The organism is Clostridium sp. UBA1652 (genome assembly GCF_002320975.1).
In the GTDB taxonomy this organism is placed as follows: Bacteria; Bacillota; Clostridia; order Clostridiales; family Clostridiaceae; genus Clostridium_T; species Clostridium_T intestinale.
Genome location: NZ_DCLI01000096.1, coordinates 57,672 through 100,910, shown reverse-complemented (window position 1 = coordinate 100,910; position 43,239 = coordinate 57,672). Strand labels below are relative to the sequence as shown.

Annotated in this window: 47 protein-coding genes; 13 read left to right on the top strand and 34 right to left on the bottom strand. The window is 30.4% G+C overall.

Going from position 1 to position 43,239, the window contains the following annotated elements; translation table 11 throughout:
- Positions 1 to 354: 354 nt before the first annotated feature.
- Together B3N22_RS23335 and B3N22_RS23330 are read left to right on the top strand one after the other, a co-directional pair.
- A complete protein-coding gene (locus B3N22_RS23335) occupies positions 355 to 1,659 on the top strand; it encodes a hemolysin family protein (protein WP_286911058.1) in 1,305 nt (434 codons plus the stop codon).
- A gap of 92 nt (positions 1,660 to 1,751) precedes the next feature.
- Entirely contained in the window at positions 1,752 to 2,483 is a 732-nt protein-coding gene (locus B3N22_RS23330) for an NAD-dependent protein deacylase (protein WP_286911056.1), read from the top strand.
- Between the two features lie 75 nt (positions 2,484 to 2,558).
- On the opposite strand, the gene B3N22_RS23325 is transcribed toward B3N22_RS23330, so the two are convergent.
- From B3N22_RS23325 to B3N22_RS23245, 18 genes are all read right to left on the bottom strand, one after another.
- Positions 2,559 to 3,215: a class II aldolase/adducin family protein gene (locus B3N22_RS23325; protein ID WP_286911054.1), complete on the bottom strand. Its 657-nt coding sequence runs from the start codon at positions 3,213 to 3,215 to the stop codon at positions 2,559 to 2,561.
- A gap of 68 nt (positions 3,216 to 3,283) precedes the next feature.
- Positions 3,284 to 3,976: an L-ribulose-5-phosphate 4-epimerase gene (araD, locus tag B3N22_RS23320; protein WP_073022240.1), complete on the bottom strand. Its 693-nt coding sequence runs from the start codon at positions 3,974 to 3,976 to the stop codon at positions 3,284 to 3,286.
- A 27-nt stretch (positions 3,977 to 4,003) separates the two neighbouring features.
- Positions 4,004 to 4,441: a ribose 5-phosphate isomerase B gene (gene rpiB, locus B3N22_RS23315; protein WP_286911050.1), complete on the bottom strand. Its 438-nt coding sequence runs from the start codon at positions 4,439 to 4,441 to the stop codon at positions 4,004 to 4,006.
- 92 nt (positions 4,442 to 4,533) lie between these two features.
- The gene (rpe, locus tag B3N22_RS23310) at positions 4,534 to 5,202 is read right to left on the bottom strand and encodes a ribulose-phosphate 3-epimerase (RefSeq protein ID WP_286911049.1); all 669 of its coding nucleotides are present in this window, start codon (positions 5,200 to 5,202) and stop codon (positions 4,534 to 4,536) included.
- Positions 5,203 to 5,242: 40 nt separating this feature from the next.
- The gene (locus B3N22_RS23305; RefSeq protein WP_238906797.1) at positions 5,243 to 6,292 is read right to left on the bottom strand and encodes a galactitol-1-phosphate 5-dehydrogenase; all 1,050 of its coding nucleotides are present in this window, start codon (positions 6,290 to 6,292) and stop codon (positions 5,243 to 5,245) included.
- A 308-nt stretch (positions 6,293 to 6,600) separates the two neighbouring features.
- Complete coding sequence (locus B3N22_RS23300; protein ID WP_286911047.1) at positions 6,601 to 6,945, bottom strand: hypothetical protein; 345 nt, start codon at positions 6,943 to 6,945, stop codon at positions 6,601 to 6,603.
- A gap of 77 nt (positions 6,946 to 7,022) precedes the next feature.
- The gene (locus B3N22_RS23295) at positions 7,023 to 7,364 is read right to left on the bottom strand and encodes a hypothetical protein (RefSeq protein ID WP_286911045.1); all 342 of its coding nucleotides are present in this window, start codon (positions 7,362 to 7,364) and stop codon (positions 7,023 to 7,025) included.
- 92 nt (positions 7,365 to 7,456) lie between these two features.
- Complete coding sequence (locus tag B3N22_RS23290) at positions 7,457 to 7,693, bottom strand: BhlA/UviB family holin-like peptide (RefSeq protein ID WP_286911043.1); 237 nt, start codon at positions 7,691 to 7,693, stop codon at positions 7,457 to 7,459.
- 10 nt (positions 7,694 to 7,703) lie between these two features.
- On the bottom strand, positions 7,704 to 7,832 hold the full coding sequence (locus tag B3N22_RS23750; RefSeq protein ID WP_414632256.1) for a hypothetical protein: 129 nt from the start codon (positions 7,830 to 7,832) through the stop codon (positions 7,704 to 7,706).
- Positions 7,829 to 8,215: a sigma-70 family RNA polymerase sigma factor gene (locus tag B3N22_RS23285; protein WP_286911041.1), complete on the bottom strand. Its 387-nt coding sequence runs from the start codon at positions 8,213 to 8,215 to the stop codon at positions 7,829 to 7,831. Before B3N22_RS23285 ends, B3N22_RS23750 begins: the two co-directional genes overlap by 4 nt.
- Before the next feature lie 523 nt (positions 8,216 to 8,738).
- On the bottom strand, positions 8,739 to 8,927 hold the full coding sequence (locus B3N22_RS23280; protein ID WP_181602186.1) for a ferredoxin: 189 nt from the start codon (positions 8,925 to 8,927) through the stop codon (positions 8,739 to 8,741).
- Positions 8,928 to 9,356: 429 nt separating this feature from the next.
- On the bottom strand, positions 9,357 to 10,775 hold the full coding sequence (locus B3N22_RS23275) for a PTS galactitol transporter subunit IIC (RefSeq protein WP_286911039.1): 1,419 nt from the start codon (positions 10,773 to 10,775) through the stop codon (positions 9,357 to 9,359).
- A gap of 20 nt (positions 10,776 to 10,795) precedes the next feature.
- Entirely contained in the window at positions 10,796 to 11,101 is a 306-nt protein-coding gene (locus tag B3N22_RS23270) for a PTS sugar transporter subunit IIB (protein WP_021803685.1), read from the bottom strand.
- 34 nt (positions 11,102 to 11,135) lie between these two features.
- A complete protein-coding gene (locus B3N22_RS23265) occupies positions 11,136 to 11,585 on the bottom strand; it encodes a PTS sugar transporter subunit IIA (RefSeq protein ID WP_181602184.1) in 450 nt (149 codons plus the stop codon).
- 19 nt (positions 11,586 to 11,604) lie between these two features.
- Entirely contained in the window at positions 11,605 to 14,514 is a 2,910-nt protein-coding gene (locus tag B3N22_RS23260; RefSeq protein ID WP_286911036.1) for a sigma 54-interacting transcriptional regulator, read from the bottom strand.
- A gap of 211 nt (positions 14,515 to 14,725) precedes the next feature.
- A complete protein-coding gene (locus tag B3N22_RS23255; RefSeq protein WP_286911034.1) occupies positions 14,726 to 16,246 on the bottom strand; it encodes a phosphohexomutase domain-containing protein in 1,521 nt (506 codons plus the stop codon).
- A 28-nt stretch (positions 16,247 to 16,274) separates the two neighbouring features.
- Entirely contained in the window at positions 16,275 to 17,192 is a 918-nt protein-coding gene (locus tag B3N22_RS23250) for a transketolase family protein (RefSeq protein WP_238906802.1), read from the bottom strand.
- Complete coding sequence (locus B3N22_RS23245) at positions 17,192 to 18,013, bottom strand: transketolase (protein WP_021803690.1); 822 nt, start codon at positions 18,011 to 18,013, stop codon at positions 17,192 to 17,194. The genes B3N22_RS23250 and B3N22_RS23245 overlap by 1 nt, the downstream gene beginning before the upstream one ends.
- Positions 18,014 to 18,361: 348 nt before the next feature.
- On the opposite strand from B3N22_RS23245, the gene B3N22_RS23240 reads away from it, so the two are divergent.
- Both B3N22_RS23240 and adhE read left to right on the top strand, forming a co-directional pair.
- A complete protein-coding gene (locus tag B3N22_RS23240; RefSeq protein ID WP_034856372.1) occupies positions 18,362 to 19,111 on the top strand; it encodes a DeoR/GlpR family DNA-binding transcription regulator in 750 nt (249 codons plus the stop codon).
- A gap of 273 nt (positions 19,112 to 19,384) precedes the next feature.
- A complete protein-coding gene (gene adhE / locus B3N22_RS23235; RefSeq protein WP_286911030.1) occupies positions 19,385 to 22,018 on the top strand; it encodes a bifunctional acetaldehyde-CoA/alcohol dehydrogenase in 2,634 nt (877 codons plus the stop codon).
- 33 nt (positions 22,019 to 22,051) lie between these two features.
- Here the strand turns inward: adhE and B3N22_RS23230 are convergent, their stop codons facing one another.
- The 3 genes from B3N22_RS23230 to B3N22_RS23220 all read right to left on the bottom strand — a co-directional run bounded on the left by B3N22_RS23230 (position 22,052) and on the right by B3N22_RS23220 (position 25,438).
- A complete protein-coding gene (locus B3N22_RS23230; protein WP_286911028.1) occupies positions 22,052 to 23,833 on the bottom strand; it encodes a helicase-related protein in 1,782 nt (593 codons plus the stop codon).
- A 272-nt stretch (positions 23,834 to 24,105) separates the two neighbouring features.
- Positions 24,106 to 24,609 (bottom strand): AAA family ATPase, encoded by a 504-nt coding sequence (locus B3N22_RS23225; RefSeq protein WP_286911026.1) that lies wholly within the window; start codon positions 24,607 to 24,609, stop codon positions 24,106 to 24,108.
- Between the two features lie 34 nt (positions 24,610 to 24,643).
- Positions 24,644 to 25,438 carry a YdcF family protein gene (locus tag B3N22_RS23220; protein ID WP_286911024.1) on the bottom strand — a complete coding sequence of 265 codons (795 nt, stop codon included), beginning with the start codon at positions 25,436 to 25,438 and terminating at the stop codon, positions 24,644 to 24,646.
- A 563-nt stretch (positions 25,439 to 26,001) separates the two neighbouring features.
- Here B3N22_RS23220 and B3N22_RS23215 point away from each other — a divergent pair.
- Entirely contained in the window at positions 26,002 to 26,649 is a 648-nt protein-coding gene (locus B3N22_RS23215) for a YczE/YyaS/YitT family protein (protein ID WP_286911022.1), read from the top strand.
- 45 nt (positions 26,650 to 26,694) lie between these two features.
- Here the strand turns inward: B3N22_RS23215 and B3N22_RS23210 are convergent, their stop codons facing one another.
- The 4 genes from B3N22_RS23210 to B3N22_RS23195 form a co-directional block, all read right to left on the bottom strand.
- Complete coding sequence (locus B3N22_RS23210; RefSeq protein WP_286911020.1) at positions 26,695 to 27,081, bottom strand: VOC family protein; 387 nt, start codon at positions 27,079 to 27,081, stop codon at positions 26,695 to 26,697.
- A complete protein-coding gene (locus tag B3N22_RS23205; protein WP_286911018.1) occupies positions 27,074 to 27,853 on the bottom strand; it encodes an aminoglycoside adenylyltransferase domain-containing protein in 780 nt (259 codons plus the stop codon). Before B3N22_RS23205 ends, B3N22_RS23210 begins: the two co-directional genes overlap by 8 nt.
- A 9-nt stretch (positions 27,854 to 27,862) precedes the next feature.
- Positions 27,863 to 28,660, bottom strand: coding sequence for a M55 family metallopeptidase (locus B3N22_RS23200; RefSeq protein WP_286911016.1), 798 nt, complete (start codon positions 28,658 to 28,660; stop codon positions 27,863 to 27,865).
- 538 nt (positions 28,661 to 29,198) lie between these two features.
- A complete protein-coding gene (locus B3N22_RS23195; protein WP_286911014.1) occupies positions 29,199 to 29,732 on the bottom strand; it encodes a hypothetical protein in 534 nt (177 codons plus the stop codon).
- A 190-nt stretch (positions 29,733 to 29,922) separates the two neighbouring features.
- On the opposite strand from B3N22_RS23195, the gene B3N22_RS23190 reads away from it, so the two are divergent.
- Genes B3N22_RS23190 through B3N22_RS23180 form a run of 3 tightly spaced genes read left to right on the top strand, consistent with a single transcriptional unit; the run spans position 29,923 to position 31,738 of the window.
- Positions 29,923 to 30,669 (top strand): hypothetical protein, encoded by a 747-nt coding sequence (locus tag B3N22_RS23190; RefSeq protein ID WP_286911012.1) that lies wholly within the window; start codon positions 29,923 to 29,925, stop codon positions 30,667 to 30,669.
- 28 nt (positions 30,670 to 30,697) lie between these two features.
- Positions 30,698 to 31,201 (top strand): YcxB family protein, encoded by a 504-nt coding sequence (locus tag B3N22_RS23185; RefSeq protein ID WP_286911010.1) that lies wholly within the window; start codon positions 30,698 to 30,700, stop codon positions 31,199 to 31,201.
- An 18-nt stretch (positions 31,202 to 31,219) separates the two neighbouring features.
- Positions 31,220 to 31,738 carry a YcxB family protein gene (locus B3N22_RS23180; RefSeq protein ID WP_286911008.1) on the top strand — a complete coding sequence of 173 codons (519 nt, stop codon included), beginning with the start codon at positions 31,220 to 31,222 and terminating at the stop codon, positions 31,736 to 31,738.
- A gap of 77 nt (positions 31,739 to 31,815) precedes the next feature.
- Here the strand turns inward: B3N22_RS23180 and B3N22_RS23175 are convergent, their stop codons facing one another.
- Positions 31,816 to 34,155: a peptidoglycan-binding protein gene (locus B3N22_RS23175; RefSeq protein WP_286911006.1), complete on the bottom strand. Its 2,340-nt coding sequence runs from the start codon at positions 34,153 to 34,155 to the stop codon at positions 31,816 to 31,818.
- 318 nt (positions 34,156 to 34,473) lie between these two features.
- Between B3N22_RS23175 and B3N22_RS23170 the strand changes: the two genes are divergently transcribed.
- On the top strand, positions 34,474 to 34,977 hold the full coding sequence (locus B3N22_RS23170; RefSeq protein WP_286911004.1) for an RNA polymerase sigma factor: 504 nt from the start codon (positions 34,474 to 34,476) through the stop codon (positions 34,975 to 34,977).
- A gap of 21 nt (positions 34,978 to 34,998) precedes the next feature.
- Positions 34,999 to 35,223, top strand: a complete 225-nt coding sequence (locus B3N22_RS23165) for a BhlA/UviB family holin-like peptide (RefSeq protein ID WP_286911003.1) — start codon at positions 34,999 to 35,001, stop codon at positions 35,221 to 35,223.
- A 459-nt stretch (positions 35,224 to 35,682) separates the two neighbouring features.
- Here the strand turns inward: B3N22_RS23165 and B3N22_RS23160 are convergent, their stop codons facing one another.
- Positions 35,683 to 36,075, bottom strand: a complete 393-nt coding sequence (locus tag B3N22_RS23160; RefSeq protein ID WP_286911001.1) for a hypothetical protein — start codon at positions 36,073 to 36,075, stop codon at positions 35,683 to 35,685.
- Between the two features lie 323 nt (positions 36,076 to 36,398).
- Here B3N22_RS23160 and B3N22_RS23155 point away from each other — a divergent pair, with 323 nt between their 5' ends.
- The 3 genes from B3N22_RS23155 to B3N22_RS23145 are packed head-to-tail and all read left to right on the top strand — an operon-like array spanning position 36,399 to position 38,171.
- On the top strand, positions 36,399 to 37,085 hold the full coding sequence (locus B3N22_RS23155) for a hypothetical protein (protein ID WP_286910999.1): 687 nt from the start codon (positions 36,399 to 36,401) through the stop codon (positions 37,083 to 37,085).
- Between the two features lie 28 nt (positions 37,086 to 37,113).
- Positions 37,114 to 37,623 carry a YcxB family protein gene (locus B3N22_RS23150; RefSeq protein WP_286910997.1) on the top strand — a complete coding sequence of 170 codons (510 nt, stop codon included), beginning with the start codon at positions 37,114 to 37,116 and terminating at the stop codon, positions 37,621 to 37,623.
- An 11-nt stretch (positions 37,624 to 37,634) separates the two neighbouring features.
- Positions 37,635 to 38,171 carry a YcxB family protein gene (locus B3N22_RS23145; protein ID WP_286910995.1) on the top strand — a complete coding sequence of 179 codons (537 nt, stop codon included), beginning with the start codon at positions 37,635 to 37,637 and terminating at the stop codon, positions 38,169 to 38,171.
- Between the two features lie 2 nt (positions 38,172 to 38,173).
- On the opposite strand, the gene B3N22_RS23140 is transcribed toward B3N22_RS23145, so the two are convergent.
- The 7 genes from B3N22_RS23140 to B3N22_RS23110 all read right to left on the bottom strand — a co-directional run bounded on the left by B3N22_RS23140 (position 38,174) and on the right by B3N22_RS23110 (position 43,188).
- Positions 38,174 to 38,752: an NUDIX hydrolase gene (locus B3N22_RS23140; RefSeq protein ID WP_286910993.1), complete on the bottom strand. Its 579-nt coding sequence runs from the start codon at positions 38,750 to 38,752 to the stop codon at positions 38,174 to 38,176.
- 70 nt (positions 38,753 to 38,822) lie between these two features.
- Positions 38,823 to 39,125 carry a Dabb family protein gene (locus B3N22_RS23135; protein ID WP_286910991.1) on the bottom strand — a complete coding sequence of 101 codons (303 nt, stop codon included), beginning with the start codon at positions 39,123 to 39,125 and terminating at the stop codon, positions 38,823 to 38,825.
- A 33-nt stretch (positions 39,126 to 39,158) separates the two neighbouring features.
- Entirely contained in the window at positions 39,159 to 40,529 is a 1,371-nt protein-coding gene (locus B3N22_RS23130) for a glycoside hydrolase family 1 protein (RefSeq protein WP_286910989.1), read from the bottom strand.
- A 159-nt stretch (positions 40,530 to 40,688) separates the two neighbouring features.
- Positions 40,689 to 42,068, bottom strand: a complete 1,380-nt coding sequence (locus B3N22_RS23125; protein WP_286910987.1) for an FAD-binding oxidoreductase — start codon at positions 42,066 to 42,068, stop codon at positions 40,689 to 40,691.
- 182 nt (positions 42,069 to 42,250) lie between these two features.
- A complete protein-coding gene (locus B3N22_RS23120) occupies positions 42,251 to 42,520 on the bottom strand; it encodes a hypothetical protein (RefSeq protein WP_286910985.1) in 270 nt (89 codons plus the stop codon).
- 50 nt (positions 42,521 to 42,570) lie between these two features.
- On the bottom strand, positions 42,571 to 42,783 hold the full coding sequence (locus tag B3N22_RS23115; protein WP_286910983.1) for a Rossmann-fold NAD(P)-binding domain-containing protein: 213 nt from the start codon (positions 42,781 to 42,783) through the stop codon (positions 42,571 to 42,573).
- A 24-nt stretch (positions 42,784 to 42,807) separates the two neighbouring features.
- A complete protein-coding gene (locus tag B3N22_RS23110) occupies positions 42,808 to 43,188 on the bottom strand; it encodes a DUF2500 domain-containing protein (RefSeq protein WP_349676659.1) in 381 nt (126 codons plus the stop codon).
- Between the last annotated feature and the right edge of the window lie 51 nt (positions 43,189 to 43,239).

Below are 43,239 nucleotides of genomic sequence, written 5' to 3'. Positions count from 1 at the left end.
TCGTTGTGTAAGTTTCGTTTTTATTCAAAACTTCTTAAGTTTCCTCTGTTTAATTTTCAAAGACCATTTTTTGTTTTTCGCTACTGTACCGCAGCGACAAGTAATATCTTAACACATATGTTTCGACCTTTTTCTACAAATCTATCATATTTATCATATTATTTCTGTATTTCTAAATAATTCATTGTTTTACTAAGTATTTCTTATATTGATACACTAGGGCCTGTAGCCTTTAGTTTTAGGAATATTTATTATAATTCCAATTTTCAATCTTATTAAGGCTTTAAAATAATCATTAAATATGGTATTATATATTTCATAACATATTTTGTTTAATAACAAGGAGGAATTTTAATGGAATCAGTCCCTGAGGGTAGCGTCACGACTCAATTGGTTTTGATAGTTATCCTAACTTTAATTAATGCTTTTTTTGCATCAGCAGAAATGGCAATAGTCTCAATTAATAAGAATAAAATCAGACACCTTGCCGAAGAAGGCAACAAAAAAGCTAAATTACTAGAAGATCTTATGAACGAACCTAGTAATTTTCTATCTACTATACAAGTTGGTATTACCTTAGCTGGATTTTTTGCTAGTGCATCTGCAGCTACTGGAGTATCAGGACAATTAGCTAAACTATTAGATAGTCTAAGTGTTCCTTATAGTAGTAATGTAGCTCAAATTGTTGTTACTATCTTACTTTCTTATGTAACTCTTGTATTTGGAGAGTTATTTCCTAAACGTGTAGCCTTAAAGAAAGCAGAAGCTATAGCAATGTTTTCAATTAAACCTATAATTTTTATTTCTAAAATTGCCTTACCATATGTAAAACTACTTTCTGGATCAACAAATTTATTGCTTAGAATAACAAAGCTTAATGATGATGATTTAGAAGAGAAAGTATCTAAAGAAGAAATACGTTCTTTAATAGAAGTTGGACAAGAACATGGCGTAATAAATGAAACCGAAAAAGATATGATAGAGAGTATATTCGAGTTTGATGATACTATCTCAAAAGAAATTATGACACCTAGAACCGATGTATACCTACTTAATATAGATACCCCTATAGCAGAAGCTATTGATGAGTTATTAGAAGAAAGATTTTCTAGAATACCTGTTTATGAAGATGATATAGATAATATTATAGGTATTCTTTATATGAAAGATTTTATAGTACAAGCTCGTAAAGTTGGTTTTGAGAATGTTAATATTAGAGAAATTCTTCATCAACCTTATTTTGTACCAGAAACTAAAAATATAGATATATTATTTAGAGAACTTCAGTCCAATAAGAAAACTATGGCTATATTAATAGATGAATATGGTGGTTTCTCAGGAATACTTACTATAGAAGATCTTATTGAAGAAGTTATGGGTAATATAAATGATGAAGATGATCACGAAGAACCTCATATAGAAAAATTAGATAATAAGACCTATGTAGCAAATGGTTTATTATCTTTAGATGACTTAGCAGATTCTCTTCATATGGAACTAGAAGATGGTTATACAGACACTTTAGGTGGATTCTTAATAAATCTATTAGGCTCTATACCTAAAGATGGAGAGACATATAATCTTACTTACGAAAATATAACTTTTAATATAGAGGAAGTTAAGGAAAAAAGAATAACAAAAGTAAGGATATCCTTATAAATTTTGTGAGTACCGAGAATAATAGTTCTCGGTACTTTTTATATAGAAGTGATATAATGTACTTATATTTACTTTAAATGTAAGGAGATTCTATGAGCATAGATAAATTAAAAGAAATACTTATAAATTCAAATAATATTGTATTCTTTGGGGGTGCTGGTGTATCAACAGAGTCTGGAATACCTGATTTTAGAAGCGCTAGTGGTTTATTCAATGAGAGATTAAATAAAACTTTTACTCCTGAACAACTAGTTTCTCATACATATTTTATGAGATATACTGAGGATTTTTATAAATTTTATAAAGATAAACTTATTTATGAAGAAGCTAAACCCAATGATGCTCATTTAGCACTAGCTAAACTTGAAAAACTAGGTAAACTAAAAGCAGTTATTACTCAAAATATAGATGGACTTCATCAAGCTGCTGGTTCTGAGACTGTTTTTGAACTACACGGATCTGTTCACAGAAACTACTGCACTAAATGTCATAAATTTTATCCAGTAGAATTTATATTAAAATCTTCTAAAACTCCTAGCTGCACAGACTGTGGAGGAACTGTAAAACCAGATGTTGTTTTATATGAAGAAGGGTTAGATGAGGATGTTATAAATGGAGCTGTTAACGCTATAGCTCATGCTGACACTTTAATAATTGGTGGCACTTCATTAGTTGTTTACCCAGCTGCTGGACTAATTAATTATTTTAAAGGAAAAAATCTAATATTAATAAATAAAAGCACTACTTCTGCTGACTCTAAAGCTGATTTAGTTATACATGATTCTATAGGAAAAGTTTTAAAAAAATGTACTGAAGATTTATAGATAATAAAAGCCATCTTTCATACAAAAGATGGCTTTTAAACTTACAGTATTCTCTTTATAAAACTTACATTAGTCCTAAAACTTTATTTCAGAAGGATATCTCCATTTTTGTATTTCATCTAAACTAATAGAGTTAGGCTCTTTTCCACCATTCATCATAAGAGCTCTATAATAAATCTCTGCTAATTCTTCAACGTAGTTAGCTTTAAGTAGTGCGTCTTTACTATTTCTATCAACAGCTACTACTCCATGACTTTCTAAAAGTACGACATCAGCTTTTTGTATAGGTTCTATTACACTATTAGAAAGTGCTGTTGTTCCTGGAGTTCCATAATCAGCTACTGGAATTATCCCTTCTTTTAATCCTAGTACCGAACACTCATAAACTATTGCTGGTATAGGCTTTTTAATCACTGCAAATGAAGTAGCAAATTTTGAATGAGTATGAACTATTACATTAACATCTGGTCTTGTCTTATATATCTGTAGATGCATTAAAAGTTCGCTTGTAGGTTTCATATCTCCTAGTCTTTCTATTACATTTGCCTCCATATCCACTACACAAATCTGTTCATGAATAAGCTCGTTTCTGTCAACTCCCGCTGGAGTTACAACTACTAAATTACTCTTTCTGTCTCTTATACTGAAGTTTCCTGACTTATGCCTGCAAAGTCCTGATTTTTCAGCATCTTTAGCTACTTGTAGAAGTTCTCTCTTTAAATTCTCTAACATATTCTATCCCCCTAATAAAATTAATAGCATAACAAGTCTTGAAACAAGTTATGCTATTAATTATTGAATTACTTAGTTTGTCCGTAATATGAGTTTGCACCATGTTTTCTTAAGAAATGTTTATCTAGTAAGTTACTATCTATAGATGCCAGATGAGTATTTAAGTTTAAAGTATCATAAGCCATTTTACAAACTTCTTCTAATATAACTGCATTATGAACTGCTTCATCAGCATCTTTTCCCCAAGTAAATGGTCCATGACTATATACTAGTACCCCTGGCATTTGACTTGGATCTATATCTTTAAAAGTTTCAACTATTACATTACCAGTTTCTTCTTCATATTGACCTTTTATTTCTTGTTCATTTAAAGCTCTTGTACATGGAATTGTTCCATAAAAGTGATCTGCATGAGTTGTACCGAATGCTGGTACACTCTTAGTTGCCTGTGCCCATATTGTAGCCCAAGGTGAATGTGTATGAACTATTCCACCGATATCCTTAAACTTCTTATATAACACTAAATGAGTTGGTGTATCTGAAGATGGTCTTAATTTTCCTTCAACTATGTTTCCATCTAAATCTACTACTACTAAATCCTCAGCTGTCATATTATCATATTCAACACCACTTGGTTTTATTACAACTAAGCCTGTCTCCCTATCTATTGCGCTAACATTTCCCCAAGTAAACTTAACAAGTCCATATCCCGGTAAATCTAAATTTGCTTTTAATACCTTCTCTTTTAATTGTTCTAACATTTTAAATTTCTCCTCTCTAATTTTAGTTTAATATGCTTCATAATCCTTAATTTGTTCTAATCTTCTTGTATGATGTTTTCCTATAAACTCTGTATTTAGCCATATATCAACTATCATAAAAGCAAGCTCTTCTCCTATAACTCTTCCACCTAAACATAAAACATTGGAATCATTATGTTCTCTCGTTGCCTGTGCTGTAAATTTATCACTTACTAAAGCTGCTCTTATTCCAGGGACTTTATTAGCTGCAATTGAAACGCCTACCCCTGTACCACAACATAATATACCTTTTTCAAAATGTTTAAGAGCTACTTCTGTTGCTACTTCAAAAGCTACTTTAGGATAATCTACGCTCTCACTGGAATAGCTTCCAAAGTCTTTATATTCAATATTATTTTTCTCTAATTGCTTCTTTATTGCTTCTTTAAGTTCATAACCGCCATGATCACAACCTATTGCTATCATACTCTCACCTCATAAATACCTATAACTATTTCTCTTACATCTAATCCGTTTCCTAATTTATCTACCACGAAAAATCCCCTTCTACTAAATCCTTAGTAGAATTTTGAAACCACCTTATTAAATTCAGCTAAAGTTTTAGAAATATCTCCACCTTCAAACATTGCAGAACCTACAACTATATCATTAGCTCCAAATTCCATAACCTTTGAAATATTGTTTATATTTATTCCACCATCTACTTGTATATCAAAGTCTAGCCCTTTAGCCAATTTAAGTTCATGTAATTCCTTTATTTTATGTCCCATAAATGGTATAAAAGTTTGTCCTCCAAAACCAGGCTCTACTGTCATAATTAAAACCTTGTTTAACATTTCCTTCACATGTTTTATTGCCTCTATTGATGTAGCTGGATTGAGAGATACACCTGCTTTTATACCAAAGCTTTTTATAGTATAAATAGTCTTATAGAGATGAGGGCAAGTTTCTGCATGAACTGTTATATTATCTGCCCCTGCTTCCACTAAAGCCTCAATAAACATATCTGGATTTTTTACCATCATGTGAACATCAAATTCTAAATCCTTGCTTATACCCCTAAGCATCTTAATTTGATCTGGTCCAAAAGCTATATTAGGTACAAAGTTACCGTCCATAACATCAATATGAAGTGATTTTATTCCGTGTTTTTCTAAGCTGTGTATATCCTTCTCTAAATTACAAAAGTTTGCTCCTAATATTGAAGGTGATATTCTTATTCCCATATCTATTCTCCTTTACTATTTGCTTTAGTATTAAAACTTCTTAAAACTCTACTAGGACTTTATTGAAGTAAATTTTTCTACCAGCCATATCTTCTAGGTACTTACCTACTTCTTCAACCTTTATCTTATGAGATATCATTGGTTTGAATTTAATTTCACCCTTTGACATGAAATCTATAGTTGCATACCAAGCTCTTCCTGGATATGGTGATGTATATGAATTCCAAGAACCTTGTATCTTAATTTCTCCTCTTAATACACTTTCTATGGACTCTTCTTTTAGATGTAATTCAGAATGAGATATTCCAAGATAAACTACTCTTCCTCTTTTTTTAGCTATTAGTATTGCTTGCTCTTGTGTGAATTTACTTCCTGCTGTTTCTGCAACTACATCAGCTCCACCATTAGTTAATTCTCTAATTACTTTAACTGCATCACAATCCTTTGAATTAACTGTTATATCTGCACCTAATTCTTTTGCAAGCTGTAATTTTTCATCAAATATATCAACTGCTATAATTTTTGAAGCTCCAAAAATCTTAGCCCATTGCATAGTGAATTGACCTATTGGACCACATCCCATTACTACAACAGTATCTCCAGGTGTTATTTCTGCCTTAGCTAATCCATGATAACCTATTGTAGCTGGTTCTATTCCTGCTGCTGTTTCAAAATCTAAAGTATCAGGAATCTTAAGTACATGTTCCTTTGGAACCCTAGTATATTCAGCAAAAGCTCCGTTACTTCCAGTTCCTATAATATTGTAATGATCACATAAACCATAATTTCCAGCTCTGCAATATTCACATTCTCCGCAAGGTATAAGTGGCGCTATAGCAACTCTATCACCTTTCTCAAAACCTGTAACATTTGCTCCAACTTCCTCTATTTCACCACAAAATTCATGTCCTAATATTAATGGATACTTTCTTGCCCCACTAACCATTGCTCTTGGTAAATCTGAGCCACATATTCCTGCATATTTAACTTTAACTAAAACATCATCTGATCCAATCTGTGGAATATCTACCATCTCACATCTAATATCTTTTAATGCATGTATAACTGCTGCTTTCATTTTTCCTTCCATTGAACTATTACTCCTTTCAGAAGGCTCCTAATAGGATACCTTTATTTAAAAAGTTCACCTTTTGTAATTAATAAAAAGCAAGTCCCATGCCAACCAAAAATATAAAATTACACTGTATGTAAAAGCAGATTTTTACAGTAAAACTTCCATCTTCATTACATTTCCTTAAAAATTATCCTTTTTCATAAAATGTTTATGTTTTTTTGTATATGTAACTTATTAGTTATAGAAAATAAAAAGAAGCCTTCATCCTTATGAAAGCTTCTTTTAAAATTCTTCTGATAAATTTAATAAATATATACCTTATACTACTCCGTCTTATTATTTCTCAAAATTCTTGCTTCTACTATCCTTGAAATAGTCCCAGCTAGTAACAAAATAACGTATAAAACCTTATCAATACTAGCAGGTATATATTTGTCATATACTATGCTAATAGAAACAGCTACACATATGAGAAAAGAAAAAAAGTCACTTAATGCTAGTATTTTTAGTGTCTTTTCATAATTTTGAGATGCAAATTCCCTCATCGCTTGTCTTCTCATTTTAATTGCAATACTTATTAACTTCTTGTTTTTATTAGTAAGTAAAGAAATTGACGATATAAAAAAGTATACAGATAAAATAACCATTAATCCCAAAATAATCTTCATTTGGTATCTCCTCTCAGTACTATAAACATATATTATCATTTTTTCGCATAAAAATCTAGGGCTATAAGCCCTAGATTTTATTGATAACTATAAGTCTGTGTCTTTAATGAATAAGTAGGATAGCTTGATCCTGGCATATATCCAACATACTTGTAAGTTGAAGTTATTACAAAATATGTGTATCCATTTTGAGCCATGTATTTCATCTTTTGACTAATTAAATAAGAGTCTCCTTCAACTACAGCTTGTAGAAATAGCAAAGTTGAGCCTATAGGACTTTTCTTTAATATCTTTTCTGCTATCCAACCAGCTATTCCTACTACTACTCCACCAGTTACATCATTGAAGTTTGAATTTGTATTAAGCCTACTTTGTAAATCAGCCTTGCTAATTTTTACTACTTGTGTGATATCATTCATATTCATCTCTCCTCATTTTTTAAATTATTTTATATTCAACTCGATCGATTCAAATACATAATATAAAGATAAAATTTTTTAAATTCTGTAAACTAATTTTTATTATTATTTAAAATATTTTTTTTCAAATCTATTATTTCATTGGATATACTATCTAATGTTTCTAACTTGTCTGTCAACTGATTTATAATATTTTGATAATTCTTTTCTCTTTCTTCTTGAGTATTGTCTCTTTTCTCTTGATTCTTTAGAATATAAAAAATCAGAACTAAACTTAACCCTGCCCATATCCCCTGAGTTGCAGCCATTTTTACTAACTCACTTTCCATATATATCCTCCTAAGCAACAAAATTTTTAATTTTATATAATGCCCTTCTATTTAAACGATTTATATATTGTCGAGACAAACCCAATAAATCCCCAATTTGTATGTCTGAGAGACAGTTAAAGTATTTTAAGATTATCACTTTTTTTCTGAGTCATTCAAATATTTTAATAAATCATAAAAGTATATATCACTATGGAATTCCATTTTATAATTCCAATCTTTAATCTCACAACTTAATTCATTACTACTGTAGTTTTTATACTTGTTTATATTAATATATCTATTAACTATAGATTGTCTTAAATAGCTTACTATGACAGCATCACTTAGATAAAGTAAACTCTGTGGAATCTTATAAACAGTTTCAATAAAACATAGAATTAATTCTGATTTACAATCTTCATAATGAGATAAATAAGAATACTTTCTTAGTAATGGCTCGAATTTTTCTAAAAGATTTAATAATGACTCATCTTTTCCATCTTTAGCTTCAATTATAAAATTGCTTAATTTAGAATTCATATTCCTTCCTCCTTTAAGCAATAAAGACAATTTATGCTAATATATGTAAACTTAATTTGGTATTTTCTTAAAATTTATTTATATTATGTATATACTTGTATTTTATAAATAGTTTAAAGATAAAAAAATATCTTTTTTCTTTCAAATTTTACATCTTATGATTGTATATTATAAGACTTAGTTAAGTATCCTATTTCATGTAAAATAATATTAAGTGCATAAAAAAATTGCCAAGGCTACTGTGAGACGTCGATTTTTTTGCGCATCTACCTTTACAAACGCATGTGAGGAAAATCTGCACTTATCTAACCCTTACAGGCGTTCAATTCCTATTTTTTATTCTTTAGAAGTAACATTAACATCTAGCAATAAATTCATCTCATAGAGTTAGTTTCATTATAATTTCTTAAAGAACAAAAAAAGACTACATCCCAATCAATCACATGACTTCTCATCAATGTAATTTAAATAGAATGTAGTCTACTTTTATAAGTTTAAAATTAGTGTCTAAGTTTTAAGTTAATTACTCTACTGTTATAGCACTTACTGGACATTGCTCTTCAGCTTCTTTTGCACTTTCAACTAAGTTATCTTCAAGTTCATTTTCTACTGCTTGCGCTTTTCCTTCATCGTCCATTTCAAATACTTCTGGACATACAGCAGCACATAATCCGCAACCTATACAAGCATCCTTATCAACAAATCCTTTCATAAAAAACTCCTCCTTAAAATAATTATTCACTTCTCATTACCATTAATTTCTATAAGTGATTAATTAAAGTGTATCACTTTGTATAGCTCATTTCTGTAACTGATGTTACCTCTATACAATTATTTATTGGTATACATCTCTATATGGAATAGCAGAGGGAATTTAATTACTTAATTATCTAATTACCTACTTATTTAATTATCTAATTACTTAATTATCACCGTACTACCATAAGTACGGTGATAATTAAATAATTAAGTATGCAGTTTTTCATCCTTTAGAAGTAACGTTATAATAAATGAATTTTATAAAACTAATAGGAGTTTCTACAGATCAGTAGTGTATAGCATCTTTTCAAACATCATTAAATTCACAATAAAAAATGTAGTGAGACTTTAATAAGCCATCACTACATTTCTATTTTAAATATTAAACTGCTTCTGCTATTGGTTCTGGGTTATTTTTTGCAGCTTGTCTTTCTAAGTAATCATAGATTGAATCTTTGTTCTTTCTGAATAATACTAGTAATACTACATATACAGCTACTGCTAAACCGATAAATATAGGATTTTGACTTAAGAATGCAAAGAATACTAATCCCATAAGTGGTTTTCCTAAAATATTAAAGCTTGTTATCATTAAAGCTCCTGCTGGTAGTGCAATTCCTACACCTGTAGCTATTTCAGTAAATAATGGTGCTGTGTAAGTACACATTAATAGTCCAAGTCCAAACCAAATGATTCCGTTAACTATTGTTTTAGCCATGTTACCATTTGTTAATGCAACTATACCTTGTACCATGTAAGGCAATGCTAGTAAATCTACAACTGGTAATACTTTGTTTCCTGGTAAAACCATTGCTACTACTACCATGATTGGAATTAATATAACTCCGCTGATTAATGTAGCTGGTTCACCATAGCCTGTAGCATCATTAACACCTAGGTAGAATTCACGTGTAGAGTTAGATCCTTTTTTAAGACTCTTTCTAGCAGCTTCAGTTATAGGAAGGAATGCTTGAGCAAAAAGTCCTGCTATCTTAGGGAATATAGCCATGATTGCACTTGTTGCAATACCCATCTTAGTTATTTCTCCCCAAGCTGCTAAAGTGTTAAGCGATGTTAAGTTTCCGAGTGCACCTATAAACATACCTAATAATAGTCCTAAAGAAATTGGTTCTCCGAAGAAACCTAGTTTCTTTTGTAGTATTTGTGGATTTAACTTTATTTTATTAAATCCTATTGCATTAAGTATTGGATCAAAAGCTGCTGTAAATACTGCTGCTTCTATATTATGCATAGCGATTATTGTACAGTTTGGATATTGATAATAACTTGACCATCTTTTTGCCATAAGCTCTGCAATTAATAAGCTGTACATGTTTAATAAAATCATACAAGCTAATGCTAAGAACATGTTCTTAGTAACTACGAATACCATTGAACCCCATACTATATAAGAGTAATTATTCCAAAGATCTGAAGGTTGAAATACATTTGTTACTTTAAGAACAAATAGTAAAGTCTGAACTATTAAACCTACTGCTAAAAATATCATTCCTGGTTCAGTTGAGAATGCAACTAAAGCTGTCGCTTGCCAACCTACATCGAAAGCAGGTAATTGAATTCCTGTAGTATCTACCATCTTTTGAACAATTGGTGATATGATTGGTGTAAATGAATTTAATAATAACGTGAACCCTTCAAGTCCTACCCCTGCATATAAAGCTGAAAAGAAAGCTTTTTTAGTTTTTACTTTTAAGATTTTTGCTATAACAAAAATCATTATAGGAACAAATATTGGTGCTCCAAATGTATCAAAAATTTGTTTTAGTGTTTGAAAAAACATCTTGACCCCTCCCCTTTATTCTACTTTTTACTTAATTTTTCAATAACAGCCATAACTTCATCAAGGAATTCTTCTTCTCCAAATCCAGTTAAGAATCCTACAGCATTTATAGTAGGTATACCATAATCTGCTTCTGGTAGTGGACTTGTATGAGTTATAAAATCAAACCCTCCTCCCGATACTAAATTATAAGCTTCTGTTGGTCTAGCTTCCTTAGTTGTAATATATATACCTCTTTCTTCAAGTTCATCTTTTAGCTTTTCAGCTATCATTGATGAAGTAACTGTTCCTGATCCACATACTGATAAAACACTGAATTTTTTCATTTTACATTCTACCCCTTTTCATATTATTTTTATATTAGACTGCCAAGCAGCGTAATAGCTCATTTACTTCTTCTTTTGATGAAGCTTTTTGAAGATTCATCAGTAATTCTTTGTTTTGGAAAACTGACATTAATGTTTTTAATAATTGAACCTGTGCATTAGGATTTTTTACTGCAAGTAAAAATACTAATTGCACTTTTGTTTTTTGTGTAGGGTCTATCATCATATTAAACTCTACCGGTTCCTCTAATGTAGCAATTGCTATTGTTGACTCATTTACGTGACCTGAATCTGTATGTGGTATAGCAACACTAAATCCATCTATAGGTAACCCTGTTGGTAATGTTTCCTCCCTAGTAAGAACTGCATCTACATAACTATCTAGTACATATCCTTTTGACAACATAAGATTTCCTAACTTTTCTATGACCTCTTGTGACGACTTTGCTTTTAATTTTAGTTCGATTAAATCTAAATCTAACATGATATTTTCACTCCTTTAATTAATTTAATATATAGTAAATTTTATCTTTAAACTCTTTAATGCTTTTAGTAGCCTTTAATTCTTCTATAAATTCTTGTTTTAAGAATGGCTTTAACATACTTTTTACAAGATTTTTATCATTAACCCTAAGGGTTGGTAGACATACTATTTGAACATTACCAAATCCCCAGCTTATAGGTCTTTTGAGTTTTACGAAAACCATAGAGGATCTTTTTACTTCTGACGTATCTCCATGAGGCATAGCTACTCCCCCTTTAAAGAAGGTTGGAACTATTTCTTCTCTTTTTAGTACAGAATTCATAAAACCTTTATTTACATATCCTTTATTTATAAGTAAGGAGCACATTATTTCAATTAACTCCTTAGAGTTTTTAATGTCTGGTTCAAATAGAATTAAATCATCATCATATATTGAGCTACTATTAAGCTTGCTTTTATTTAATATAAATTCCAGTTCTCTTGATCCGTTATTTATTAATAGTGGATCATAAGGTATAAAGTTTATTCCCTCAATCTCTGGATTTATGGTTCCTACTATTGCTATAATCTTATAATTCATTCCTATTTCCTTAATCTTTTCCCTTAGCTTTTCATCCATAACACCTAGCTGGAATATATTAAGATTAGGATAATTTTTTAAGTAAGATTCTTTTATAAATGAAGCCGTCCCTTCGCCAGTTAAACAAAGTGTAACTATTGCTTTAGGTTTTGAAGTTTCTTCTACAATTAAGTTAGGATAACTTACTCTAGATCTAGTTAGGCTGAAATAAATTTCATCTAAATCGCTATCGTGTAAAGATGCCTTTCTAGCGGCTTCTATAACACTTAATAAATCTACTCTGTCTATTGTCCTAGTTTTTATTCCAAGCTTCTCTGAAATCATTCCCCCAACCTTAACTAATGAACCCATATCCACTAAAAATATTATTCCTTTTCCTTCATCCACTATTTTAGAAACTGCTAGGGCCTTTTCATAAATTACAGATGGGTTTTCACTTAAAGGCATATCTATTGCTACTGGGAAATTAACATTTAATAGTTGTTTTGTGACCTTCACTATTTCTGTAGCAATCTGTCCATGAGATAAAACTATTACCCCTACTCTGCTTTCATTTGGTTTATTTTCAGTAGCTGCCTTTATATACATTGCAATGAATCCAACTTCATCTTCTGGTATTTTTATATTTTTCTTCTTTTCTAATTTTTCTGCAAAACTTAATGCTGCTCTATATTCTTCAAAGAGTTCATCCTTTATCTTAGCTAAATTAATGTTAATTATCTGCTGTTTAAGCATTATCCTCTTAACAGCCTCTTCAAGATGTATCGCTAAATAAAGAAATACGTTTTCATTCGATGAGTCAATATTTTTAATCAAACTCCCTCTTAGCTCTTTAACTAAGTTAACTATATCTCCATCAATAAGATTTACTAAATCATTTAAGGTAACTAATTTATCCTTGTCCCCATCAAATTCTAGATCCTTAAACTTATTTACTATAAAGGTCCAAAGTATCTCTTCACACTCTTCTGCTTCCATATCTAGATTTAATAGTTCATGGTACTTCTTTTCAATTTGAGAATAAAAATCTTCTAAAAACACATCATCATTTTTACTGTTTTTTAAAACCTCTATCTTATTTCCAGACAAGGGAATGAGTATCATATCCTTGCTATACTTTCTAACTTCCATTACATTTACATCTTCTAGCATAAGACCATTATCAACTATGTTTGATTCTAAAACTTCGTCATAGCCTATATTGATTATGTCTTCGCTTCTATTTATGTGTTTCATAAATGCTCTGGCGCAAATGACCTTTATTATACTTTTCAGCTGACCTATGTTTCCGTTAAACTTTTTTAGTGTCAATATTTCAATTACCCTTGCCTCTATATAAATCTTGTAATTGATTCTGTCGCATTCCTCTTGAAAAAACTGATATATAAGATTAATTTTTTCTACAAAAAATCTTTCTTTTAATGAAGGTATGGAAATTATCATAGGTATTCTTCTTCTAAATGTCAGAAGAAGCTGAGATTCTATGTTTTCTGTTGTAGCACCTATGAACATTATATTTACTTTTCTTTCAACACCTGTTTCCCCAAGCCTTCTAAATGTACCCCTATCTAATATTGAGAAAAGTATTTCTTGTCCTTTTGGGGGAAGTCTATGAATTTCATCTAAAAAAAGTATCCCATTATTTGCTTGTTCTACTAATCCCTCACTATCTGAATCTGCTCCTGTAAAAGCACCTTTTTTGTATCCATATAATAAGGATAGTAATAATTGAGGATTGTCCCCATAGTCTGCACAGTTGAATATTATAAAAGGCATATCTTCTGAACCTTCTCTATAATTCTTGGCAAACTTGTACATACTCTCTGCAAATTGTGTTTTACCAACACCACTCTCACCTGTAATTAATGTAGGAAGTCCAAAAGGTGGATATAGTATTGCTGACTTAGCTTGATAAATACATTTCTTTAAACTTCCGTTATAACCTATCAAAAGTTCAAAAGGATCTGAGTATTCATCTCCATCAATTATCTTTTCAATATTTTCACCGTTTTCTTGCAATAACTCTTCAACTACATGCCTCGATATATCAAAACCATCTTCTAAAAGTTTCCTAGTTATTTTACTTACATTTATCTTAGGATCTTTTTTTAGAATTTCTTCTACTTTACTTTCAAGATAAGGTTTTCTTCTTTCTCGAGAGTTTCCTATATTAAGTTCTTTTCTTAATGCGGTGATATTTTCTCTTGATGTAGCTAACATCTTTGCAAGCTTTGCATCAGTATAAGGATCTTTTTTGTTTTCATTTTTTATTAGGTTTATAAACTTGTCTTTTAAATTCATACTAAATCCTCCTACGTTTATATATTTAGCAAGTGCTGTGCCAAACATATTTCTAATTGTAATTTATCTCCTAACCCTCCTTTCTAAGCCAAAAGAAATTAAACTGTATACATTTTCAAAAATAGACTTACGTTTTCTGTATACATTTTCTTAAAATTTTATACTAAAGTTAGATTTATTTAAATGAGAAAGTTCTCAATTTTGAGGCAAAAAAAATAAGGTCAGAGATTTTACTCTCTAACCTTATTTGTGTATTTCTTTATAATGCTAATTCCTTATATTTCTCCAAAAGTTTAGCTAACTTACTATAAATATCTTTTGCTCCACCACTTAAGTCACTTTCTATATTTAAAGCAAGTAAAGGCTCATGAAGAGATAATCTAAGTAGGAACCAACCTTGTTCTTTTATGCAATTAATCTTTATTCCTTCATAGTTTTTAGGTTCAATACTCCAGCCTTCTATAGTAGAAACACTTTCTTTTAAATCTTCTATAACAGACTGTCCGTAAGGTCTAAAATCTTCACACTTAATCTTTATCCTTTTTTCTTCAGTTTCTAAAGGATGTTTTAAGTCTTTTATTAAGGAATCTATATCCTTGCCTTCTTTTTTTAGTTTGGACATTTCTATAAGGATCTTTACTATAAGGTAAGCCCCATCATCTAGAAAATAGTTTTCCTTTAAAGCTGCATGCCCTGAAGTTTCTATTGCTAGAGGAGATACGATGCCTTCTTCATTAAGTCTTTTAGCTTCATTTATAACATTTTTATATCCTCTTTTAAATCTATGATGAACTCCACCTAAGTTAGTTATAAATTCTGCTAATCCTGTTGAGGTAATAGAATCTGTAACTATAGTTGCGCCCTCATTTTCTTTTAAAACTATAGAAGATATTAATGCTATAAGAGCATTTTTATTTATCTCTTCTCCTGTTTTAGAAACTATTGCTGATCTATCTACATCGGTGTCAAAGATTATTCCTAAATCTGCTTTTGAGTTAAGTACTGCATTTTTTATAGATTCCATAGCTTCTTTGTTTTCTGGGTTAGGTATATGGTTAGGGAAAGTTCCATCTGGGTCTAAAAACTGACTACCTTCAATGTCTGCCCCAAGTTCCTTTAATACCTTATCTGCAAAGAATCCACCTGCTCCATTTCCTGCATCCACTATTATTTTGCTTCCTGCCAATGGTTTTTCAGTTCCTACAGCATTTCTTACTTTATCAACTAGTAATTTAGAATAGTCTTTTACTAAATCTATTTCTGAAACAGTTCCTTGTGATACCACTATATAATCTTCATTATCTTCTAAAGCCAAATTTATTATTTCATCAATATCTTCTTTTTCACATCCCCCAAGTGGAGTGAAAAATTTAAGACCATTATAATAATATGGAAGGTGGCTAGCTGTTATCATTATTGATCCATCACATTTATAATCTTCTAAAACCGTAGTCATAAACATAGATGGTGTGGTAGTAATCCCACAATCATCTACATTTACTCCAACTTTAGTTAGAGACTCAGTCAAAGCTGATTTTAAACTAGGACCTGATAATCTTGAGTCCATACCTAATGCCACTTTTATATTATCTTTATTATTTGACTTATTTTTTAAAAACTTTGCAAAACCAACTCCAAGTAATTTCACAATTTCGGGGCTTAGGGTTTCTTTGTACTCTTCAGTTTCTATAGCTATTCCCCTTATATCCGTACCATTTTTCAGCTTTTTTAATGTAAGTTTTGTATTATCATCTACTACATTATATAAACTTGTGCTCATGGTTATTTCCCCCCCTTAGTAATTACTATTAAAGTGATTTAGCTGCTTCAACTATGTCTTTTGCAGTTAATCCATAATGTGCTAATAAAACATCTGGAGTTCCTGATTGACCAAATACGTCTTTAACTCCGATTCTCTTAAGTTTAGCTGGAGCTTCTTCAGCTAATACTTCTGCTACTGCTGAACCTAATCCACCTATTATGCTGTGCTCTTCAGCTGTAACTACTTTACCTATAGTTTTAGCTAAGTTTACTATAAGTTCATTATCTAATGGTTTTATAGTTGGTATATTTACAACAGTTGCTTCTATGTTTTCTTTGCTTAATGTTTCTGCTGCTTCTAAAGCTTTAGCTACCATTATTCCTGTTGCTACTATAAGTACGTCTTTTCCTTCTCTTAAAACTTCACCTTTTCCTATTTTGAATTCATAGTTTTCATCATGGATTACAGGTGTAGCTGCTCTTCCGAATCTTATATAAACTGGTCCATAATAATCTACTGCTGCAAATACTGCTTTTTTAGCTTCTACCGCATCAGCTGGATTTATTACTACCATATTTGGTATACTTCTCATTAAAGATATATCTTCTATAGCTTGGTGACTTCCACCATCTTCTCCTACTGTTATACCAGCATGAGTTACAGCTATTTTAACATTTAATTTTGGATAAGCTACTGAGTTTCTGATTTGCTCAAATGCTCTTCCTGCTGCAAACATAGCAAAAGTAGTTGCAAATGGTATTTTTCCACATGTAGCTAATCCTGCTGCTGTTCCAATCATGTCACCTTCTGCTATTCCCATATCAAAGAATCTATCTGGTGCTACATTTTTGAATTCTCCACTCTTAGTTGCTTTTGCAAGGTCTGCATCTAATACTACTACGTTCTCATTTGATGCTAATTCTTTTAATGCTTCTCCGTAAGCTTCTCTAGTTGCTATATTCATTATTTTTCTCCTCCTTGTAACTCACTTAAAGCTTGTACTTTTTGTTCTTCATTTGGTGCAGTTCCATGCCATGAAGCTTTATTTTCCATGAAGGAAACGCCTTTTCCTTTAACTGTCTTAGCTATTATTGCTGTTGGTTTTCCTTTAACTTCTTTTGCTTTAACTAAAGCTTCTTTTATCTCTTCTAAATTATGTCCATCTATAACTAAAACATTCCATCCGAAAGCTTCAAACTTCGCATCTACTGGATTTACGTTCATAACTTCTTCGTTTGATCCATCTATTTGAAGTCCATTATGATCTATGAAAGCTACTACATTATCTAATTTGTAATGAGATGTACTCATTGCAGCTTCCCAGATTTGTCCTTCTTGAAGTTCTCCGTCTCCGATTATTGTATATACTCTATAGTCTTTTTTATTTAATTTTCCTGCTAAAGCTATTCCATTAGCTGCTGATAATCCTTGTCCAAGTGATCCTGTTGACATATCTACTCCTGGAGTTTTCTTCATGTCTGGGTGTCCTTGAAGTATTGATTCAAATTTTCTTAAAGATTTAAGTTCTTCTTTTGGGAAATATCCTCTTTCTGCTAAAGCTGCATATAATCCTGGTGCTGCATGTCCTTTTGATAAAACAAATCTATCTCTGTCTTCCCATCTAGGATCTTCTACCTTTATGTTCATTTCCTCGAAATATAATACTGTTAATATATCTGCGATAGATAATGATCCACCTGGATGTCCTGATTTTGATGCTGTTAACATTTCAATGATGTCTACTCTTATAGCTTTTGCTATATCTTTTAGTTTTTCTGTATTCAACTTTTTTTCCTCCTTAAATCTTATCTTAAATCTTATTTTTTATTGGCATGTTGTTGCCAAAGATTTTATAAATTTTATACGATTTCTTTTAAGAATGCTGATGTACTGAATACATGCAACAATTGTTGAAGCTATTTTCTTACTTTTGCCCGTTATAGCGGTTTTGTGCTTCTTCATTTATATTCTAATCTATTTTTCACGCTAAGTAAAGTATATTAACGCATATTTTTTACTTTTATTTGCGTTTTTTTTCTTATATTTAATTGTTTATATTTTATTTAATAATTGTAAAATATATGTTATCATATTCTTTATAGTATATCTATTCAGCAGATTGGAACGGTGATTATGTTAAAAGAAGAACGTCAACAGGAAATTTTAAAAATTATAAACTCTGAGCAAAAGGTTATTGCAAGTGATTTAAGTCATAGATTATCTGTTTCGGAAGATACCATTAGAAGAGATTTAAAAGATCTAGATAATAAAGGATTAATTAGAAGAGTTCATAGTGGTGCTCTTAGACTAGGTCCGCCACTTGAGGATTTTTCTATTAGAGAAAAAGTCTTCAGTGATATAAAGATGAGTTTAGCTCAAAAAGCTTTACCCTTTATAAAAGATGATCAGGTTTTATTGATTGATGGTGGAACTACAAATTTATGTTTAACAAAACAACTACCTATCAATCTAAAGGCAACAGTAATAACAAATAGTCCACCAATAGCTGTAGCTTTAGCTAATCACAAACAAATAGAAGTTATTATGCTTGGTGGCACATTGAACAAAAAATCAATGATTAACGTTGGAATAGATACGGTTGAGGCTTTATCTACCATGAGAGTTGATATCTATATTATGGGTATATACAATATAGACTCTCAAATAGGGGTAAGCTGCCCTACCCTTTCTGAATGTTTGACCAAAAGAAAAATGGTGTCAATTTCCTCTGAAATAATAGCACTTGTTACATCAGATAAATTAGGAACAGTTTCAAATCAAGTTGTTTGCCCACCTCAAGATTTGAGTTATTTAATAACTGACTCTATTAGTTCTGAAATCAAAAATCTTTATAGCAGACAAAATATAACTGTTATAGATTAAGAAAAAGTGAGAGAAATCTCACTTTTTCTTATTTACTTTATGTTAAATAATTATCAATTTTAATATCAATTATTTATGAATTTACTATTTCTATCATAAAATCTACTACCTTGTTTAAACATTTTCATCAACTACTTTGCTTATATAGCCAAACTTTAATTAAACTGTAAATTTAAAATTTTCTGAAAATAATCTTGATTTAATTCAATTCTTGTTATATTATTAACATAGATGTTAAATAATTAACAATTTGGATTAAAGGAAGGGATTTGTATGAAAGTTACTAATAGTGAAGATTTAATGGTTAAACTAGAAGAAATAAGAAAAGCTCAAAAGATATTTTCCTCATATACCCAAGAACAAGTAGATAAAATATTCAGAAACGCTGCCATAGCTGCAAATAATGCAAGAATTAAATTAGCTAAAATGGCTGTAGAAGAAAGTGGTATGGGTGTTTTAGAAGATAAGGTTATGAAAAATCATTTTGCAGCTGAGTATATTTACAATAAATATAAAGATGAGAAAACTTGTGGTATTTTAGAGCATGATGAATCGGCTGGCTTTAAAAGAATAGCTTCTCCTATAGGTGTTGTAGCTGCTATTATTCCTACCACTAATCCTACATCGACAGCTATATTTAAGGCTTTAATATCTTTAAAAACAAGAAATGGAATTATATTCTCTCCTCATCCGAGAGCAAAAAATGCTACTATTGAAGCTGCAAAAATAGTTTTAAAAGCAGCAGTTGAAGCTGGCGCACCAGAAGGAATTATTGGATGGATAGATGAACCTAGTATCGAACTTTCTCAAATTGTTATGAAAGAATCTGATATTATATTAGCAACTGGTGGCCCTGCTATGGTTAAGGCTGCTTACTCTTCTGGTAAACCTGCCATAGGTGTAGGTGCTGGTAACACCCCTGCTATAATAGATGAAACTGCTCATATAAAAATGGCAGTAAGCTCAATAATTTTATCCAAATCCTTTGACAACGGCGTAATATGTGCTTCAGAGCAATCAGTATTAGTTTTAGACTCTATTTATGATGAAGTAAAGAAGGAATTTGAAGAAAGAGGAGCTTATGTATTAAGATTCTTCGAAGCAGAAAAACTAAAAAAGATACTATTAGTTAAAGGCAATATAAATCCTGATATAGTAGGACAATCTGCCTTAAAAATAGCTGAACTTGCTGGAATTACCGTGCCAGATAATACAAGAGTTTTAGTTGCAGAGGCACAATCTGTAGAATTCTCTGAACCTTTAGCCCATGAAAAGTTATCTCCTGTACTAACAATGTACAGAGTTAAAACCTTTGATGAAGCTATAGAAAAAGCTTCAAGACTAATCGAACAAGGCGGTTTAGGACATACCTCAACCCTTTATATAGATACCTTAACACAAAAAGAAAAATTAGATAAATTCACTTTAAATATGAAAACTGTTAGAACTTTAATAAATGTTCCAGCCACTCATGGAGCTATGGGGGATGTATTTAACTTTAGATTAACTCCTTCACTTACACTTGGCTGTGGTCCATGGGGTGGAAACTCAGTTTCAGATAACATTGGACCAAAACATTTATTAAATATAAAAAACGTAGCTGAGAGGAGAGAAAATATGCTTTGGTTTAAAGTACCACAAAAAACCTATTTTAAATATGGTTCTTTACCATTTGCTATAAGAGAACTAAAGGACTTAGGTAAAAAGAAAGCTTTTATAGTAACAGATAGAATATTAAATGATCTAGGATATACAAATAGAGTTACAGATGTTCTTAGTGAAATAGGAGTAGACTTTAGAATATTTACTGAAGTTGAACCTGATCCAACTCTATCTACTGCCCTTAAAGGTGCAAATGAAATGTTAAGTTATAACCCTGATGTAATTATAGCCCTAGGGGGAGGTTCTCCTATGGATGCTGCAAAAATAATGAGAGTTTTATATGAACACCCTGAGATTCAATTTGAAGATGTTGCTATGAGATTCATGGATATAAGAAAAAGAATATGTCCATTCCCTAAATTAGGTACTAATGCAATGATGGTAGCAATAGCAACCTCTGCTGGTACAGGCTCTGAGGTTACACCTTTTGCAGTTATTACTGATGAAAAATCAGGTATAAAATATCCACTTGCAGATTATGAGTTAACACCTGATATGGCTATAGTAGATGCAGAATTAATGATGAATATGCCAAAAGGATTAACCAGTGCTTCAGGAATAGATGCATTAACCCATGGATTAGAAGCCTACACATCCATTCAAGCTTCTGAATATACTAATGGGTTAGCAATGGAATCAATAAGACTTATATTTAAATACCTACCTCTTGCTTATGAGGAAGGTACAACTAATATTAAAGCTAGAGAAAAAATGGCTCATGCTTCAACTATGGCAGGAATGGCTTTTGCAAACTGTTTCTTAGGAGTATGTCACTCAATGGCTCACAAACTAGGAGCAGAACACCATATTCCTCATGGAGTAGCTAATGCCTTACTAATAAATGAAGTTATAAAATTTAATGCAGCAGATGATCCTAAAAAACAAGCAGGATTCCCTCAATATAAATATCCTAATATAAAAATGAGATATGCAAGGATAGCTGATTATCTAAACCTTGGTGGAAATACTGAGGATGAAAAAGTAGATTTATTAATAAAAGCTATAAATGAACTTAAAAAGAAAATAAATATTCCTATGAGCATAAAAGAATATGGAATATCAAAAGAAAACTTCTATAGAAATCTTGATGATATGTGTGAGCAAGCTTTTGATGATCAATGCACAGGAGCTAATCCAAGATATCCTCTTATAAGCGAAATTAAAGAAATGTATATAAACTCATTTGATTTAGAGGAAGCTAAAAAAAGTAAAAGCATATTTTCAAAATACCCTAAACTTGCATAATAAGCCTTTTCTACACTCAATAATAGAAGAAGCCTAGGATTTTAAATCTTCGGCTTCTTCCCTTATATTCTTTAAAAGTCTATTTATTTTCTCTCCTATTTTTACTCTCTCTTTTTTAATCCAATCTATATCTATTTCCAGCCCAAAATTCTTACCAAAAGAATAATATATATTTATCCTCTGATAATAAAGCTCTAACTCCTTTAAATCATTCATAAAATATCTAGGTTTACTTATTTCCTTCTTATTGGATACAAATATTTCATCTATATAACTCAAATATGTTATCATAAGTTCTCTTTCACTAATATCAAAAGGAATCTTCATAAGCTTCCACTCTATTTCTTGAGATAATCTATAGGTCTTTATATTTTCAAGTTTTATTATATATTCACTAACATCCATCTTTCTGTATAAACTACCATCAACCTCTCTTGTACTCCAAAGGGCAAGCTTATCCTTAAGCGGGATATTTCTTATATTTACAATCCCCTCACTGGGACCCAAAACAGCTTCATAAATATTCTCATCCTTAGTCTCCAAGTTATATCTTATAAATTCTCCACTCTCTCCATAAGCAGCTACATACCCTCTATCATAGATACCTTTTCTACCTGCTCTTCCTGCTATCTGCTTAATTTCTTGAGATGTTAAACTTCTTACCTCATTACCATCAAACTTCCTAGTATCCATAAACACAATTCTTTTTAATGGAAGATTAACACCCATACCAATAGCATCAGTTGTTATCAAAATACTATTTTCACCAGTTACAAATTCCTCATATTGCTTTCTTCTTACCTCTGGAGGTAAATCACCATATATAAGACTAGCTTTTATACCTTTTTCGGCAAAATAACTAGCTAACTCCAACACCTTTTTCTTAGAAAAAACAACTAGCCCATCACCAGCTGATGTATTTTTAAGCTTAAAAGCTTTATCTTCAACTATTAAAGGCATCTCTCTTACATATTCTATTATTTCATAATCTTCTCCACAATCTTCAATAATCTTTACTAATATATTCTTGGCATTAAAAGCCCCACATACATGAACTTCTCTAGCCTTAAGTCCCAAAACTGCGCGAGTCCAAGCAAAACCTCTAAAGTCATCCTTAATCATTTGAATCTCATCAATTATACCTACATCATATTCCTCATCTATATTAAGTTTTTCTATAGTGCAGCTTATATGTCTAGAATTTTCAACTAAATCCTCTTCCTCACCAGTTACAAGGTCGCAAGGAACCCCTTGTTTATTTAACTTTTCATAATTCTCAAGGGCTAAGATTCTCAGGGGAGATAAATAAATCCCCTTATTAGCCTTCTTCAAAGCTTCCATGGCATTATAAGTTTTTCCTGTATTGGTTTCCCCTAAATGAAGATAAAATTTTCTCTTATATTTTCTAGTTTCTCTATATTCATCTTTTGGATTCTTAGGAAAAGTTCTGTTGAAGTCTTCTTCCAAAACCTTAGGTATATGCTTCGTAAGTAAAATACTCAGCACCCCAGATTTCATAAATCCTTCATAGTCATCCTTAATGATTTTATTAAAACTAAATTCAGTTCCATTTTTTCTATTATAATCTTCTATTATTCTCTCAGACACATACTTAAATAAATCTATATATCTATAATATACATCCTTAAACCCTTTAAAACCTTTATCCTGCATACCTTTTAAAATCTTTATTTTCTTTCTTAAAGAGGCCTCCTGCTCCCACAAAGCATTGTTTTTGGAATTTCTCGCAATAGTTTCAATGTTACTAATCTGTTCTTTAAGCTTTTTAAAATCCCTGTCCTTACTCTTTTTCACGCCCAAGCCCCCTAACGTCAAATGAGATTATCCCTTTTTTCTGATGTCTAGCCACTGTAACATTCCCATCAGACTAATGGGAGCTAACAGTGGCACGACCCTAGACAAGTTCAACTAACCTTCAGTGGGAGATTAAAACTCCCTCTGAAGCTAAGTTTCACTTTATATTATAAGTTTATTTATAAAATACATACCTTAAAACCAAATTCGATAATTTATTATAACATTATTGAAATAAAAATAAGAGCATCATAAAAATACTCTCAAAATAACTATGGATTTATAATATTTATAATCTTCTCTATAGTTTCATCTATCTTCTTATTACTTGTATCTATCTTTATAGTATCCATGTTTTTATAAAGCTCAAGCCTTTTAAGACTATTCTCTAAATTTCTATCTCCTCTTCCATTCTTAAAATCCTCAATAATCCTATTTCTCAAAACTTCCTCTGAACATATAAGCGTTATCTTATATAACTCAAAATCAAAATCCTTAAGTCTATTTAATAATAGTTCAAAAATACTCTCTTCATGGATTACCCAATTAAAAACAACATATTCTAAGGATGAATTCCTTAAAAAATTACTTAAAAGATAAACTATGTTATCTTCAACCATCTTCTTATTTTCATCATTGACTACAAAAGGGTTCATCATCCAGCACCAATCCCCATCAAGCCAAACAGAATTCTCAAGATTTTTATATAAAGCTTTTGAAATAGTACTTTTTCCAACACCCATAGTCCCATTTATGATTATTAGCTTCTTTTTCATTTACATCACCCCTTATTTTATATAATATTAAATCTTATCTCAAATACTCACTATAATAAGGAAGCAACACCTCATAAGCTTCCAAAACTTCTTTAGGAATATCCACGTGACCTATAAATCCTTTTCCCTTAGGTCCATATCCATTTTCGTCATCTTTAAGTCTAGGTATTTCTCCCATAATTAAAGAAATGAATCTGTGCATATCCCAAAGTCCATAAATATCATTATCTATAAACTTCATAACTCCATTCTCTTCTTTAATTAATGGTATAAAGCAGGAATAATTAATAAACTCTACTTGTTTATCTTTCCATTCCATCTTAAAACATTCATCTGTTCTTAACTGCATGGTTGGATCTTGAAGAATTAAAATTGTCTTTGGTTTTTTGTTTAATTTTTCTATAACTTTAAAGGCTTCATAGGCATTAGATCCACAATTAGTAGATTTATTTTCAATAATTATATCCGCTTCTTTTATCCCTAAGTTTCTAACTAAAACATCTTTTAGAATATCTGCTTCTGCTCTATTTTTTACTTCTATACCTTCATATTTTAAATTATTGAGTATATTCTCTTCTAAATATATAGTTGAGTGTCCTATTCCCCCTACTATCATCATCTCTTTTGCTAAATTATTTTTGTAAGCTATGCCTCCCTCTTCAGCTATATAGGGAATAGCGCTTCCCAATATTATTAATAAATCCACTTTATCTATATTATATTTTTTAAGTAATTCTTCTTTTGAAATTTCTTTAAGATCTCTTTTAGCTAAATACTTTATTATCTCATTAAAAGAATCAATAACTTCCTTAGTAATTTTCTTAGTCATAGGTTGATTACCTCCAAAAATATTTGCTTTTGTTAATATTTTACCATATTTTTGTGCATTTAATTGACTTCCAAAATACCATTCTATAAAATACTTAAAATAAATCTAATGAAATATTTCTACAAAAGCTTCTGCAATATAGTTGCAATAAGAAATGTGATGAAATTCTGTACATTTCTTTAGTGTATTTATTTCTCCCATTTAACTGGATATCTGGATATCCAGTTTTCTGTATTTCTGTATTTCTGGTTTTCCAGTTAACCATTTATATGGTTATTAAACATAATAATTTAATTTGGCTTAGAAGATCTATCTAAGAGTAGTAGTCTACTTAAATAGACTAATTTCAAGTGAAATTTGACAATCCTCGCTTAATCACTTAAAATCATTGTAATTAAGTGAAACTTGATTCAGTTGGAGTTTTTATCCCAACTGAATCACTTGTGCCCCTTGTGGGTATAGTTGAACTTATCTAGGGTCGTGCCACTGTTATCTCTCACCTTAATATAGGATGGGAGATTTACAGTGGCTAGACATCAGACAATACAAGGGGGTATTTTAAAATGAAACAATTATCTTTGAGAATCCTAAAGCTTATTTGGGGACTTTTTTTATTTGCTTTAGGTGTAGTGCTAACAATTCAAGCTAATATTGGACTTGCTCCTTGGGATGCTTTTAGTGTAGGGGTATCTAATATTACAGGAATTACTTATGGAAATGTTGTGATACTTACTGGAGTGGGTATTCTTATATTTATTGTATTACTTAAAGAGAAGATAGGTTTAGGAACCATCCTAAATACTGTTTTAATCGGGGCAATGTCAGATATTTTATTAGGTTTAAAAATCATTCCTGTTATGGACAACTTTTTCTTTGGTTTAATTATGCTTTTAGTTGGACAAATTGTTATCTCTTTTGGAAGTTATTTTTATATAGGACAAGGTTTAGGCTCAGGTCCAAGAGATTCTCTTATGATTGCTCTTAGCAAGCGTCTTCCAAATCTTTCTATAGGGGTAATCCGAGGGGGAATTGAAGGGGCTGCTTTAATAATAGGATGGTTACTTGGAGCTAAAGTTGGTATTGGAACAATAATATCTGTATTTGGAATAGGTTTTATTATTCAATATACTTTTAAACTACTACGCTTTAACGTAAAAGCTGTTAAACATGACAGTTTATTTGATACCGCAAAATCATTTGCAAATTCTTAAAATAATAAAAGGATAAATAGTTACGTCTATTTATCCTTTTATTATCTAATCTCTTTTAGCAAATGCAACAACATATCCATCTAAATCTAGTCCATAAGATACATAGTCTCCCCAGTTTCTTATCTCACCTTTACTTACTTCTTTACCACCTAGTTCTACTAACCCATCCAAATACTCATCTGGATTATCTACATATAAATAAAGCTCACATCTAGATGCACCATTACTCTCCTTTGGATGAGTTATCTTACTCCCAAGAATTCTTGCGATACCTTCTTCTGGCATTAACCCTAATACAGTTGTTTCTGAAACTTGAAATTCAGTCATTCCAGGTACATGCAGTCTAGGACTTAATTTTAAAAGTGACTCATAAGACTTTTTAGATTTTTCTTGATCTTTAACATAGATTATAAACATAGCTTCTTTATACATATTTTTTCTCCTCAATATTCTCATTGGCATAAGATAAAAAACTTTCAATTAACTTATTATTAAAACTAGTAACCATCTTCCTTCCATCATAAATATCCAATGCTGACTTTATAATAGCCCTAAATCTAACTGGTAAAATATCTAAAGCCCATTCTCCAGCCTCTCTCTTAGATGTTACTTTATTAGTTTCTAGAAAATTTAATATTCTACAAGTATTTAAAATATAGTACTCTGGCTTTTTATAAAAACCCTCCCAAGCATCTTCAAAATCATCGAGTATTGACTTTAGATATTCTTCATTACTAATCTTAGGGAAAATCAAATCTTTATCTTTTCCCCATAAAGTAATTCCTCTTTCATTAATAACTCTCATGTGAGCAGGTAAGTCTCCATCTTCTAAAACATCTCCTCCTAGCTCTTTGTTTTCTAGAAACATATTCGTATACTTTTCTCTCCAATACTCACTATAATGCAAATCATAATGACAAATTAAACTGTGCCTTTTAAGCTTATCCTCTAACAAAAAGCTTATTTCAACAGGTGATGGCCTCAATGATATTTTCATTAGCTCTTTTATTATCCCATCTTTGTCATTTGTGGCTTCATTCATTACTACTATAATATCTATATCACTTTTATCTTTGTTAAAACACCCCATGGCTAATGATCCATGCAAATAAACCCCAACTAAATTTTCTTTTAACTTACTCTTACACAAATCGAGTATTTTATTAATTTGTTCCTTACTTTCTTTGGGTATATTGATATTCATATACTTCTCCTAAGTTAAGAAATGAAACAATCTTAAAACTTCATAATAGTTATCTGTAGTATAAGAAATGACCCTTGGTTCAGTAAGTTTTGCACCAGGATAAAAAGAATTTCTATATGCTTTTTCATGTCTTTCATAAGCTAGTTCTATATTAAAAGTTTTTGGCAAAGTAATTTTGCATAGACTATAATCTGTCACTAAGGCTTCCTTAACTAAAGTTTTAATATCTTTTATAGCTTTATTTGGATGAATATTTATAGTGCATTGTCCCACGCCTTCTTTAACTGATAAAGTCTTAATACTTCCATTTGTTTGTTTAACCTCATCTATAAGCCCCTTATCTCCACTTACAAATACAACTGGTACATTATGAAGCGCTGCTGCATAAGCATTAATCAAAAACTCACTGGCATAAACCCCATTTGTTTTTATATAGGACATTCCTGTATCTAAAGTATGTGCAAGAGGACTAGTTCCACTACCTGCTCTTGAATGATATCCTATAAAAATAACTCCATCAAAACTTTCGTCCAACCCACTTACCATACACATAGGATCTCCAGCCCATCCACTTTGAAGTTTCACATACTCAGGTAGCTCATTAATATCAATATTTCTTGCACTATCATGAGCATCTTTTACATATATCTCAGTTGCACCAGCTTCATAAGCTCCCTCACAAGCAGCCTTAACTTCTTTAGTCATCTGAGCTGCAAAAACTGAAAAATCGCCATGACCTTTCTCCGTTTCACTCCAACTAGTAACCCCTGTTACCCCTTCAATATCTGCACTAATATATATCTTCATACTTCCCTCCTACTAAACCTCTCAAATTTACCTATATTTTACCACAATTAAATAATCCTATTATTATTATTATTATTTCATTCATCTAAACTGCATAGATAATTAACTACTTACCTAATTATCTGTTTATCTAATTACCTAATTACTTAATTATTTGCTTATCTAATTACCTAATTATCCAATTACCTACTTACCTAATTATTTGCTTATCTAATTAGATAATTAAGTATGCACTTCTGCCCTGTAGAAACTCGCAGAGTTTCATTAAATTCATCTCACTTTTAATCTGTACACTTCTGCCCTGTAGAGACTTCTCCTCAAGTCTCATTAGATTCCTGTTAACTTTTAATCTGTAGGAGCGCCCCTCAGCTCCATCAATTCCTCTTAACTTTTCTCTTTCCCAAGTCTCATCAAATTCACCTACCCAGTTACATCATGTAACTTTATTTTTATTAAAATTATAGACATGAAAAATATGGGGCTACGTCACTTATTATTTAGTGACGTAGCCCCTTTTCCTAATAATTAACCAGTATATCTAACTAATTGTATTTATAAACCTATCTAATTCTTCTTTTGATTCAAATATATTCTTAGGAATCAGAATAGGAACCATAATAAAACTCTTGAACTTTCTAGGTAATAGGAATATTAATATACAATTTTTATCTACTATAAGCTCCCTAACTTTCTCTTTAGAAAGTTCCACTGTAAAAGAACCCTTATACACATATTTATTATTATTGTTAATATTAATACTATTATGGTTAGTTCCTATTCTGCCTTTTACTCTTTTTGCAAGATTTTTTATAGCAGATTTCTGACTACTAAATGCTAATATACACATACTTATAATATAAATTACTAGCATTATTAAAATCCCATTATTCCATATACGACTCCATATGAACTTAGTTATAGCTACCATAAGAACTAAAAGCATCAAAGTACCAATAGTATCCATTAGATATCCTACATTCTTTAAAGTGCTTCTTGCCACTTTACTTCTTAGGTATATTCTCTCTACATCTTTCATTGATAGATTTTCGTTTATTTCGTATTCATATAACATAATAATTCTCCTTTAATTAGTATATTATACCATTTATTATAAAGTTATTTAATATCCAAATAGTTACTAGCTAGTACATTTGGGTTTATAGTTATAAATTTGTATTTTAATTCCTGTTATTTTATAATAATTATAAAGCCAAAACAATTAATTGAATTATCTATTTGGCTTGCAAATGAAAGGAGATTTTATGAAAAATACTAAATTACTTATTGCAACTATAATTACAGCTCTTACTTTATCTATTGTAGGTTGCAATAAAGAAAAACCTAAGGATGCCTTAGAAAATACTACAGAATCTCAGGAAGTTGTATCTGAAGAGAGTACTGAGACTACTCAAGATGTAAAAGAAGAAACCCCAAAGGAAAATAATGAAACCCAAGAAAACAATGTGGTTCAAGAAGATAACACAAAAGTTCAGACTGCAAATGCACCAACTGAAGTGAAACCTAAAAACAATTCAGATAACCAAACCAATAAAAATACCAGTAAAGCTAAAGAGATAAATAATACTCCTAAGGTTGAGAAACCTAACACTCCACAAGCTCCAGCCAATCCCCCTAAAGCTGAAGACTCAACCCCCGTTGTATACACAAATAACAATTTTGGTTTTTCCTTAACTTTTCCTGCTAGCTGGAAAGATAAATACACTGTTACTGAGGATGGTAATGGAATATATGTAGCTGTGAAGTCGCCAAACAGCGACAATATTTATTATGGCTTATTATTTGCTATTCTTAAGAAAGGTTCTGGTTTAAACGAGGACTATTTCGATACAATACCTAATGGGAAAAGATATTTTGAAGCAAAAGGAATTAGTTATGTTATTGGAAGTACCACTGGAATTCCTATACCTGAGGATGACCCAAGTTATGAACTTTGGCGTAAAATGTATAGAGAAAGTGGTGCTGTGACAAAAACCTTAAAGGCTCTTTAGAAATTTTTATTGAAAGGTGATGATAAATATGGAGATTAAATACAGAAATAACATAGAGGATTTAGTAGAAGCTAATATGTATGCTTTTAAACATTCAAAAGCCTCTATAATCTTTTTAAAGATACTAACTTATATTCTTCCAATACTTTTATGCTTTTACGCTCTATTTTCTAATGTAAGTATGTTTTATAAAGTATTATTATTGATTTTTTCTATTATTTTTATATACTTTTATCCTAAATTGTTTCTTACCCAACTAAAAAAAGGCTTTAGAAAAAGAATAAAAAAAGATTATGAAAAAATTACTTATTCAGAGCAAACTTTAATAATAAATGAAAAAGGAATTACTAAAATCAATGATTATTCAAGCAACTTATACAACTGGGCATCAGTAGGCGAAATTATTAATTTGGACAAGCAATTATTGATTTATTTAAACTCAATGAAAGTAATATCCATACCAAAGGATTCTTTTAAAAGTGCAAATGAGTTAAGTGAGTTTTTAACATATCTAAATACTCACAAACTCTAATTACAGGATTATTTTCTCATGATGGAAATTAAATATGTGAATACTGAAAATGATTTTGCCTACATGTATATTTATATAATTAAAAGTTCAAAGCATTTTAAAATAATTATGAACTTTATATTTTTTATCGCTATAGTAATGTTTTCTATAGATTATTTCTCTATAAATTTAATTGCTTTCGATTTAAAAAATTTATTATTTCTTGTATTTTTTATAAGCATGGGTATATTAGAAGCATTCGCAATAAAATACCTACTATTATTTTTACTTGAAAAATTTTATCTTAGACGTCTAAAAGAAAGCTCCAAAAATGAATTTAACGTAGAAACCACATTAACATTGACTGAAACCGAAATTATAAAGCGAAATATGTACTCTGTTGTTAAAATGAATTTGATTTTAATAAAAAAGATTATCGTAGATAAAAACTATCTATTTGTTTTAACTGGTTCAATGGAAGGATTAGTTATCCCTTTAAGTGCCTTTAGAGATAATCAAGAAAAAACTATCTTCTTAAACTACTTAAATAAAAATTAATATACTCTATATTTATAATTTCTTAGCTAAATGCTGACTCAATATAAAAATTGGTCAGCATTTAACTTTAATAAATTTTATGCTGCAGCTGCAATAAGAGCTATGCTCCATCCATTTCCTGATATAATAACCCCACCTATAATAATAATAACTGCTGCTGCCACAAATACCTTAAAGGCTGTACTACCTGCTATTGATTTCAAGGTTTCTTCAACATTATCCATAATAGAATTTTTACGATAAACAATATTTAATCCTTGTGCTGCTGTTACATTAGAATTAACTTCTGTAGAAATTTCTAAAGTTGTATTAAAGTGCTCAGTACTTATACTATTGATTTTTAACTTAACTTCTACATCTCCTAATTGTCCTAATGTAGCTGATATAGATTCTATTTCTCTTTCAATAAAATTCACTTCGGCATCATTTAAATCATTTCCCCAATTTATACTTTCCATAGAGCCATTTTTTATACTTATTGTTGCGCTTGCATCCTTAATTATACTGGCTAACGAAAACTCAAAAGTCATTGATAAATTAGGATTATTAGTTATTATTGGTACTTTTCCTTCAGCAGTTATTTCTACCCCTAGGAGATTCGCGAATCCAAAATCACTTTGCTGCCTATAAATAGCTTGATTTGATGGTATGCTCGTAATTGGGCCACCATTTATTCCATATCCATTTATATCAATAAAATCAAGACTATGGTGAGCTGTTGTTACTGAATCATTTAAATTACCTTCAATTGTAGATATTGTTCCACCTGAAGATTGTACTACAATACCAGTATGATAATAAAATCCAGATAGTGTTGTATAAAATACTATATCTCCTGGTTTTGGAATATACCCTGATGTTCTTGTTCTATATCTTCCACGCACCTTATACCAACTTGCTCCTAATGCACAGTTTTGGTATCTTGGAATAAGACTCCCCATAATCCCTGCCTTATTAGCGCACCAAGATACAAACATTGCACACCATTCTGCTCCATTATTACCATACCATGCACCATAAGGATTTATGTTTTCCTGAATTTCCTTAAATCCTTTAGCTAATTCTTGCCTTGCTACTTCTAGAAATTTATTAACTCCAGAAGTCCCTGGAACTGTAGAGTTCCAATCAGAATACCCATTTAATGCACTCCAAGTTGAAGGTCCTACTATACCATCTGCTGATAATCCATTGTCTACTTGAAATTGAATTACAGCATTATAGGTTCCTTGTCCAAAGTCTCCATCTGCTCCTGCAGCACCTACAGAATAGCCTTTATTTATTAATTTTTGCTGTAGTACTCTAACATTTTCTCCTTTGGAACCTATTCTCAAGAATTCACTATTTGACATAGAATTTAATGCACTCCACGTGCCTGGCCCTACTATTCCATCTGCTGACAACCCTCTATCTGATTGAAATTTAACTACTGCATTATAGGTTCCTTGTCCAAAATCTCCATCTGCTCCTGCACTACCTACACTATATCCTAGGCTTATTAACTTCTCTTGAAGATTAAATACACTTTCTCCACTTGATCCTAGTCTTAAGAACTCATTGGTTGGAGATGCATTTAACATTTCCCATGTTAATGGTCCTACTACTCCATCTGCAGATAATCCATTGGCAGATTGAAACTGTACTACTGCATTATAGGTTCCTTGTCCAAAATCTCCATCTGCTCCTGCAACTCCAAGATTATATCCTCTATTTATTAATTTTTGTTGTAATTCTTTCACTCTGTCACCTTTAGATCCTACTTTTAAAAGTACATCATTTGAGGATCCATTTAATATATCCCAAGTTGCTGGTCCCACTACTCCGTCTACAAGTAATCCATTATCACTTTGAAATCTTAATACAGCCATATAAGTAGATTGTCCGAAGTCTCCATCCGCACCGGCACTACCTAAATCATAACCTCTACTTATTAGCTTTGCTTGTAAATCCTTTACTCTATCACCTTTTGAGCCTACTCTTAATAGTTCTCCATTTGAGAATCCATTTAGTGCATCCCAGGTTGCTGGTCCTACTATTCCATCTACAAGAAGAGCATTATCTCTTTGAAATTTAACTACAGCTTCATAAGTTCCTTGCCCAAAATCTCCGTCTGCTCCTGCATTACCTACACTATATCCTCTACTCATTAACTTTTGTTGAAGTTCTCTTACTCTAGTTCCTTGAGAACCACTTCTTAAAAGCTCTCCACCTGATGAACCATTCATTGCTGCCCATGTACCATCTCCAACAACGCCATCTACTAATAAACCATGATCACTTTGAAATTTAACTACTGCATTATACGTTCCTTGTCCAAAATCTCCATCTGCTCCTGCACTACCTACACTGTATCCAAGTGATACCAACTTTTGTTGAAGTAATCTAACCTCTTCTCCTTGGCTTCCTTTTTGTAATAACATACTTTAACAACTCCTTTTTAAAATTTATTGATGATTGCTCATCTAATAACTAAAAGGGGTTTTATCTCTATTTTGTAAACTAATATTTTAAGTTTTTTTAAATTTTGACACATAGACATAATATTAAAATGTTAGTCTAATTCTACAAATATTTCAGTATATTCTCTTTTCAGTCTTAATATCCTATATATTCTGTTGTTTTTTATCTAGTTATTATGAAATTTTTTACAGAATTTCCTCTTGAAAGTTTACATTTTTTTCACTTTAGGGGTTTTTGCTTATAGAACACTATGTGAGATAAATAAGGGGGAGATACTTTTGAATGGCTTAAAAGAAGATATTGAAGCATTTAATAAAGGAAACAAAGAGGTATTTTTAGACATATTAAATAGATTTACTTCCTATATAAAATTATGCTCATATAAGTTGAGTTATTATTGTGCAGAAACTGATCTAATAATATATTTATTTAAGTTGATGCCTAAAATAGATTTGAGTAATTTTGAATCCGATAAATATATAATAGGATATATAAAGAAATGTATTAGAAATATGTCAATAACTCTTTATAAAAAAAATGAAAACTATTCTTTTGTAACCTATGATAATGATATTTTAGATAACAGTATTGCCTATATACAAGAATTCCCTGCAGATATTGAAGGAATGATTTCTAATTTAACTGATACACAGAGAAAAATAATAATATATAGATATAAATATTGTTTTTCAGATACTGAAATTAGTGAATTGTTAAATATTTCAAGGCAAGCTGTTCATAGAAATAGAACAAAAGCTTTGGATCAATTAAAATATGCATAGTTTATAGAAAGGATAATTTATATGGAGGAACAAATTTTAAAACTTGCTAGCACCCAAGGCATCTGGGCGGTATTAAGCTTTATTTTAATATATTATATTGTTAAAACTCAAGAAAAAAGAGATATAAGGCAAGAAGAAAGGGAAACTAATTATCAAGATATAATAAATAAATTAACGGACAAACTTAATATATTAGATGATATTCAAGAGAATATAAAAGATATAAAAAATATAAACCAAAAATAATAAAATTTCATAGTGTTCTATTGTAAGAAGGAGTTGTCACAAAATCATTGGATTTTAGTTAAGCGTGGCTCTCCTTCTGTTTTAAAGATAGGATACCCAAATAATTAATGATTTTTGGACATTTTTTTAATTTAGAGTAAAAAATACTCTTAAATAATCCTAGTCTTCTTATTATTTCATTCGTCTTACTTTTATCACCAAATGATTAGACTGACGCTGAGAAATAGACTGATTCTAATAAAGGCTGAGGAACGCCTTCTACAGAGCAGAAGTGCGTGTCTACCGAATAGCAGTACACTTCTACCCTGTAGAGACTTCTCCTCAAGTCTCATCAAATTCACCTATTCAGTTATATCACGTAACTTATTTTTATTAAAATTATAGACATGAAAAATATGGGGCTACCTCACTAATTATTTAGTGACGTAGCCCCTTTTTTCTAATAATAAATCACTTTATCTAACTAATTGTATTTATAAACCTATCTAATTCTTCTTTTGATTCAAATATATTCTTAGGAATAATAGTAAGAAAAAGATAAAAGTGTCTAAACTTTTTAGGTAAGAACACTATCAATATATAATTTTTATCTATTATAAGCTCTCTAACTTTATCTTTAGAAAATTCCACGGTAAAATCACGACATTTATACGTATATTTATTTTCATTAACATCAATACTATGGTTAGTTCCTATATACCTCTCTATTCTTCTTGCAAGACGTTTAATATTCCATTTCTTACAAACAACTAATACCACATAGAGCCATATAATATAAGATCCTATATATATTAAAAATAGATTACCCCATCTAAATTTATTTATAGCAAGCATACCAAATAAAATTATCATCATGCCACTAGTAATTACTAGTAATTCTATGTTACTAGTAATTCTATGTTACTAGTAATTTTCCTTATGACTTTACTTTTTAGATATATATTCTCTACATCTTGCATTGATAAATCTTTATTTACTTTGTATTCATATAACATAACAATCCCCCTTTAATTAGTATATTATACCATTTATTATAAAGTTATTTAATATCCAAATAGTTACTAGCTAGTACATTTGGGTTTATAGTCATAAATTTGTATTTTAATTCCTGTTATTTTATAATAATTTATAGAAGCTAAACACTATGACCTGGCTTACAAAAGAAAGGAGCTTTTATGAAAAATACTAAATTACTTATTGCTGCTATAATTACAGCTATTACTTTATCTATTGTTGGTTGTAATAAAGAAAAACCTAAAGAGGTTACAGAAAACCCTACTGAATCTCAACAGAGTATAACTGAAGAGAATAGTAATGGCATAAAAGAAGAGCCTACAACAGAAGATAATTCTTCTCAGGAAAATAATTCAACTACTCAATCTGAAAATAAAAATTCTGAAGAAAAACCTAAAGAATCAAACAAAAATACTTCTACTGAAAGCCCTAAAACTCCCAAACCTACTACTCAAGCTCCAACTGCTCCTCCTAAAACTGAAAACGCTGAACCCCAGATATACACAAACAACAATCTTGGTTTTTCCTTAACTTTTCCTGCTAGTTGGAAGGACAAGTATACCATTAAAGAGGCTGATAATGGAATATATGTATTTATGAAATTGCAAAATAGTCAATATACTAGCGAAGGCTACTTGTTTGCTATCCTAAAAAAAGGTCCTGATTTAAATGAAGATCATTTTGATAGGGTAGGCACGGATAAAAGATATTTCGAATCCAAAGGAATAACTTATGTTATCGGTGGTCCTACAGATTTACCTATAGACACTGAAGGGCCCAACTTTCAATCTTACATCAAGATGTCTAAGGAACGTCCATCTGTGATAAAGACCTTAAAATCTATTTAAAAATTATAATTGAAAGGTGATGATATAAATGGAAATAAAATACAAAAATACTAAAGAGGATTTTATTGAAACTAATCTGTATGCGTTCAATCACTCACAATCATCTAAAAGATATTTTCAATCTATACGTTTAATAAGTTCTACGCTAATATTCTTAATTGCAATTATTCTTCGCTCAAATACTCTATTTATGACGCTTACTATATTTTTATCTATAATATGGTTTGTAGTTTATCCTAAGATTTTCTTTGCTCAACTAAGAAAAACTTACAAAAAACTAGCAGAAAAAAATTACAGTAGACTTATAGATACAGAACAAACCTTAATACTAGATGAAAGCGGGATTCTTAAAAATAGTGTTGATGTAGAGACTAAGATTAATTGGGACTCTATCGATAAGGTTTCCTCTACAGATAATCAGATTATTATTTTTCTTAATTCTATGAAGGTTATAATAGTTCCTAAAAATTCTTTTAGCAATTCTGAAGATTTGAATAATTTTTTACAATATATAAATACTCATAAAAAATATGATTAGGGGATATTATCATGGTATTGAATTTTATAAATACTAAAAAGCATTTGGTGGATATGGATTTTTATTCATGGAGTAATTCCAGTCTTCACAAAAAGAGTGTTAAATCTATTTTTTTCCTAGCAGCAATTATTTCCTTTTCACTTTGGTTATATTTATCTATAACTAACCGATACTTTGCTGGTAATTTATTTTATCTATTAATTTTTGTAGGAGGAGGTCTAGTAGAAGCATTTATATTAGTCCTTATATTTAGATTTGTTAGAAAGATTTATTACTCAAAAAGATTAAGTGAGAGTAACAAAGATACTTTTGATATAGAAACTACTTTATCTCTAGAAGAAAATGAAATTATTTTAAAAACTAATAAATCCCAAAGTAAAATTAAATACTCATTAATAAATAAAGTCTCAGAAACTAACAAATATGTTTTTATTTTTATAGATGGTGCTAATGGAATTCCCATTCCACTAACAGCTTTTTTAAACGAGAAAGAAAAAACTTCGTTTCTAAATTACTTAAATAATAAAATAGCAAGTAACTTACCATAAAGCTACTTGACATTTTTTTGTTTATACTCATCCTTTATCTTAGAAATTATCTTCTCATAAATCACTCTCATATGAGGTTCATTAGATACCTTAACCACCTCATCTATAGGAATCCATTTTACTCCACTGTTTTCATCAGGTTTTATAAAAAGTTCGTCATTTTCATCTGCTTCTAATAAGTAGGTAACCGATAAATGAAGATGAGCAGATACATACTTTCCTCTTTTATAATGACCTGCTACAGGTAAAATTTCTAGAGAAAATATATCTGAAGTTATAGGTGTTACCTTTTTAATTCCAGTCTCTTCTTTTGCTTCTTTTAGCGCTACTACTAACAAGTCTTCTTCACCATCTGCATGACCACCTGTCCATGCCCACGAATCATAAATGTTATGATAAATCATAAGAACTTTACTTTTATCTTTATTTAGTATAAAAGCTGAACTTGTTAAGTGAGCTAATTCATTTTCTCTTGTAAGAATGTCTTTAAAATTATCTATATAATATTCTACTAACTTTTTATCTTTTTCTTCTTGTTCATTGTAGGGTTTATAGTTTTTTATATCCTCAATAAATCTCATAACTTTCTCCTTAATTCTGATATAAATTAAAGAGCACTTAGCTTTTAAACTATCGTGCTCTTATAATTAATTATACTTCATAATCTACAACTATTCTATCAGTTACAACTGCTTTTATAAAGGTACCAGCCTTAACGTGCTCTGGATGATTTTGATAAATGTTTAGTCCTTCTACAGTATCAAACTCAGAGTATAAAACTACATCATAAGCTTGAGTACTATCATTAAAATTAATTCCAACTTCAATAGCCTTTAGTGTCTCTATCTTTCCATCTAAAGCCTCAAGAATCTCTTTTATCTTTTTAGAATTTTCTACCTTAGTGTTTCCTTCAGCTTCCTCTTTTAATTTCCAAGTTACTATATGTTTTATCATTTTATATCACCTCTACTTATTATTTTAGCAGAACTACAGAATTTCTCCATTACTTTCTATAACTTTCTTAAACCAGTTAAAGCTCTTTTTCTTATACCTTTTTAAGTCTCTTAAATCTGTTTCATCACGGTTTACAAAAATGACTCCATATCTCTTTTTCATTTCTCCTTGAGAGCTTAGTATATCTGTACATCCCCACATTAGATATCCCATAACCTCTACGCCCTCTTCCATTGCAATTTTCATTTGTTCAATATGAGCCTTTAAATAATCTATTCTATAATCATCTTCTACAGTATTGTTTTCATTTAATTCTTCCCTAACTCCAATTCCATTTTCAGTGATAAATATAGGCATTCTATATCGTGCATATATTTCTTTTAATGCTACTCTAATTCCTATAGGATCTATAGACCATCCCCATTCATTTGCTTTTAGGGTTGGATTTGGTACCATACCTTTCACTGCTTCTTCTGGGCTTTCTCCAACAAACTTAACAGTTTGACTTTGATAATAGCTAAAAGTTAAATAATCAACAGTATTTTCTTTTAATAGCTCTTCATCACCAACTTCAAATACAGGCATTATGTTTTTCTTTTTTAAATTACTAGTTACGTAAGATGGATATTCTCCATTTGCAAAAACATCAAAATATAAATCATTAAATAATTCCTTAGCCTTTAATGTAGCTAAGGCATCCTCTGGCTTGAAGCTATTTGGATACATAGTTAAATATGTAACCATTCCACCCATTTTACCATCTGGTATAATTTCATGAAGTGCTTTAGTTGCTTTTGCATGAGCTATAAAAACATTATGACACACTTGAAAAGAAAACTCTTCTATGTTATCTCCTTCTTTAGGAGCAGCTCCCCATGCTTGTAAATGCATAAGAACTAGGTTTTGCTCATTAAAAGTAATCCAATATTTAACCTTATCTTTAAATCTTTCAAATACTGTTCTAGCGTAGTTTTCAAACAAATCTACAACTTTCCTTGATGCAAAACCATTATATTTATCTGCTAAAGCTTTTGGAATATCAAAATGGTATAAAGTTATAACAGGTTGTATTCCATTTGCCAACAACTCATCAAATATTTTATTATAAAATTCTATTCCTTCTTCGTTAACGTCTCCTTCACCTTCTGGAAATATTCTGCTCCAAGAAATGCTGGTACGATAAGTATTTATACCTAATTCCTTAAAAAGTGCTATGTCTTCTTTATATTTGTGGTAAAAATCAACTGCTACTTTCCAATCAGAAAAGCCTTCCTTAATCTCTCTGGTATCTACTATAGATACCCCTTTTCCACCTTCATTCCAAGCTCCTTCACTCTGAAAAGATGTAACTGCCCCTCCCCACATAAAGTTCTCTGGAATTATATTCTTTGTTTCTTTTGTCATTCCCTTCATCTCCTTTGAATATATTATTACCCTTAATATAAATTTTACCATTATGCTTTAATTATCACTATAATAAAACTCAAAGTTTCATAATTTGAAAATCTTTTGACTATAAAACAAAAGCACCAACTCTTAAAGTTGATGCTAAATTACGTATCTCTACATACAATTTAATAACTGCTCTTTTTCTATTTTTATTCCCTGCTTAAAACTAAATATATTATATGGATCATATTTCGCCTTTACTTCCTTAAGCTTGTACTTATTCTCTCCATAATATTCTGTTTCATAATCCTCAAGCTCTCCAAGAGGAAAGTTAATATATGAACCTTCTGTTATAGTTTTTATGAATTCAAACCTATCTATGATCCAACTCTTATTTTCCTCTGAATACTTATCTTCTTCCCAAACGGATTGAATTCCCATTATAAACTTTGCATCTCTATAATAAAATGCTGTGCTTTGTTTATCTTTATCTTCTACAGCTCCACCTAACCCATAAAAGGAAATAGCCGCATAAGTTGAACCTTCTGCTACATTCTCAACAGTTTCTATGATTTTTTCAATCTCTTCTCTGCTATAATCTTTATAAACAAATCTTCCTGTAGACTTGTATTTTTCAAAATCAGGATGACTATCCTGTATTACTCTATTTGCTTCTAATAAAGGCATATATTCTAACTTAAAAATAGCTTTATCTGAAATATTTTTAAAATCCTTTAATGCTATGTTTGCCTCTTCTAGACTTCCATGCATCAAACCTGTGATTTTTACTCCTCTTCCTTTTTCTTTAGAGTTATATATGGCTGTTTTTATATTGATATTTCTTCCCCAAGTTTTAAATGAGTTTTGCAAAACCTCAATAATCTTTATATTTTCTTCTTTTGTTATATGTAAATACTCTATATTTATTAGGGTGGTCATCTTTCTTTTTTCTGAAAGTGCAAAGGTCATGCTGACAACTATTCCAAAATTTCCGCCACCTCCACCTCTGCAAGCCCAAAATAAATCTTCATTTATAGGTTCATTTGCAATTATTAAATCTCCCTTATAATCAACCATCTCTAGTTCAATTAAACTATCAGAAGCTAATCCAAAAAGTCTGCTAGAATATCCCCAGCCTCCACCTAAAACTAAACCAGTAACTCCAACTGTAGGACATCCTCCCCCTGGAAAAGGATATTCTTTCTCTCCTAATGTTTCATATATCTCTCTATTTCTAACGCCACCAGCTATTTTTACAAGCTTATTTTCTTCATCTATACTTATCTCTTGCATTTTGCTGACGTCAATAACTACTACACCATCCCCAGTTGAATACCCTTCATAATGATGTGCTCCTGATCTTATTCTTATATCTAGGGACTTTTCTCTAGCCCATCTTACTGCATTTATAACATCTTCCTTCTCGTAACAATAGACAATTACTAGTGGATGCTTTTCTATTGCCCTATTCCAAGCTTGTCTATCCTTATCATAAGAAGTACTCTTATTAGTTACAACTTTTCCTGTTAATCCTTCATAATTTATATCAATCATTTTTTCACCTTCTAAATTGTTTTATATGTACAAATTATTTTTTATATGTATCTATATTATCACATTGCACTCAATTTAAGTGCATAAAATTAATTCCTAGACTTACTTTTGATACCAATTAAATTTTTTAAAAATAAAAAAGCTCTCCATCTCTTAAAGAAGTAGAACTTTTTCAATAAAATTTATTCTAATAAATTATCAACATTAATCATCTTTTTATCTTCCAATTTAATATCATTCTCTTTGTACCATCTGTAAGTTTTCTCAAGTCCTTCTTTTAATCCTATCTTAGGTACATGGAGTCTACTACTTTTTAACTTGTCTATACTTAGAGTATAAGTTGTATTCCTAAATGGAAAATAGGTTCTAACCTCCTGTATAGATTTTGAACTATGTACCTCTTTAATTATAGGTAATTCTCCTATTACTTCTCCACAAATATTGATATACACCTTATTTCTGTAGCATGCTACGCAGTAGCTGCATTAAATTCATTAGTTTATTACACAAAAAAAGGATTAGACTGAAGCTGAGAACCGCTTCTACCGAATAGTAGTGAATCTTTTCTATCACACTTAATGTGCTTATTATAACCACTATAACTTAGCCCTTTTATTCCTCTTGTCAATATATCAACAATATATCCCTTAGATATAAGATATTTTGATAAAGCTTCACTTACAAACTCACTTCCCCCTAAAACTAATAATTTCATAAAGTCCTCCTTCTGCTTCTACGTCTAAAATTCCCTAATAAACCCTTTAAATCTAGTACCTTGAAAAGTTAACGTTCCTTTATCTCCCTCAACCATCATTCCATAATCATAGCCTGAAACTACAAACTCAACTCTCTCTCCATTTGAAAACTCAAAAGTAATATAATAGGTGGTTGAAGTCGAAGTTGAATTCATATTATTATTTGGATCATGATGATTATGATGACTTACTGACATCCTCTTTGAAACTATAGTTGCTTGAACTGGAATTATAGGTTGCTTATTATTATAACTCCACTGTTTAACACCTCTAACAACGCTAAAAATAAGTAACCCAAAAAACACTAAAAAGAATAACGGAAATATAAATGACATTAAATTAAACATTCCAAATCCATTCATCATATTTACCTCCCCAAAACTGTATATATTAACTAAATTATACACCATATTGCT

Coding starts and splice junctions, on each gene's coding strand:
- B3N22_RS23335 (WP_286911058.1), top strand. CDS start 355: ATGGAATCAGTCCCTGAGGGTAGCGTCACGACTCAATTGGTTTTGATA.
- B3N22_RS23330 (WP_286911056.1), top strand. CDS start 1,752: ATGAGCATAGATAAATTAAAAGAAATACTTATAAATTCAAATAATATT.
- B3N22_RS23325 (WP_286911054.1), bottom strand. CDS start 3,215: ATGTTAGAGAATTTAAAGAGAGAACTTCTACAAGTAGCTAAAGATGCT.
- araD (WP_073022240.1), bottom strand. CDS start 3,976: ATGTTAGAACAATTAAAAGAGAAGGTATTAAAAGCAAATTTAGATTTA.
- rpiB (WP_286911050.1), bottom strand. CDS start 4,441: ATGATAGCAATAGGTTGTGATCATGGCGGTTATGAACTTAAAGAAGCA.
- rpe (WP_286911049.1), bottom strand. CDS start 5,202: ATGGGAATAAGAATATCACCTTCAATATTAGGAGCAAACTTTTGTAAT.
- B3N22_RS23305 (WP_238906797.1), bottom strand. CDS start 6,292: ATGGAAGGAAAAATGAAAGCAGCAGTTATACATGCATTAAAAGATATT.
- B3N22_RS23300 (WP_286911047.1), bottom strand. CDS start 6,945: ATGAAGATTATTTTGGGATTAATGGTTATTTTATCTGTATACTTTTTT.
- B3N22_RS23295 (WP_286911045.1), bottom strand. CDS start 7,364: ATGAATGATATCACACAAGTAGTAAAAATTAGCAAGGCTGATTTACAA.
- B3N22_RS23290 (WP_286911043.1), bottom strand. CDS start 7,693: ATGGAAAGTGAGTTAGTAAAAATGGCTGCAACTCAGGGGATATGGGCA.
- B3N22_RS23285 (WP_286911041.1), bottom strand. CDS start 8,215: ATGAATTCTAAATTAAGCAATTTTATAATTGAAGCTAAAGATGGAAAA.
- B3N22_RS23280 (WP_181602186.1), bottom strand. CDS start 8,927: ATGAAAGGATTTGTTGATAAGGATGCTTGTATAGGTTGCGGATTATGT.
- B3N22_RS23275 (WP_286911039.1), bottom strand. CDS start 10,775: ATGTTTTTTCAAACACTAAAACAAATTTTTGATACATTTGGAGCACCA.
- B3N22_RS23270 (WP_021803685.1), bottom strand. CDS start 11,101: ATGAAAAAATTCAGTGTTTTATCAGTATGTGGATCAGGAACAGTTACT.
- B3N22_RS23265 (WP_181602184.1), bottom strand. CDS start 11,585: ATGTTAGATTTAGATTTAATCGAACTAAAATTAAAAGCAAAGTCGTCA.
- B3N22_RS23260 (WP_286911036.1), bottom strand. CDS start 14,514: ATGTTTGGCACAGCACTTGCTAAATATATAAACGTAGGAGGATTTAGT.
- B3N22_RS23255 (WP_286911034.1), bottom strand. CDS start 16,246: ATGAGCACAAGTTTATATAATGTAGTAGATGATAATACAAAACTTACA.
- B3N22_RS23250 (WP_238906802.1), bottom strand. CDS start 17,192: ATGAATATAGCAACTAGAGAAGCTTACGGAGAAGCATTAAAAGAATTA.
- B3N22_RS23240 (WP_034856372.1), top strand. CDS start 18,362: ATGTTAAAAGAAGAACGTCAACAGGAAATTTTAAAAATTATAAACTCT.
- adhE (WP_286911030.1), top strand. CDS start 19,385: ATGAAAGTTACTAATAGTGAAGATTTAATGGTTAAACTAGAAGAAATA.
- B3N22_RS23225 (WP_286911026.1), bottom strand. CDS start 24,609: ATGAAAAAGAAGCTAATAATCATAAATGGGACTATGGGTGTTGGAAAA.
- B3N22_RS23220 (WP_286911024.1), bottom strand. CDS start 25,438: ATGACTAAGAAAATTACTAAGGAAGTTATTGATTCTTTTAATGAGATA.
- B3N22_RS23215 (WP_286911022.1), top strand. CDS start 26,002: ATGAAACAATTATCTTTGAGAATCCTAAAGCTTATTTGGGGACTTTTT.
- B3N22_RS23210 (WP_286911020.1), bottom strand. CDS start 27,081: ATGTATAAAGAAGCTATGTTTATAATCTATGTTAAAGATCAAGAAAAA.
- B3N22_RS23205 (WP_286911018.1), bottom strand. CDS start 27,853: ATGAATATCAATATACCCAAAGAAAGTAAGGAACAAATTAATAAAATA.
- B3N22_RS23200 (WP_286911016.1), bottom strand. CDS start 28,660: ATGAAGATATATATTAGTGCAGATATTGAAGGGGTAACAGGGGTTACT.
- B3N22_RS23195 (WP_286911014.1), bottom strand. CDS start 29,732: ATGTTATATGAATACGAAATAAACGAAAATCTATCAATGAAAGATGTA.
- B3N22_RS23190 (WP_286911012.1), top strand. CDS start 29,923: ATGAAAAATACTAAATTACTTATTGCAACTATAATTACAGCTCTTACT.
- B3N22_RS23185 (WP_286911010.1), top strand. CDS start 30,698: ATGGAGATTAAATACAGAAATAACATAGAGGATTTAGTAGAAGCTAAT.
- B3N22_RS23180 (WP_286911008.1), top strand. CDS start 31,220: ATGATGGAAATTAAATATGTGAATACTGAAAATGATTTTGCCTACATG.
- B3N22_RS23175 (WP_286911006.1), bottom strand. CDS start 34,155: ATGTTATTACAAAAAGGAAGCCAAGGAGAAGAGGTTAGATTACTTCAA.
- B3N22_RS23165 (WP_286911003.1), top strand. CDS start 34,999: ATGGAGGAACAAATTTTAAAACTTGCTAGCACCCAAGGCATCTGGGCG.
- B3N22_RS23160 (WP_286911001.1), bottom strand. CDS start 36,075: ATGATAATTTTATTTGGTATGCTTGCTATAAATAAATTTAGATGGGGT.
- B3N22_RS23155 (WP_286910999.1), top strand. CDS start 36,399: ATGAAAAATACTAAATTACTTATTGCTGCTATAATTACAGCTATTACT.
- B3N22_RS23150 (WP_286910997.1), top strand. CDS start 37,114: ATGGAAATAAAATACAAAAATACTAAAGAGGATTTTATTGAAACTAAT.
- B3N22_RS23145 (WP_286910995.1), top strand. CDS start 37,635: ATGGTATTGAATTTTATAAATACTAAAAAGCATTTGGTGGATATGGAT.
- B3N22_RS23140 (WP_286910993.1), bottom strand. CDS start 38,752: ATGAGATTTATTGAGGATATAAAAAACTATAAACCCTACAATGAACAA.
- B3N22_RS23135 (WP_286910991.1), bottom strand. CDS start 39,125: ATGATAAAACATATAGTAACTTGGAAATTAAAAGAGGAAGCTGAAGGA.
- B3N22_RS23130 (WP_286910989.1), bottom strand. CDS start 40,529: ATGACAAAAGAAACAAAGAATATAATTCCAGAGAACTTTATGTGGGGA.
- B3N22_RS23125 (WP_286910987.1), bottom strand. CDS start 42,068: ATGATTGATATAAATTATGAAGGATTAACAGGAAAAGTTGTAACTAAT.
- B3N22_RS23115 (WP_286910983.1), bottom strand. CDS start 42,783: ATGAAATTATTAGTTTTAGGGGGAAGTGAGTTTGTAAGTGAAGCTTTA.
- B3N22_RS23110 (WP_349676659.1), bottom strand. CDS start 43,188: ATGATGAATGGATTTGGAATGTTTAATTTAATGTCATTTATATTTCCG.